This is a genomic window from Bradyrhizobium sp. CIR48, from assembly GCF_014198315.1.
Classification (GTDB): Bacteria; Pseudomonadota; Alphaproteobacteria; order Rhizobiales; family Xanthobacteraceae; genus Bradyrhizobium.
In genome coordinates, this window is record NZ_JACIHG010000018.1 from 1 (window position 1) to 56,653 (window position 56,653).

Here is a 56,653-nt window from a genome sequence, read left to right on the forward strand (position 1 = left end):
GCCAGCGGTCACGTGAACCGCGCAAACAGGCCGAACACATGGCCGCTCCGACCAACGCCGCAAAGTGAAGATTCTCCTTGCCAACCAGGAGCCGTTCGTTGCGGTGCGGCTGAGGGCTGCTTGTGACCCATTTCGGAACTCAGCCTGAAGATCAGAAGCGAGGTGAAGAGAACCCGACGGCCGGGACAACTGTTTGTGGGCCGAGTTCAATGCACGTAGCAGAAAGTGATTTGCTAAGCTATTCTTGTCGGGTTGTGGGAGCACGCAATGTCGAAGGCAATTGCCGTCTTGGGCTCCGCTCTGTTCTTCGTCATTGCGCCGTTGGTGCTGGCAGGCTTCGTTCCTTGGTGGGTCACGCATTGGGAATTTCGGCCAGCTTTTTTCGGCGTCGATCTAACCCGCATCCTCGGCGGTATATTGATCATCGTCGGAGTGCCCGGACTCGTGGATTCATTTGCCCGTTTTGCGCTGGAGGGGCTGGGGACGCCCGCCCCGATCGCGCCGACACAAACGCTCGTAGTGACTGGCCTTTATCGCTACGTGCGAAATCCGATCTACATCGCGGTCGTCGCAGTCATTTTTGGTCAGGCCCTTTTGTTTGGTGATTGGCGGCTCCTCTGGTACGGCGCGCTACTCTGGCTTTTTTTTCATGTCTTTGTGGTGATTTACGAAGAACCGACGCTCAAGCAAACATTTGGCGCGGAGTACGAGAGCTTTCGGGCTAATGTGCCGCGCTGGATTCCGCGGTTGAAGCCATGGCGAGCCGCATAAAAGAATTGCTGCAAGCGGCTCGACGCCGGCTGCAACAAACATTGCGAGACGGCGAAGCGTAGCAAGCGCGCCTAGCGGCCTCGCCCCGGAGGGCCCACTACCTTAGCCGCCGGGGTCGAAAATAGCACACGGGCCGGGCAACTGCTCCGCACGCCGTGTCTTTCCGATCTGGAGGAAGACCGGCCGTCTGCGCCTGCGCATTATGAGAACCGAATCTGCCCGCTGGAGACCGTCCGCCGGCGCTCAACATGTCCGTCCACCAGAGCTAACCGGAAGTCACGCTGCGCGTAGCGATGCGCTGAACCCTCAACGGACATTTATGGGGTCTGTTCCAGCCAATAGCTTAAGGATATAATCTGGCCAGCCTCAGTCGGACTGCTGCTAGGTTCAGACCCATGAAGCGGTGGCGCCCAGTCAGCATTATCTGCATGGTTGTCACTGCGGGCCTGCTGGATGCCGGGGCCCTTGTCGTTGGTCAGTCACGCGTGCCGACAGAAGCCATAGTGTCCTCGGTAACACGTACACCGGAGCTTATTGAACGCGCGTGGCACCTGCCAGTGGCAGCTACGTTCCACAGGAACGTTAACTGGCAATCAAATAGCTCTCGTTGCGGACCTGCAGCTGTTGCGAATGCGTATAGGTCGCTCGGCGAGGCGGCAAGCACGGAGGGCAAGGTGCTGGCCGGCACCGGGCGGTGCTGGACAGGCTTATGCATCTGGGTCTCACGCTTGACCAGCTGGCCGAGGTCGCGGGGACCAACACGAGCCGCAAAGTCACTGTCTTGCGTGATCTCAGCGAGGACCAGTTTCTGGAGCATCTGCGTCGCTCCAACGATCTGGGCCGACGCTACATCGTGAACTTCAATCGCGCGCAAATTTTTGGTGCTGGTGTTGGACATCATTCGCCCATTGGCGGCTATCTGGAAGCCGAAGATCTAGTTTTGGTGCTCGATGTCAATTCCAGCTACCAGCCATGGCTAGTCGAGCGAAGACGGCTGTTCGCAGCTGTAAATACGTACGATGGCGATAAGAAGCGCGGGCTGCTGCTGATCGAGTAATTGCAAATCCCTGCGGCCTGTCAGGCGAAGGCGAGCGAGGCGGTGGAGGTGACCAGGCGATCGAATAAAACAAGGCTGCGAGCTGCTGCCTTGCGACGGGCCTGCTCGTGGCCCGATGCTGCCAAATGCTGCTCCGAGGGTCGGGTGTCGAGTGCAGATCGGAATCGGTTTGCAGGCCCTTAGACCGCCGGTTTTGATTCCGACATTTGTCGCACATAGGCCACGCCATAAGCTAAGCTCGATGGAGCTATTGGAGGCCGGGAATGAAGTGCCTGCGCATATATGCAACTCCAGACGGCGAATCCCATTTTGGGGAAGTTGATGTTCCCACGACCCTAACGCGGTCGTTTCCGAATGGCGCGCCTGCCGCTAACTATGAATCCGCACGTTCCGCTTTCTACGAAGCTTCGCGAGTTCGTTTTGTTCATATCCCTCCAGGGGCGCGCGAAGCGGACTTTCATAATTCACCGGGCCGGCTCCTAGCCATCTGGCTGGATGGCGAGGTCGAGTTTGAAACGAGTGACGGAGAGGTTCGACGTGTCTCGGCTGGAAAGGCAGTTCTAGTTGAGGATGTGCACGGGAAAGGACATATCTCGCGCCAATCCACCGGAAGGGCAGAACGTTATACAGGTCATGCTGCCACACGGCCTTGACGCGCCCGCTGCGTAGTCGGTGGTTGGCCCGATGGCGAAGTTCGGTTCGGCTCAGATATGGTCTGCTGATCGGGGCACACCGGAAGTGACACGGCGCCGTTCAAACCCGCGCTTTTGACCCATTGCGGACCTCGCCTGTGGCTGACCTGACGCCGTTCTAGGCGCCGGGAAAAAGCTTGAGCAATCAAATCGGGCGGGCGATCAGCGCTTGTCTGCCGTTTGATCGTTGGCCTTCTTCTCGAGTTCATCGATTCTGTCGAGTGCGTTGCTAAGGAGCTCGCCTAGCACCGGCAGTGTCGAGTAGAGCTGCTGCGGCATACCGGGTGTTGCAGCATGTATCACTCGCTTTATTTCCACTCGCATCGCCATGGCCGTTCTCGCAGTGCCTATCCTGATCGGAGCTAAGTTAGACGCGACTTCGTCGACTCTCCGTTGGCAGAGTCACTTGCGACGATCCTGCTCAATCTGGTTAGCAGTGGCGAGTTTTCCCTTGATGTACTGCTTTAGATCACCGACCTCTTTTTCAAGGGCCTCCCGCGGGATGTTTTGACTCTCGGCCCCCTCAACGAGGCGATCAACTAATACGTCCACGCTTTGTGAAGCGCCCGGCGTCCCATATTGCTCCGCAGCGTGAACGCTGTTCTCGACCCAAAAATCAATGTACTCGCGTGTCGTCGGTGGCATGTGAAGTTTCTGCCAGTATTCAATGAGCTTCGTGTGGAGCGTAATTATATGCAGAGCTGGGGGCAAGGCGGCGCCCGCATGGCGGAGCCTTAGCCATCGGACGTTCCAGTTTTGGCCAGGTTCTCCCGGTTTTGCCAGCTGTCCTGCTTCCATCCTCAGCGGCCTGGTCGATTTCGCAGTCGCCTGTTTTGCCTCATGAGTGCATAATGGGGGATGCCCGATTCCCACTACCGAACCTGCCACTGTGGAGCAGTCTATAGCCGAAACGAGGCCATGGCCCCCGGTCGGCAGATCGCCAGCTTCGAGTGCTCGGTTTGCGGCGAGACCACGGAATCGTGGAACACCGCCTGGGTGCCCACCTATAAATTGATTGCTGGACCCGTCCGCCTTCCGCGACCCAGCTAGTTATTGCAACGCTTAGCAATTCCGCGGATTAGCCCTTGATGGCAGAGTCGTTCGGCACTTCATTCACTATCGTTGAGGTGACTTCGGACGACGCTCCGAAGCCAACGAAGCAGATGTGGCTCGCCTTTGCCAAACCCAAACAGGCATTGACGCTAGTGCTTGCTGCCGTTCCCGAAGGCTGGACCGCGGAAATTGTGCCGGCCGTCCTGACTGAAAAGCAGCAGAGGATGTTCGAGGAGCTCGACCTCGAACCCGGCGATGTTTACAGGATCGCTCCAGATTAAGAGATCCTCGGTGGAGCGAGTTCTACTATTCACCAGGCCGGATATGGCTCGAACGAGGTTCCCTTTTCGACCGCCTTCTGACATAATTCGGCATGGCAAAAATAAAAGTGAGCTTCAAACCAGTCCGTAAATCCGAGGGCGATTGGGCTATCATTGCCGAGTACCCGGGCACAGAAGCGCGAGAGATTACGGGCTTCGCGAGCAAAGCCGATATTGACGAGTGGATGAATGGAGAGCGTCGGATCGCTTGGCTCCGATCACAGGGTTACGCGAAGTGACTCGGTGACCCCTTAGGGCGCGCCCGGCGCTTCGTGCTCAGAAGATTCGCTCGCGGGCGGCCGAGACTCTCGCGGCAAGCGGGGGCTGAACGCTCGTGGCCCGCAGGTAATTCCCGCGGCCGGTAGCCCAACGTGTCGACTCACAAAGAAGTGTTAAACTCGCTTACAAGTTGGCGGCAGCCTTGAAGTGGGCCATCAGGCGTCATTAGGCGAGTTGGCCGTGAGCGATGAGTGCAAGGATCCTACGCAAACGGCGGGACCTCGACCAGCGTTCCGATCAATCGCAACAATGCTTGCTGTTCGGGTCCCTTCCCGTCACGCAAGAACTCACCCAGCTCGATGTGAGAGAGCCGGCCACCAGAGGGCGCATTGGGTTGGTGGATGATGAAAGCGTAACCGTTTGCGGGCTCGCGTGCGATGAACCATGCGTCCCCGTTCGGGCTCCGATAGAGCTCCCGCCGGTCTGACATTTTTCCTCCCTGCTGCCTCCTGGCATTGTCTGATGGACGCTTGCGGGAAAGATGCGGAGATCAGTGAAAATACGAAAGCTGATCTTCCGTAACCACGCGCTCGATGTTCTCGGACCTGCACTTGATGCGGTATCTTACTCGTCCATCGGACTCGATCGGCATGCACTGTACGATCGTGTAGATCTTTGGCCCTTCAGTTGCGGCGCGTCCTTGGGGACCTTGAGCTTGGTGCCGAACCCTCTTCGTTTAGCTTATAGGCGTATGACATATTTTCCTCGATGTTTAGGGCGCTCTCGGAGGTCTTGCTAGTCTTCAAGAATGGATTTGGTTGCATCGAATATCTGTTCTGCTGTGCCCTTAATCGTGCCCTTTGCCCAGGCTTGGAAGACTGCGACGTAGGCGTTCTTGTAAGCCGCTTCGTCTGCGGAAAAGTAGACTTCGTCCGTGGCGGTATCCAGGACAAGCGCTCCTGTATCGATGCAGATTTCCTCGATCAGGACTAAGCGTTCTTCTTGCTCGGCCAGATGACGTTTAACGATGCTCATTGACTCTCCTGCTTGGCACTGAGGAATCACGTTCCCGATGCGGCCGGTGAACATGCTGACGTAGTCCACCGGACACAGGCGCAACAGGAAGCCGCAAGTCGCGCCCGCTTTTCGATCTTTTTACCTGCTTGAATGAAAAACCCCGCCCCGATAACTCGGGAGCGGGGCAGGACCACAAGCTCTACCAGTACATCCGTGGCTAGAGCGACAGGTCTGTCGTGCTCTTAACTAAGCAGCACGAAGATTTTCGGCAGCGGATTTGCCAGTACGACGGTCTGCGACGACATCGTAAGACAGGGTCTGACCTTCGGTCAGAGTTCCCATGCCGGCGCGTTCGACCGCGCTGATGTGAACGAAGACGTCGTTGGTGCCGTTTGATGGCTGGATAAAGCCGAAGCCCTTTTGGGTATTAAACCACTTCACTGTACCGGTGTTCATCAGGTTTTCCTTCTTGTGCGCGCAGGACCTGGCGCGCTAGTTGCGGCCAGTAGTCCGGTTAGTCGATGTTGGAGAATGTCTGAAACGTGCGCGCCGTCAGGATCTGAGGCGAAAGCGGAACAGTTGTTCGGCCAGTATCGATACGTGAGACAGTACCCTAGCAGTTGACAGACTTCAAGAAGAAAGCCAACGGCGCGTTAGCGTGGTAGTGCACCGATGGTCGAGAAGAGCACGTCGACCCGGCGACTAGCGCCGGCGAGGCTTGAGTGGTCCAAGTTGGATCGGAAGCATGGTATGTTCCACATGTCGGGATCAGCTACAAACGACGGAGTAACGTCCTTACGTTCCCTCCAGAGCGTTTCGAAGGGTCTTGAGTAGATACTCAGGCCTCCACGACTTCCCGACATTGACCGCGTCTCGCAGGGCTGGATGGGCTTGGAGGTCGGCGGCAACGTAGCCGCTGGCAAGAATGAACGGTACCGACATCGCCCGGAGCGCTTGCGCGACGGGGGTGACCCATTCTCCAGCGAGGTTGACATCGAGGATGGCCGCGTCGGGCCGGTCAGCCCTCAACAGCTTCAAAGCGCGATCAATGTCTGGGACGGGACCGATCACGCGGTATCCCGCAGTCCTTAACTGGGTGTCGAGCTCCAATGCGATGAGATACTCATCTTCGACAACCAAGATTCGGGGAGCGTCGTGCACAATGTGTCCCCGGGGGTTCAAGACTCCACAGGCGCGGTGATGTGCACCCTTAAACCGGTCGGCTCATACTTCAGTTCCACGGAGCCGGCTAAGCCCTGCACTGCGCTGAGATCGATCAGCCTAGAGCCGAAGCCGGAGCGAGTTGGCGGAGTGACGGGTGGGCCGTTTTCCTCTCGCCAGTCGATGTGCAGGAAGGTTTTGCCCTCCTCTTCCGGCGTACGCCAGCTCAGGTGCACGATTCCTTCGGGGCTGGAGAATGCTCCATATTTCCAGGCATTGGTCACGAGTTCATGCAGAATGAGGCTCATCGGCATGATCTGCCGTGGGTTGAGACGCACCGCCGGTCCGGGGCTCACCCGGTATCGCTCGGGGCCTGCGACCTTTAGCGATTGCTCCACAAGGGCACTCAGATTGGCTTCAGCGCTGCTGGCCAGCGCGATGGTCTCGGCTTCGGCCACGGCCTGGAACCGTCCCAAGAAGGCATCGCGGTATTCGTTGGCTGTGCGGCCCTCCACATCCGTCTGATTGGCAAGGGAGCGTACGATCCCCAGAAGGTTCTTCATCCGATGGCGCGTTTCAGCGAGGAGAATGTCTTTTTGGACGTCGCTTTGCCGCCTGTCGGTCACGTCCTCCAACAGGATCAGGAGGCTGGTGCTGTTATTGTCAGGGTGAACGAGACGACGTGCGCTGACCAGCATTGTGCGTCGACCGATCGTCGGGAACTCTGCTGTAACCTCATATCCGACGACGGCGGTAGATCGGGGAATGATCTCGCCGACGAGCCGCCTGAGTTCGGCTATGTCCCATTGACCGCCACCAAGGTCGAACAGGCTGCGTCCAACCGTCTCATCCCGAGCCACCCTGAAGGTTTCATAGAACCCGCGGTTGGCCGTAAGGACGCAGCCCGCCCGGTCAAGCACCAGGAGGGGCTCCTCCAGTGTGTCAACGATCCCTTGCGCCTGGACATGCTCGCTGCGCAGAAGCCGGTATAAGTCTTCGAGATTCATCTGCCCGCTCACCCAGAGGTTTCTTATAAGCTAATACTGGGCTGGGTCGTTCACAAAGGAAATTGGGCCAGTAAGCTGGTAAAGATGTCCGCACTTAACGCGGGCCCGTCCCAACTAAGAGCCACTGAATGTGGCTCAAGCGTCCTGACACTTGCCCTTGAGTCCGTTCAGGGTACCTGCGAGCGCTTCCGCTGAACACCTGGGCGCGCCCCTGCTTCTCACAGGATGTCCTCGTGGCCCATCTGCGAAGTTGCGCCTCGTCTCCCGGAGGTCCGCTGATGCGGCAGAGCGACCAGATTTGCTCGACCTGAGTTCTTCGCAGTTTGACCCATAGCGGAAATTCGTTTGACGACGCCGCCCTATGGTCTTCGGTTTCTGCTCGTGATCATATGTTTCAGCCAGTACCCAAACTAGGGGCGAGTATGAGGCGGCGGGAGTTGTTGCTCATTGCCATGGTTGGCGCGGGATATTTTCCCGAATTGCTTCGCGCTCAGCCCGCTAAGGGCAAGATAGGTTATCTGCATCCCGTTACGATAAATCCTAATCACATTACCTTCTCGGTGCTTGCGGGGGAGTGGCGCCGCCTCGGGTATGTCGAAGGCGAAACTGTTTTGACCCGCTCCGGAGAGGGTGACCCACAGCGACTTCCCGAGTTAGTCCGAGATTTGACCGGCAAAGGAGTGGGCGTCCTGATTGCCGTCGGGGCCCAAGCCGTCCGCGCGGCTGCTAGCGGGGCCTCAAGCACTCCAATAGTGGCTTTCGATTTGGAGACTGACCCCATCCAAGCCGGGCTCATTCGCAGCGTTGCGCGGCCCGGTGGCAACGTCACAGGGCTTTTTCTCGATACACCTGTCCTTGCCGCCAAGTGGATTCAGCTGATGCGCGAGATGGTTCCAGCTTTGGACCGTGTTGCTTTTGCTTGGCAGCCATCAGCCGGAAGAAGCCAGCTCGACGTGGCGCTCCGTGTTGCCGAGAACCTGGGGGTCGAAACGACTGTTCTGGAATTTAGCGTCAACGACGATTTCCCCAGTCTGCTCTCAGCCATCGCAGGACCGAAAAGAACCGGCATCATCCAGCTCTCAGGCCCTGGGATTACCCCTGTTGCGGAGAAGTTTGTTGCTGCCGCAACGCAGATCAATCTGCCAACCCTCTCGTTTCTCGGTGAAGCGGCAAGGCGCGGGTTCTTGATGAGTTATGGGCCCAACCAGAGGGATTACTTTCCCCGCGCGGTTCAGTTAGCTGATCGAATATTGGGTGGCGAGAAAGCATCTGAGCTCCCGGTGGAGCGTCCCTCGAAATTTGAGTTCATCGTGAACTTGAGGACAGCAAGAGCGCTCAATCTGGTTGTGCCGCCGACATTGCTGGTTAGTGCGGACGAGGTTATCGAATAAGATCCGCTGTTGGCCGATTTTGTTGCAAAAGTCGGCTGTAACCGATGGGTGTCGTTCGGCCATTCGCTAGGGGCCGACCGGCTTTGACCCGCCGCCCCTGACGCTCTCAACGCAACTCCTACGCTACGCAATACACAGGGTCTGAGCAGGTGGTGGTCGCGCAGCCAGCGAAGCGAGGCGCCTCAGATTTTGAGCGATGGCAGCCAGAACAAACTCATCCTGGGCGCCTTGTGGACCACGAAGGCGAAGCCGACCAAACCTCAGGATGCGCTTCAAGTGCGCGAACCGCATCTCGACCTTCTTGCGCTCGCGGCGGGACCGCTCAAAGCCCTCGGTGCCAGCGAACGATCGGGGGACGTCTCGGGCATGCTCATGGATATCGCGCGGGACTTTGCGTGACGGCTCCTTTGGGCAGCACTGCGGCTTGAGGGGGCATACATCGCAGTCGAGCTTGCTTGCACGATATAGAAGCGTCTTTCCCTCGTGCACGGTGCCACTTGTTCCGAGCTGCTTTGCGCCCGGACAGTGGTAGACGTCGGCGGTCGGATCGTATCGAAAGTCGCTGCGCGAGAAGGTGCCATCATCTCGTTTCGATTTGTCGAGAACAGGAATATGCGGCGCGATGCCCTTCTCGACCAGCCAGTTCAGCATCGGAGCTGCCCCGTAAGCGGTATCCCCGACAAGCCTTTCCGGTTGGATGCCGAAGCGCTCCTCTGTTCGCTCGATCATGGTCCTTGCTGCGCCGACCTCGGCCTGGCGAATGGCACGGGAGGCTTCGATATCGAGGATGACGCCGAACTTCACGTCGATGAGATAATTGTCGGAGTAAGCGAAGAATGCCGGCCCCTTGTGAGCGCCGGTCCACTGGGCCGCGGGGTCGGAGAGCGAAACGAACTTCGGAATAACATCGCTGGCAGCGCCCCACGCCGTATCGTCGAGGGTCTCTAGATACTCCTTCACCGCGCGGCTTGACCTCGCCGGATCACGATCCCTGCGCCAATCCTGATCCGCAATCGAGCGCTGCTTGTTAGCGTCGGCCGCAATCAGTCTCGCATCAACGGCAAAGCCTTCGCCACCAACCAGACCGGCCGCAATGCACGCCTCGACGACACGTTCAAATACGCGACGAAAAACATCCCCCGCGCGAAAACGCTCATTGCGGGCACGCGAGAACGCCGAATGATCCGGCACAGCATCCTCGATACCCAGTTTGCAGAACCAGCGATAGGCGAGGTTCACCTGCACTTCGCGACAGATCAGCCGCTCCGAGCGGATCGCGAAGACATACCCCACGATCAGCATCCGGATCATCAGCTCCGGATCGATCGACGGGCGCCCCGTGGACGAATAATGAGGAGCAAGTTCGCTGCGAAGCCAAGTCAGATCGAGAGCAGTGTCGATCCTCCGCACCAGATGATCTTCGGGGACCGCGTCGCTGAGATGAAACTCGTAGAACAGTTGACCTTGGTCACTCTTCAGACGGCCCATCATGGATCGACCTCGCCGAGAATCGCGTCAACCCAACGGAATCACCGTTCGAGGTCTTACTCAACCGACTTTTGCAATAAAATCGGCCAAAAGCCGAACAAGGCTGCGGCCATTGTGATTGGCCGCTACTTCCCCCTGAACCGGACGCGGCGCCGAGCTCACCTCGACCGCTGCTTATGACCCATTGTGGGCCCTAGTTTCGGTCAGACTTACGTCAGTGCCTTATTCAATGGCGAATCCGGTGAGGTAAAAAGGAACCATCGGCCTTCTTGCGCGTTCTAGCTTGTTGGCCGGCCAACGGGGTGTCCGCCAATCTTTTCCCGAACCGAATGGCCCTGGCGTGGGCCTCCTCTCGCCCCGAGAGACCCTTTTTATGTCCAATGTCGAGGAATTTCCGCTCTCCTCCCGTCGCCAGCCGACGGAGTTCGAGGCACTGGTGGCAGCCGGCCAGGCCGCACTGGATGCCATTCCTGGGGCGGTTTACCTTTGCGATGCCGAGGGATTGCTGGTCGCCTTCAATACCGAGGCGGTGGAATTGTGGGGCAGAACCCCCAACCTAGGTAAAAAGGAGCGCTTCTGCGGTTCGCACCAACTCTACCTTCTCGATGGAAGTCCGCTGGCCCATAGCGATTGTCCCATGGCTACGGCAGTTCGGGCTGGAACGCCCACGCGCAACGCCGAAGTCATCATGGCGCGGCCGGACGGCTCTCGCTTTACGGCCCTGGTCAGTATCCGAGCGTTGCGCGACCACTCCGGGATCATCCAGGGCGCCATCAACTGCTTTCAAGACATCACTGAACGAAAGCGGATCGAAGAAGAGATACGACAGAAAACGCAGGACCTGGAGGATTTCTTCGAGAACAGCGCGGTCGGTCTTCATATCGTCAGCGGTGAAGGCATCATCCTTCGCGCAAACAGAGCCGAATTAGCTCTGCTCGGGTATAGCCCAGAGGAGTACATTGGCCGTCACATCGCGGAGTTTCATGCCGACGCTCCCGTGATCGGCGACATCCTTCAGCGCCTTTCCTGCGGCCAGCCGCTCGAACGTTATCCCGCGCGGATGCGAGCGCGAGACGGCTCGGTGAAGCATGTGCTGATTACATCAAACAGCCGTTTTGTGGACGGCAAGTTCGTCAATACACGTTGCTTCACCGTCGACGTCACGGACTTGCAAGCCGCCAATGAGGCGCGTCAGGCCAGTGACGCACGACTTGCAGCGACGTACGAGGCTGCCATCGTCGGCATATCGGAGGCGGACGAGCGCGGGCGCTTCTTGCGGGTGAATGATGCTCTTTGCGGAATAACTGGCCGCTCGCGCGACGAACTGCTCGGGATGACTTTTCTCGACTACACCGATCCGGATGACCGGGCGAAGGACGCCGAACTCTATGCAGCTCAGGTGCGCGGCGAGGTCGAGAACTACAAGATCCGCAAGCGTGCGCTTCGGCCCGACGGCTCTGTGCGCCACCTCGATATCTCGAGTTCGACGGTGCGCGACCCGAGTGGTCGCTTTCTCTATGGCGTGCGTGTTGCCCAGGACGTCACCGCTACGAAACAGCTGGAGGATCGACTGCGTGAAGGCGAGCAGCGCATGCGCGATCTCCTTGAGGCTCTGCCCGCCGCGATCTACACCACTGATGCCGAGGGCCGGATCAATTTCTTCAATCGCGCCGCGGTCGAGATGGCGGGCAGAACCCCCCAGCCTGGCGATGAATGGTGCGTAACCTGGAAGCTTTATTGGCCCGACGGCTCGCCTCTGCCGCACGATGAATGTCCAATGGCGGTCGCGCTGCGTGAAAACCGCCCAGTTCGCGGAGCGGAGGCAATTGCCGAGCGTCCAGACGGCAAACGCGTGCCTTTCATTCCTTATCCGACGCCGCTGCGCGATGCGGAAGGAAACTTGATCGGCGCCATCAACATGCTCGTCGACATCAGTGAGCGCAAGCTCGCAGAGAATGCCCAGAAGGTGCTCATCGACGAACTGAACCACCGCGTCAAAAACACGCTTGCCACCGTGCAGTCCCTCGCGAGCCAGACTGCCCGCCATGCTGCCGATCTGCAGGAATTTCTGCCGACGTTCACAGGACGGCTGTTGGCCCTCTCGCGTGCGCATGACCTTCTAACGGGACGAAATTGGCAAGATGCTCCTTTCGAGCAACTGGTTCACGATATCGTCGCGCCGGTCTCCGGCGGGCGGGTTGTCACAGGCGGGCCGAACGTCAATCTAGATGCCCGCACGTCACTAAGCGTCACCATGGTGCTCAACGAGCTTCTGACCAACGCGGCAAAATACGGCTCTCTGTCGGCCCCGGGGGGAGCGGTGTCGTTCACCTGGAGGGCTGTGGAGGGCGAACGGTCTCAATGCGGGTTAGAATGCGAATGGCGCGAACGCGGAGGCCCTCTGGTCGCGCCACCCAAGCGGCGTGGGTTCGGCACCCGGCTGATGGAGCGTTGCGTCGAACATGATCTCGCAGGCGAGTTCGACCTGGCGTTCGAGCCGGAGGGTACGCGCTGTCGCATGAAGTTTCCCATTAGGGTCACGTCTACCAATGTCTGAGGTATCCGCCGCCAGGGTCCTCCTCGTCGAGGACGAGGGTTTGGTCGCCCTTATGATCGAAGACATGCTGGAGGAATTGGGTCTTAAAGTCGTTGCCTCTGCGGCTCAACTGAAAAAGGCATGCGAGTTAGCGACGACCGGCTCCTTTGATCTGGCGCTTCTGGATGTCAACTTGGCTGGAGAGTTTGTTTTCCCAGTGGCTCGCGTCTTACGCGAGCGAAGGATTCCCTTCCTCTTTAGCACGGGATATGGCGCACCGCCCCTCGAGGAGGAGTTCAGAGATGTCCCTGCTATCGGTAAGCCCTTCTCGCAGGACCAGTTGAGCGAAAAGCTGCAGACGCTTCTGTCGCGTTCCTAGCCTCCTCGGATCACAGACTTCGTTCTGCCGCTGACGGTGATCGCGCGTGGATCTTTGGAAAAGCCTATCTCCTTGGCGAAGCTCGCGCTCCGGGTCCGCGAGATGTTGGAGAACGGCGTTCGCCTAAGCAGCCATATCCGCTTCTAGCCCTGAGCTGAAAACTACTGAGCCGGTTTGGATGTCTGCTGTTAGCAGTTGACCGGACACGGGGCCGCACCTGCCCCGACCGCCGCTTTTGACCCCGAGGCGAAATCGAGGATTCGCCGGTCTTCTGCTTTGCATCAACAAGCGGACCACTTACCAACGGACCGCCACCTACGGTCCGGCGCGCATCGCGATCCTGCCTCCATCGGCCACTCGGTCGCTGGGATGCAGAACGACCCGATCTTCCGCGGTGAGCCCAGAGAGGACCTCGGCCACTCGGCTGTTTCGGTGGCCGACGGTGATCGCGACGGTTTTGGCGCGGCCGTTCTCGTCGGTGAAAACGGCCCAGTGGTCGCCTTTCCGAAACAAAGCGCTCACCGGCACCGTCAGGGCGTCCGGAGCGCTCCAGGTGGTCACGTGGACGACGACCCGGTAGTCATGCCCAAGCGAGGCCCACGCCTCGGGCGGATCCGCGAAGTCGATGGTCACCCGAACCCGCTGTTCTTCAATGCCGAGGGCGGAGATTTTCAGGAATCCGGCCGGGTCGACGCGGACCACCTTCCCCTTGATGGTTTGGCCACCCCACCCGTCGATCCGGACGGGGGCGCCGACCTTGATCTGGACCGCATCGGTCGAGAGCAGGTCTGCCACAACCTCCATATCAAGTGGGTTGCCGATGTCGACGAGGGGCGTCCCGGGAAGGACGGTCGCCTCGCTGTCCTGGGCGATCTTCAGCACTCGTCCGCTCGCCGGCGCGAGCACCCGGACGCAGCAAGTCGGCTCCGCAGAAGGCGCGGCGTTGGCCGGGTCCATCAATCGAGCGGCCAGGCTGGTTCGCACCGCGCGGCGCATCTCGACTTGGGCCTTGGCGCTCGCCAGATTGGCTTCGCTCGTCGCCACCTCGAATTTCGCTTTGTCGAAGGCCTGGGCCGAGGTCGACTGCGTCCGCAGCAGCGTTTGCGCCCTCTGGAACTCGGCCCGAGAGAACTCCAGCGCGGCCTCGATGCGCTTCACCTCGGCCTCCTGCTGCTGGATGGCTGCATCCGCAGCAAGAACCTCTGCCTGAAGCTGGTCGCGTGAGCGCACGTCGATGAAGCCCGGCAGCGTCGGCTGCATCAGGGCAATGACAGTCTGGTTGGCGACGACTTCGTCGCCGACGTGAAGCGAAGGTCCTTGGTCGCCGAGCGGATGCGAGATTCTCAGGACCTTTCCCGCGATCGGCGCTGAGACGGTGTAGACGTGACGCACACGGGTCTTGCCGTCGTCATCCGCCGTGACTTCGATCGGCCCCTTCCTGACGGTCGCGAGGTCAACCAGAGTAGGCCGCGGCCAGGCGAACCAGACCAGCCCTCCCGCGATCGCGGCCAGTGCCGCAGCGCCGATGATACGTTTAGTCCAGTTAGCCTGCATGGCTAGTCTCGCGTCTTGAGGACCGCGACGAGGTCCAGGTTGTCGATACGCTGGCGGATGACCGCGGCGGAGGCGATGGCCGCCAGCACTACGACGGACGTCGCGACCACGTAGGTCGAGTCCTCGACGACGAGGCGAACGCGCATCAGTTCGCCCGCGAGATTCGTCTTCATGACCCAAGCGAGCCCGTAGCCCACGAGCCAACCCGGCGGTTGCGCGACCAGCGTCAGGATTGTCAGCTCCAGCAGCAGGATCCGCAGGACCTCGCCGCGCGTGAAGCCCAGCACGCGCAGGCTGGCCAACTCCCGAGCCCGTTCGGAGAGCGAGATCCGGGCGTTGTTGTAGACGACGCCGAACGCGATTACCGCGGCCAGTCCGGTGTAGATGCTTGCCATCGTGGTGACGAGGAGCGCTACGGTCTTGCGGAAATTCGCCAAAGAGACGCGCTGCAACGCCACGCCGCCGACCGTCGGCATGGACTTCACGGCCGCGTAGAAGTCCTCCTTCCGATTCTCGTCGAGGCTGAGGTTCACGCTGTTCACGACGGGCGCCTCGCGCATGAGTCTGCGGAGCGCCTCGATGTCCATCATGCCCCGGATGCCGAAATAGTCCTCTACGGTTGCCACGATCGGCATGCTGACCGTGCGGCGGGCACCCTCCAGCAGATCGAGTTCTACCGTGTTGCCGGCCTGTACGCCGAGGATGTGACCGAGCATGGCGGAAATGGCGAGGCCCGTCCCGGGGAGTGCGACCGGCCGGAGGTCGGCGTCGATGATGCGCCGCAGATCGGCACCGGCGGGCCGGCCGCTGATCGTGATCGTGCGTTCGACGTTGCCATGGCGGATCCGCACGGGCACCTCACGGAACGGCTCGGCAGCGAGTACGCCCGGCAGCCGGTTCACCTGCTCCACGACGTTCTCGATCCGCTTCTCGGCGAAGCCGATGGTCACGTCCTGCCTGTCGGCGAGGAAGTATGTCACGTCGATCAGTTGCTCCATGGTGTCGCGCGTGAACAGCGACACGACCAGGATGGCGGTCGCCAGCGCCATCCCAAGCGTCGTGAATGCTGCCCTGACCGGATGGCGGGCGATGTTCCGGATCATCATCAGCGTCGGTTGCGACATGACCTGGTCGAGCTGGATGCTCGCCGGCAGCAGCCGCCGATAGACCGGAGGCGCCGGCGGTTGCATGGCGACGGCCGGCGCCAGCTTGACCACTTCGCGCAGCGCCCGCAGCGCGCCGACGGCGGCGGCGGCGGAACTAAGGGCGCCGGCGGTAAGGTATAGATCCGGCGCCTTCGCGAACACCAGGAAGGGGAAGTGGAAGAAGTCGCCGAACAGCGCGGTGACGCGATATCCGAGCCACGTGCCGGCGACGCCGCCCAGGATGACCCCGATAACCACGATCAGTGCCACGAACTTGAAGTAGTGCAGCACGATGCTGCTGTCGGCGTAGCCCAGTGCCTTCAAGAGACCGATCTGCTCCCGTTCGAGCGCGACCAGGCGGGTCAGGGTGAGATTGACCAGGAAGGCGGCGACCAGCAGGAAGATCGGAGGCAGCGTACGGCTCATGTTGTTGAGCATGTCGAGCTCATGATCGAGCCAGGCGTGCGAGGTCTGGTCCTTCCGGCCGTGGGCCGCTTGGCCGCCGTAGGGATCGAGCAAGACGTCGAGCCGCGAGATCACCTCGCGCTCGGACGCACCGGGCTGCAGCTTGATCGATACCGCAGAGAAGGCGCCATCGAGATCGTAGACGCCGGCAAGCGCCTTCTCCGACATCCAGACGATGGCATAGCGGCGGTCATCCGGCATCAGGTCGCCTGGCCCGACGGTGTAGACGAACTCCGGGGACAGCGCGGTGCCGACGATGACGAGCTCGCGCTTCTTGCCGTTGAGTATGGCCGAGAACCGCGCCCCTTCCGAAAAGCCGTGGGCCCGGGCGAACGGCTCGTTGACGACGACCTCCTCGGCGCGCCCCGGCTCCGGAACCCGTCCGGAACGCACGTAGAGCCGATTGAGATGCGGCTCGCCGTTGTCGGGCAGCGAGACGAACTGTGCGCTGGCGGGCTCAGAGAACCCGGGAATGTCGAGTAGCGCCGGCTTGGCGATGCGGGCATCGACAGCGGCGACGCCTGGTATTTCGCCTATCCTGTAAGCGAGTGCCTTGGGGGCCCGCTTCGCCTGCGCGAACACGTCGGCGAAGCCGTAGCGTTCGTAGTACGCGATCCGGGTCTCCTCCAGAGATCGGTGCGAGCCGACAGCGAGCACCAGCGTAGCGACGCCGCCTCCGACGACGAGCGCGACGGCAAGGACCTGCGCCCAGAGCCGCCTGACGTCCCGGAACAGCTTGATGTCGAGCGCGCTCATGCCCTCACCAGGTGAGTTCGGCCGCTTCTCGGCGGGCCTCGTTCTTCCGGACGCGGGCGATCCGGCCGTCGGCGAAGAATAGCACCCTGTCCGCGACCTCTTGGATGCTAGCGTTGTGCGTGATGATGACAGTTGTGGTGCCGAGCTGCCGGTTGACCCCCAGCAGAGCTTCGATGACACGAATTCCGGTTTTCGAGTCCAGCGCCCCGGTCGGCTCGTCGCAGAGCAGCACCGCCGGACGCTTTGCGATCGCGCGGGCGATGGCGACGCGCTGCTGCTCGCCGCCGGAGAGCTGGGCGGGAAAGTGATGCATCCGCTCTTCGAGCCCGACCAGCGCGAGGGCCTCGTCAGGCCGCATCGGGTTCTTGGCGACCTCGGTGACAAGCGCGACGTTTTCGTAGGCCGTGAGGCTCGGCACCAGATTGTAGAACTGGAACACGAAGCCGACGTGATCGCGGCGATACTTCGTTAGCTCCCGATCCTCAAGGTCCGTCAGGTCCAGATCGCGAAAGAACAACCTGCCGCTGGTCGGTCGGTCGAGGCCGCCCATGATGTTGAGCAACGTCGTCTTGCCGCTGCCGGACGGGCCGAGCAGCACGACCACTTCCTTCTCGGCGATTTCGAGATCGACGTCGTTGAGCGCATGCACCCTCACCTCGCCGGAGACGTATGTTTTGGTCAATTCCTTCGCGGTGAACACGGCGTCGCTCATGGCTGCCCTTTCGAGAAGGGATTGTAGGCCGGATCCGCCGCTCCGGTATTGACGTAGGTCAGAGTCCCGGCCGCTCGTCCGGAGCAACGGCGGATTCACGGACGAGCGTCGCGATGCTCGCCGCCCAGACGAGCGCCATGGCGAGCAGCACCCACTTGAAATCGGAATGGATCATGAAGTTGACGGCGGCCATCAGCCCGATCGAGAGCCCGCCGGCGATTCCGGCGCCGGCCGCAGCGACCGGCCGATGGTCCCAGAGGGATGTCCACGCCAGCGTGAGCGCGAGCACTCCGGTGGCCGCCACGTAGCCGCCCAAGACCCGAAACACGTGCGTGAGCCACGATGTCAGCCTCGGACCGATCGACTGCAGTTCCGCCGGGGTGAGGCTCATGTACCGGATGTCCTCGGGCAGCAACGCAGGCCGTAGGAATAGGAAGTAGATCCCGACGCCGATCAGCAGGACGCCGGAAGCCGCCAGGAGCATCGATGATGGACGCCAACGCCCCAACTCTCGCGCATCGTGGCCGCCCCGGATCAGCCGTGGTGAAGGCTGCTGCCCGAGGAGCCCGGACCGAGAATCCGGCTCAGGCGCGGAATGAAGCCCGGCACTTCCGCCGCGTACTTCGCGTAGGCTTCGCCGAACTCGGATCTGGTGTCTCGCTCCTCGTCCTTCGCAAGCTTCACGTACATGATCGTCAGCACCGGGAACATCGGCAGCGTGAGGATCGTCGGCAACTGCAAGAGGAAGCCGAACATAACCAGGACAAAGCCCACGTACTGCGGATGCCGCACGTAGCTGTATGGGCCGGTGGTCGCCAGGCTTCTGGTCTGCTGCGCGTCGTACAGAACGCGCCAGGCGGCTGAGATCAGGATGAAACCGGCGCCGATGAAGATAAAGCTCAGGATGTGGAACGGTCCGGCGCGCGGATTGGCCTTCCAGCCGAGCATCATCTCGAGCAGGTGACCGGCGTCATGGGAGAACCAGTCGACATTTGGGTAGTGCGACTGCAGCCAGCCGGACAGGAAGTAGATGGTGAGCGGGAAGCCGTACATCTCGACGAACAGCGCGACCAGAAAGGCGCTGAAGGCGCTGAAGGAGCGCCGGTCGCGGGAAGTCTGCGGCTTAAAGAAGCTGTAGGCGAACAGGATGAACACCGCCGAGTTGACGATGACGAGGCTCCAGAGGCCGTAAGCGGGCGCGATGTCGTGCATCACACGCTCCTTGGGTCGTTCGGCCGGCCGCCGCCGTGATGGTGCCCGTGTCCCCCGTGCATGAAGAAGTGCATCAGCGGGCAAGCGAGCAGAGGCAGCCAGACCAGGAGTCCGAGGACATGGGCTCGGTGCTCGGTGAACAGGAGCGCGCCGGCGATGGCGAGGAATCCCATCAGGACGAGGCCGGCCTTCGCTTTGGTGGACATGCCCTCCTCAGGGCGCTCTCGATACCCGGGATGATCCTGCACCGACATTGCCACGCTCCTATGGATGTAAGGAGACTACCGCCGCGGTTGTCATCATTGTTGAGGCACATCAAGTTTCCGGTAAGCTCACTTATTTTGCATCCGCATACCCATCGGGCCGCCCTGCATCATCGGCATCATGCCCATCTGAGGCGCGAGCAGTTCGTCGGCGGCCGTCTTCTGCTCGTCAGAAAAGCTGGTCTCCCCATGTGAGCGGACATCCTCAGACCGCCCCGGCATGTCTCAAACGGGCCCGACCGTGCGGGTCGACGGATCCACCAGCATCACGCGCTCGGCTGAGTAGACATAGCGGTACTTGGTGAGCGAAGGCCCCCAATCGGCAGGCACCGCCTCGAGCTCGACTTCGCGCGGCACGGGCTGACCGACCACGATCTTCTCGCGGGTCTGCACGGGCCGACCTTGTGTTCGGTCACGTATGTGCGGATCTTCGTGCGGTATTCCGGTTCGATCTAGACGGCGGCGGCATGGCCGGTCCCGGTAGTGACGACAGTGGACTGCGCCATGGCGCCCGTCGATATCAGCGCGGCGGTGGCGCACGCCAGCATCAGCCTTTTCATCGAAATCTCCTGTCCGCAGGATGCGGCCTGCGAGAACACGCGAATGATGGCAAGGTTCCGGGATTGTGGTGGTGATTGCTACTTTTTCCCGGCGCTTGGACGAACGCGAAATGCGGTGCAACGGGGAATTCCGCCAAGGCCTCGACAGGCACGCCGGCACTGCGGCCGTCCAGTCGCGGTGGCTCGGCTGAGAGCGCGACAGCGGCGCGTCCGCCGGACCGGCCGGTAGAAAAGGAAAGCCGCCCATGGGCGGCCAGTTTTGGTATTGCCTGTTCTACTTATTCTTGAGGGCATCAGCGGCATCGCGCGCTGCGTCCTTCACATCTCCGGCGCGGAATGCGCGGATCCCTTTGCCTGGTCGATCTTGCCTTCTGCTTTCATGTCTTTGTTACCAATAAGCTTGCCTGCACCTTCTTTGATCGCGCCTTTTGCCTTGTCAGCAGCGCCCTTCACGTGTTCGCGGTCCATGATCGTATTCTCCTTTGCCGATCCGGACGACCAGCCAAGGAAAGCTTTGCGAACTCGTTCCTTCAAAGAGTCATGGCGTTACCAATTTCGCGGTCGCAGTTCTGAGACCTTGGCCGCTCCCAGTCCTCGCTGGCAGCGGCTGTCCCAGAACTTCTCCGTTCAAGGTCATTTGAGATTCTAGGAATAGTCACGACCAGCAATGCTATCGAGCCAAGGCTCCCTTGCTATTGACGTAATCCTCGACTGAGATCAGGCCCGGATCGACGGACGCGAAGGTTCCGGCGCGTGTTCATCGCTTCTGCAGCACCGCCGAGAGCACCGAACCGTCGTTTAAGATCGACAAGACCTCCCGAGAGGACAGATGGCCGGCGGCCTCCTCGAAAGTATCGCTCGCCTCGACTTTGGCGCGGCCGACGGCCAGGTTTGCGTCGATCGTGTCGGGTCGGGCGGCGCGAGGAGGCGGCAGCTGCGCGAGGTGGAAGGCTAGAAGCGCAGGGTCTTCGCGCAGCTCCACCAGTGCGGGCGCGATTGGTATATCCGCCGACGCGCTCAATTCATTCGCCCGCCCCAGCACCGCAGGCGGCTCTCCCTCCTCCGGTGTGGCGAACAGTCTGCCGAATGCGGGCTTGGCAGTCAGCGCGCCTATGGGAACGGCGAACAGCAACCCCACGATGACGGGCGACATCCAGAGCAGAAGGGGCAGCGAAACAGCATAGGCGCTTGCAGCCATCGCGACCCCGCACAAGGTCGGAACGCCATATTTCCGATAGAGCTCCCCGCGCTCCACAGTGCCGTCGTCGCGCCTTTGCGTCTGCCACCCCGCATCACGGCCGGCGAGGATCTCGATGACGGCGATCGACTGGAAGATCATCATCACGGGCGCCATCAAGGCCGAGACGACGATTTCTGCGAGAACTCCCGCCGAGGCTCGAAAAGCGCCGCCGAATTGACGCCGCACCGACCGCCGCGTCCAGAGGAGGATTAAGCTGAGCAGCTTCGGCAACAGCAACAGCCCCATGGTGGCGACGAACACCCAGATGGCGAGCACGGGATCCTGGGCCGGCCAGGTCGGAAACAACGAGAATCCTTTCGGGAAATACTCCGGACGCACGAAACGGGCCTGCAGCGAGATCAACATCCCCAGCAGCAGGAAAAGCAACCACAAAGGCGCAGTCAGATACGCACCGATGCCCACCATGAAATGCAGGCGCGAGACCCAATGGAGACCTCGCGCAGGCACCACGGCCAGATGCTGAAGATTGCCCTGACACCAGCGGCGGTCGCGCGCCGCGAAATCGAGCAGCGAGGGCGGCACCTCTTCGTAGCTTCCACCCAGCGTCGGCAGCATGTAAATGCCCCATCCAGCCCGCCGCATCAGCGCGGCCTCGACGAAATCATGACTAAGGATGTGCCCACCGAACGGTTTCCGACCCCGAAGCTGCGGCAGGGCGGCCGCTTCGGCGAATGCCTTCACCCGGATGATGGCGTTGTGTCCCCAGTAGTTGCCTTCCGAGCCGTGCCACCAGGCGACGCCGGCGGCGATCAGCGGTCCGTACAGGCGGCCCGCGAATTGCTGGACGCGGCTGAACAGACTTCGCGCATTGACGATCATAGGTAGCGTCTGGACGAGCCCGGCGGTCGGATTGGTCTCCATGGCGTGGACCAAGCGGACGATGCTGTCCCCGCTCATGAGACTGTCTGCATCTAGAACGATCATGAAGTCGTACACGCCTCCGAACCGCGTGATCCACTCGGAAATATTGCCGGCTTTCCGCGCGGTGTTGTCGGCGCGGTGACGGTAGTACAGCCGAGCCGTTCCCACGGCTTGGCGCAGCGCCAGCAGCGCTTTTTCCTCGGCGACCCAGATGTCGGGATCGGTGCTGTCGCTCAGGATGAACCAGTCGAACAGCTCTGAGTGCGACGTTGTCTCCAAGGATTCGATGATCGCCCGGAGCCGGGCCGTCAAGCGGTGCGGGTCTTCGTTGTAGGTGGGAAGCAGCATGGCGGTGCGGCCGGATACGGCCGGTAGTTCCGGGTGAGGCCGGAAGGCGTGCCGGTCTGGACGATGGGCCAGCAGCACGAAGAAGCCTGCCACCGCGGACGCGAAGGAAAAGGCGACCCAAGCGAGCAGGACCAGGAAAAGGACAAGCACCATGGCTTCGAGGACGGTGACGCCGCCGACCTCCAGCACGCGATACATCTCATAGCCACCGGCCGCGGTCAGCGCCGCCGTCGAGAGGAGAATGAGGCCGCGCCGCCAAGCCATGGTGGTGGCGACCGGCGCAGGAACTCGGTCCGACGCCCGGCTCTTTCCGAGATCGCCAGGAGCCATCGGAAGCGGAGATTCGCGCGGTAGCAGCCGCTGGGCCGCGATATCGCCGGCTATCGGCCGCGGTGCCGTGCTCAGGGTGCCCATCGGTAGACCCAGACTTCCGACAGCGGCTTGTCGCCTTCGGCCAGAAACGCGCGCAACTCGATCGGCTCCCCCTTCACTTGGCACTGGAAGCTCAGCCGCCAACCACCGGTGTAGGGATTGGGCTGCGTGACGATGTTCTTCACTTCGGACTTCTCCGCCGTCACCAGGCCCTTGATGACCGCAGGATCGACGCCCTTCAGGCTGTCGCCGACGAGGTCAAGGACGAAGAGGCGCGAGCCCTCGCCCCTCGCCCCGATCCCGCTTCGCGTGAACCTGGCAAGCGAGTGCGCCTTGGGACTGTCCGGCCCCCAATGCAGCCGATAGGTGTAGTTGTGCTCGCCCTTTGCCTGCAGCGGATTCTTCGGCCGCCAGAATGCGGCGATATTGTCGTGGACCTCCTCCTTTGTCGGGATCTCGAACAGCATGACGCCGCCCTCGCCCCAATCTCCAATCGGCTCCATCCAGAGACTTGGGCGTTTTTCGAAGCTGGATTCGATGTCCTGATAGGCGAAGAAGTTTCTCTCCCGTTGCATCAAGCCGAAGCCGCGCGGATTGAGATCCTGAAAAGTGCTGATCTGGAGATCACGGGGATTGCTGAGCGGCCTCCACAGGCTTTCGGCCTTCCCGTTGAAGACCGCAAGCCCGTCGGAATCGTGGACAGATGGGCGGAAATCATCGATGTCGTTGCGGTCGTTGGGACCGTAGAAGAACATGCTGGTCATCGGCGCGAGCCCGGCCCGCTGCATCTCGACGCGCGGGTAGACCGACATCTCGACATCGAAGACAGTCGTGTCCCCGGGCCGAACGGTGAATCTGTAGCTCGCTGCGCAGCTCTTGCTGTCGAGCAAAGCATGGATCACCAACGAGGTCGCACCAGGCGCGGGCCGTTCGAGCCAGAAGACCTTGAAGAGCGGAAATTCCTCGCCCTTCGCTTCGCCCGTATCGATCGAGAGGCCCCGGGCGGAAAGCCCGTACGTCTGCCCTTTGGCGACGGCCCGGAAGTAGCTCGCGCCCAGGAAGACGCAGACCTCGTCGTAATAGTCGGCGCGGTTCATCGGCGCGTGTATGCGGAAGCCGGCAAAGCCGAGGTCGGCCTCATCGAACGCCGGCACCTTCTCGTCGAATGAAAAATCCGCCTTGCGGTACTTGAGTTCGGTTGCCTTTCCGTCCGCGACCTCGAAGATGGTCACCCTGTTTTTGTAGAAGAAGCCGCGGTGGAAGAACTGGGCTTCGAACGGAAGATTCTTGCCGCGCCAGAGTGCGCGCTCGGGCAGGTATCGGATCGAACGGTACTGATCGTATTCGAGGTCCTTCAAGCCGCTCGGCAGCTTCTCGTCCGGCGCCTCGTACGGTTTGCCCGCAAGCATACGGGCGAGATCCCTCACCGTGGAGGGACCGAACGCGCCCTCTGGAGGGCCAGCGGCGGCGAAACCAGTCCGCGAAGCGAGCAGCAATGCCGGCAACACCGCCGACCCTCGAACAAGCTGGCGTCGATTCACGTGCTCTCCTACTCGCTACTGGTGCCGCGGCCAAGCAACGACCGCCGCGCCCGCGAGTTCCACAGCTTGGCGATCGCCAGCCACGGCGCTCCGCTGCGATCAGACACCGCTCCATCCGGCTCGGGTATCGCGACGGCTGCCGCCGGAATGATCTTGACATACGGCGCCGCAGGCGCCGGCCCAGGGCGACAGGACGGAACGAATCCGGCTGCGGGCGTTGAGTCCGCATGTGTGCCGTGGCGTTGCGTCAGTCTCGTTCGGGAGTATCGCGCGTTGCCGGCGCCCGCAAAGCTGCTATTGCAGGTTACATCGAGCCGTGTGACCCCACGTTGCGCGAGAATCCGCCGCGTGGCGAGGGTTGGGTCTACGAAATCAAGGCGGACGGCTATCGCGCCCAACTGCATCTTGAAGATGGCGATGCCATGGTCTATTCGCGCACGGGGCTCGATTGGACCGAGCAGTTTTCTTCGATCGCAGCCGCGGCTCATAAGCTGAAGGCGAAGAGCGCGATCATCGACGGCGAGGCCGTCGTCTACGGCAGCGGCGGCCTGCCGGACTTCCAGCAGCTCCGTTGCGAACTCGGCCGCAAACGCAGCGAGCGTGTGCGCTATCATGCCTTCGATCTCCTGCACCTCGACGGGTACGATCTGCGCGGCGCGGCGTACGAAGATCGCAAGCGGTTGCTGCACGAGCTTCTGAAGGAGGCACCCGAGACCTTCATCTACGTCGAGGCTCTCGAAGCCGACGGAGACAAGGTCTTCGTGAAGGGTTGCGAGCTCGGCCTCGAAGGTCTGATCGCCAAACGGCTTGGCCAGCCTTACCGCTCGGGCCGCCAGGAGACCTGGATCAAGCTCAAATGCAAGAAAAGCGACACGTTTCCGATCGTCGCTTTCGTCGAGAAGCTCGGTGCTCACCCACGTAAGATCGCTTCCCTATACGTAGGCCGTCGCGAGAACGGCAAGCTGAACTACGCGGGCAAAGTCCGTACCGGCTACACGGAGGCAGCCGCGCGCGAACTGCGCGAGCAGCTGGATCCACTGATCCGACGCACATCACGGCTCGACGTCAAGGTCAAGAAGCCGAAGGCGACCTGGGTCGAACCAACGGTCGATGCCGAGGTGGAGTACGGCGCGCTGACTGACGACGGTTTGCTGCGTGAAGCCGTGTTCAAAGGACTTCGCGACGATCTGACAGTGCGGAAGGTGAAGGCGCCGCGCCTGGTGCCCTCCTCAGCCGGACGGCCGAAGGTAGGCGTGCCCAAAGAAAACATCCTGCAGCTTCTTCCCCACGCGGTCGTCCCTTCCAAGGAAGACCTTGCGGACTACTGGCAGCGGGTATGGAAGAGAGCGCTGCCGCATCTCAGCCTCCGGCCGCTCAAACTGGTTCGGCACGTGCACGGCACCACCTTCTACCACAAGGGGCCTCTTCCGAAGGATATTCCGGAAGTCGTCCACCAGCTTCGCATCCAGAAGCGCGAGGGCGGTCAGGGCACGCGCCTCTGGGTCGACAGCCTGGACGGGTTGCTCGGCCTCGTGCAGATCGGAGCCGTCGAGCTGCACCCGTGGAATTCGACGATCGAGGACATCGAGCAGGCGGACCGGATCGTCATCGACCTGGATCCCGGCGAGGGCGTAGAATGGGAGCAGGTGGCCGAGACCGCGCTCGAGCTTCGCGCTTTTATGCAGCGCCAGGGACTGGAGACTTGGCCGAAGCTGACCGGCGGCAAAGGCGCCCACCTGATGGCGCCGCTCGGGGTACCGATGCTGCACGATCAGGCTCATCGGACCGCCCGGCGACTGTGCACTGAATTCGCATCGCGCGACCCCGAACGCTACGTCCTTTCGGCGCAGGCAACCCGCAACGGGCGGATCTTCCTCGATTACTTGCGCAACGGACGCGGGACCACCGCCGTCGGCACCTATTCGCCGCGGGCGCGCCAAGCGTTTCCGATCGCTGCGCCCGTCACCTGGGCGCGCATAGAGAAAGGCGTGAGGCCGGACGCATTCACGATGGATAGCCCCTTTCCTGTGAAGCAGAGGAGGCTCCCATGACGGATGCGTTCGACCGTTGGATCGAGTGGACCAAGAAACCGCCCGGGCAAAGGACGGGGCTGCCGTCCGAAATCCACGCCACCGTAAGATCGCTCCCTCGAGAACATCGCGCCGACCGGCAGAAGGTCAACGCCGCAGTTGAACATCGGGCCGAGCTGGATCGGTCCGGAAGGACGGCGTGGGTTTACCTCAACGACTACGAGGATGGAACGCGGCGGAACGTGGGCGAAGCGGAATGGGTGAAGGTGTTCGCATCCGCGGAGGCGGCCGATCGATGGTTCGACCAGCACGATCCGGAGGGCGTTGCGTGGGAATACGAGATCGAAGGCGGGCAGCGGCAGGCTTCCGTCTGGATCTATCTCCCCGACGAGAACTCAAGAGCGATCGGAGACACTTCCTGGGCCAAGCTGTTCGCCTGCAAGCGAGCAGCCGACGAGTGGCTCGAGCGGAACGCTCCTTTTCAAGTACCTCCTGGCGAGCTGCCGTGGCAAACTAGATCGATGCTTCAGGACAAGACGAACCTGGCCGCAATGGCGGAGGCCTTGAGCCGGTCGGCGGACTACCGCGTGCTGCGGCGGCTCGTTCCGCGCCCGCCCTGCCGGTCGCCCGCCGGCTGTGGGACCCGGACCGCCGCCCTACTGGACACCGAGACGACGGGCCTCGATCACGAGAGAGACGAGATCATCGAGCTTGGGATGGTCAAATTCGACTACACCGCGAATGGTCGGATCGTCCGCCTCAGAGACACCTTCTCGGCCTTCAACGAGCCAAGTGCGCCGATTTCCGAGGAAGTGACGGCACTCACCGGCATCACCGATGAAATGGTGGCCGGCCACAAGATCGACGAGGCCGCGGTGAACGCCTTCGTCGCGGATGCGGTTATCGTCATCGCTCACAAGAGAGGCTTCGATCGAAAGTTCGCGGAGCGCTACTGTCCTGTCTTTGAGAGCAAAGCTTGGGGCTGCAGCGCGACGGAGATCGACTGGCGAGCACACGGCTTTGCGGGCGCGCCAACTCGCCTACCTGCTGCACGGAGCCGGACATTTCCACCAGGCCCACAGGGCCGTAGACGACTGCCATGCGCTGCTGGAGATCCTGGACTTCACGTTGCCGACGACCGGCGGTCGGCTTCGCCTGGACGCGATGCAAGCGCCGCGCTTGCATTTCTTCCGAAAAAGGTAAGCTACCGTTCGGAGGATTTGCCGGTGACAAGCGCATGCAAAAAACACTGCCAGCCCTCGCGGCTGGCTCCCCGTAGCGGCTTTGGCAACTATGGCGCTGATACAGTTGTTTTCTGTCGCCGGGCTTGATTTGAGCGCCGGAAGGATGGCGAGCAGCAGGCCGGCAATCGGTCTCGAACCGACGTCCGGTCTATGGGGTGCTGAAGACGGTGCAAAACGATACGCCGTCCGAGGTCCTGTTGAGCATCAGTGAGCTTCGGCACTCGCACTCCTGCTCGATACGGCGCGGCGAAAGACGGTCCGGATCTGGGCCGAGCAGTCGCCGTTCGAGTTGAAGGCTTCGTTGAAGCGGCGAGGTTATCGCTGGAGCGACGGCACGGACGGCCGTCCGAAAAGCTGGTACGTCGAGGTTTGCGAGGCCGCTGTTGACGACGAGCTCGCATTTCTGAGGGCCGAAATCTACCTGCGCGACGTCGAGCCGCGTCTGCAAACGCTGACCGCCTTCACCCGCTTCTCCTGCAGGATCTGAGGACGCGCTGGCGCCTTCCTGAGCCCGCCGAAGAACCCGACCGTCATCGGCCGAGACGCTTCTCGACCCGCTTGCGGGAGTTGCCGACCTTCTTAACGGCCTTCTTCACGGCCGACGCCGAGCGACCAGTTTTCTTCGCTTCATACCGGACTTCGTAGTCTTGTCCCTTGGCTACCCGCGCTCGGTCCTGTTTGCGCCCTCGCGCGGTCTTCTTCTTAGCCGCCATCGGCTACTCCTATCGCGAATGATCGATCGGGTGCAACGCCGCAAGGATTCGCAGGTTCAGGAGCCATTTCGAGCCTGCCGGTCTGAGCGGGCGAATTGTTGCGGCCCTTTGAGCGGCTCGTCGCCCCTCCCGCAAGCTGGAGGCGCGCTTCCGAACCATAGCCGACAACGGACGTTATCGGATCATGTCAGACGCCTTTGACTACTTCCGGGCCTACGCGGTCCGAGCTCTTTGCAAGGCCCGCTCGATGCCGCAAGGCAAGATGAAGCATCTGCAGCTTGTGGCCGGACGAATTTATAACCTCCTCAAGAAGGAGGCCGCTTACGCTCCGAACATGCAGCACCTTGAGGACTTCCGCGCAGCGCAGAAGCTCGAGAGGTTTCTCGATCGGGAGCCTGGCGTCGCCGCGACCGCGCGACGTCGTGTCACTTCACCGGGATCGCAGGACATAGGGCGGGAGGCTCATTGAGTGCCAGCCCTCGACACCCGCGCCGTAGTAGGCCTCCTTCGAGAATATGCGCAGCGTAGCGCCTTGCGCGGCGGCAATCCGTACCGCGCGAAAGCCTATTCTCGGGCCGCGGATAGCCTGGCGGCCCTTGCGATCCCTCTTCATGTGCTCATCGCCGAAGACCGGCTCACCGAGATCCCCGGTGTCGGCGAGGCCATAGCCGGCATGATCACCAAGCTGCACAAGACGGGCACCGATCCGAGCCTCGAGAAGCTGCGCAAGGAAATTCCTGAGGGCGTGCTCGAGATGCTCTCCGTGCCCGGTCTCCGCCCCGAGAAGGTGCTGCGTCTCTACAAGGATCTCGGCATCAGGTCCCTTGCCGAATTGGAGGCCGCGGCGAAGGACGACCGCATCAAGAAGGCCAAAGGACTCGGGGCCGCCTTGCAAACCAAGATCCTGCAGAATCGGGCGATCGCGAAGAGCGGTGAAGGCAGCCTCCATCTGCACCGGGCCGCCGCCCTGCTGGCGCACGCCACGGAATCGATCCGTAAGTCTCAACCTGAGCTGAAGCGCGTCACCATTGCCGGCGACTTCCGACGAGGGTGTGAACTCGTCGGCGATCTCTCGATCGTTGCTGAGGCCCCCAAGGCCAGCAAGGCGGCGAAGCCATCGCTGACGGACGGACTGCAGATCCACCTGTCGAACCGCAAGCACTTCGGCGCCGCGCTTTTATTCGCGACGGGCTCCGCCGCCCACATCGAGCAGCTCCGGACGCTGGCCGCCGAGAAAGAGATGCGGTTGGAAGCCGATGGCTTGCACAAGGGGCGCACCCTGATCGCCGGCGAGGAGGCCGAGATCTACTGCGCCCTCGGTCTGCCCTTCATCGACCCTGAGCTCCGGGAGGGGCGCGGCGAGATCGAGGCGGCTCTGAAAGGCAAGCTCCCGAAGCTCGTCACCGACCAGGACCTGCGCGGCGTCCTTCACTGCCACACCGATGCCTCCGATGGCACCGAGACCCTGGAAACCATGGCCAAGGCCACGCGCCAGCGCGGCTTCGAGTACTTTGGCGTGGCCGACCATTCCAAGTCCGCTCACTACGCCGGCGGTCTCTCCGTCGAGGAGATTGCGCAGCAGCAGCGGGAAGCCGACCGTCTGAACAAGCGCTTCGGCAAAGACTTTCGGATCCTCAAAGGCGTCGAGTCAGACATCTTGGCGGACGGCTCGCTGGACTATCCGGACGACGTGCTGGAGCGTTTCGATTTCGTGGTCGCCAGCATCCACGGCCGCTTCAAATTGGATCGCAAAGCGCAGACGCAGCGCCTGCTTCGAGCCATTTCCGATCCCCACACGACCATCATCGGCCACATGACCGGGCGGCAGCTCCAGCGGCGGCCCGGCTATGAAATCGACGTCGAGAAGGTGCTGCGGGCATGCGCGAAGCACGACGTTGTCGTCGAGATCAACGCCCACCCATGGCGGCTCGACCTGGACTGGCGCTGGCACCAGACGGCGCTGGAGTTCGGTTGCATGCTGAGTATCAATCCGGACGCGCACTCGATCCCCGAACTCGACCACATGCACTCGGGCGTCCAAATGGCCCGTAAGGGCGGCGTCCCTGCCGATCGGGTCCTGAACGCGATGAAGCTTCCCGAAATCACGCGCTACTTCCGCCAGAAGCGGCGCTCGCTCGCCCGCGCCGCCTGATGCCGCAGGCGCACGATCTCTCGCTCGAGGGAAAGGTGGCGGCGGTCGCCGCCGACCCTGGGCACCACTTCAGCAAACCGGTCCAGGCTCGCATCGTTCTGGTGGAGGGCCACGGCGTCCAAGGCGACGCCCATGCCGGCCCTTTCGTCCAGCACCGTTATCTCGCCCGCCGCCGGCCACGCCTGCTCAATCTCCGGCAGGTCCACCTGATCCCGGCCGAGCTCTTTGCATTCCTCGCGGAAGCCGGCTTCGAGGTCGCAGCGGGGGACATGGGTGAGAATATCACCACGACTGGCCTAGACCTGGAGCGGATGCCGCTCGGGACCCTGATCGAGCTCGGGCCGGCCGCGGTCGTTGAGCTAACCGGCCTCCGGACGCCCTGCGTCCTTATCGACCGCTTCCGAGCCGGCCTTAAGCGGCAGGTGTTCTCGTCGGCGGAAAGGGGCCCTCCATTCAAATCCGGCGTGCTGGGCGTGGTACGGACCGGCGGGACGGTCGCGGCTGGTGATATCGCGCGGGTCCGCCTTCCGTCCTCCTCGCTTCGGCCCTTGCCGGCCCTGTAGAGAGACCCTGCCATGGCCAGAAAATCGACCCTGCCTCGTCGCCTGCAGCCCATGCTGGCCACGCTGACCGATACACCGTTCGACGATCCAAATTGGGTCTTCGAGGACAAATTCGATGATTTTCGCATGGTCGCGGAAATCCGGCATGGTGGGGTCGCGCTCTACAGCCGCAACGGAAAAATAATCAGCCGCTCTTATATCGAGGTCGCGAAAGCACTTGAGGGCGTGAAGGCGGACGCCGTGATCGATGGCGAGCTCGTTGCAATCGGTAAGGATGGCGTATCCCATTTCCAGTTGCTTCAAAACGCCCTTCGCCACAAGTCCAAGCTTCTGTACTGCGCGTTCGACCTCATGTTCGCAGACGGCGAGGACCTGCGCGCGCTGCCGCTCCTCGAGCGCAAGACGCGGCTCAAGGCCATTCTGCCGCGCCACAAACTGATCGCGTTCAGCAACCACCGCAAAGGCAACGGCACGAAGTTCTTCGCAGACGCCGAAAGAAGACATCTCGAAGGCATCATGGCCAAACGCGCCGACAGCCCCTACGCGTCCGGACGTCGGACCGCTGACTGGCTGAAGGTGAAGACCGCGCAGCGGCAGGAGGTCGTGATCGCCGGTTTCACGGCGCCGAGACGAACACGGCCCTTTTTCGGCGCGCTCGTCCTGGCGGTGCGCGAAGACGATTGGTGGCGGTACATCGGCCACGTCGGCACCGGCTTCAGTCATCAGGTTCTCGAAGAGCTTCACGGCAAGCTCGTGAGGCTCAAGACGGCCAAGTCGCCGTTCTCTGCCCAGGTGAAGGACGAGCGGGTAACGACCTGGGTGCGTCCTTCGTTGGTCGCGGAAGTGAAGTTTGCGGAGTGGACCAGCAAGGGCGAGCTGCGCCAGCCGGTCTATCTCGGCCTGCGCTCCGACAAGAACGCGCAGGACGTCGCTCGCGAAAAGAACTGGTCGCGAAAATAATGCCGGCGAGAACAGCCGTACGACCTGGAGTCAGCCGGCGGGCCGCTCGGATGCCGAAGGCCAGGGCGGCAGGGGCGGCAACCCGAGAGCCTTACGTACGGGTCCGAACGATCGCCGGTGAGCTGCGCATGCGCCAAACCTGGCGAGCGCCTCATAATGAGCCGGCACCGGGTAGCCCTTGTGATCCGCGAACCCATAGCCGGGGTGACGCACGTCGAGCGTCCGCATGACGGCGTCGCGCTCGACTTTCGCAAGGATGGAGGCGGCGGCGATGCTGGCGGACTTGGCGTCGCCTTTGATGATAGCCTCCTGAGGGATGTCGATTTCCTTCAACCGCTTCGCATCGATCAGCAAGTGCTGCGGCGTCAATCGCAGCCCCCGGACCGCACGCTGCATAGCCTGGATGCCCGCCCAATAGATATTGATCGCGTCGATCTCCTCGACCTGGACGAACACTACACACCAACTCTCTGCCTTTTCCTTGATCTCCTTCGCAAGTTCTTCGCGAGCCGCGGCGTCGAGCTTTTTCGAGTCGTCGATCCCGACTATCCGCGTGCCAGGTTTCAGAATCACGGCGCCAGCGGAGACTGGCCCCGCAAGAGGGCTCATTCCGGCCTCGTCCACGCCTGCCACGGCATGGTGGCCGCTTTCCCAGAGAGAGGTCTCGAAACGGAGCATCTTGCGGAGGCGCTGCCCTTCGGACCTATTTTCGAAGCGGCGTCTATCGATTGAAGCCAGGATGGCACGGGCTCCTGCGCGGGTGTCGGCCCGCAAGATCTGCTCGGCGGTGGCCTCGAGGGGTCTTTTCTCGACGACATAGCGCTGACGCAATACATCGAGCGAATATTGGGACATAGCGGCCTTCGCAAAGACTGACTGGGAGGAGCGTGTCGGTGAACTTTGTGGCGATTGTCTGAAGTTGAGCCATGCCGCGTCCATCGATTGCGCAGCGCTTTGCCGAAGGAACCGGCCGCCTCTCATCTAAGGTCCACAATTCTGCGTTGTCACCGAAAATACAGCGCGTCAACCGACCTCACAGCGGAACTAACCAGTGTCTCCGTCCTTTAGAAAGAGTGGAGCCTCGATCCCAGGGTGCTTCCGAGGGACAGGCGCATGCTCCGCGAGACCGGCAACGAAGTACAGGTGCTAGACCGCACTGCCGAAGTGGCGGCCACCATCGCGGAAGAAGGCCTCCGCTACGTCAGCGACTCCGCGCCGGGGTACACGCGCAAGCGGACCGGAACCACTTTCTGCTATTACGACATGGACGGAAAGCGCATCACCGACGCCGCCGTCATCCGGCGCATCAAATCAATCGGCATCCCGCCGGCCTACGAATCCGTGTGGATCTGCCCTTCGGCCAACGGCCACATCCAGGCAACCGGGCTCGATGCGCGAGGCCGCAAGCAATACCGCTACCACGCAAAGTGGCGCGACCTGCGCGACCAGAACAAGTATGAGCACATCATCCAGTTCGCGGCCGCGCTGCCAGCACTACGGGAGCGGGTCGCCGCCGACATGAAGCGGGACGGACTGCCTCGCGAGAAGGTGCTGGCCACGATCGTCAGTCTGCTGGAGAAGACGCTGATCCGGGTCGGCAACGCCGAGTATGCGGAAAAAAACAAGTCCTACGGGCTCACCACCATGCGCCGCAAGCACGTGGAGGTCGGCCGCGGCGTCCTTCGGTTCGACTTCACGGGCAAGTCGGGCAAACAGTGGAAACTTCGCGTCGAGGACAAGCGGATCGCCGCGATCGTGAAGCGCTGCGCGGAGATCCCGGGACAAGAGCTCTTCAAGTACCTGGAAGATGACGAACAGCCGCGCACCGTCGATTCCGGCGACGTTAACGCCTACATCAAGGACATCACAGGGGAGGATTTCAGCGCCAAGGACTTTCGAACATGGGCGGGGACGGTTCTGGCGGCATTGGCGCTGGCTGAATTCAAGAAGTACGACAGCCAGGCCGAGGCGAAGCGTAACGTCGTCGCCGCGATCGAGAGCGTCTCGAAGCAGCTCGGCAACACACCCGCAATCTGCCGCAAGTGCTACGTGCACCCTGAAGTCCTGAACGCCTACATGTCCGGTGACCTCGTGAAGATGATCGAAGCCAAGATCGCTCGGAAGTTCAAGCGCCAGTACGCCAAGCTCACGCCGGACGAGATCATGGTTCTGGCGTTTCTGCGCAAGCGTCTCGATTCTCTGAAGGCCCCCGCCTAGTCCCGCGATCAATTCTTAGCCGGCGCTCTCCGCGATCGGTTGCAAGCCGGCCTTAACGGCACGCGCTCTCGTCGGCGGAAACGAGCCGTCGCCTTCCAATCGGGTTGCTGGGCGTGGTCCGGGCAACGGGACGGTCGCGGCTGGCCATAGCCCCCGGGCGGGCTTCCATCCTCATCCCGCCCATTGCCGGCTCTGTAAAATGCGCCGTGCATAAATCGGCGGCCCAATAGCCGAATCGAAGCGCATTCGATAGTTCGGAGCGGCATGGCCGCAAACAAGGTAACGGCGGTACGCTTGGGGCTGGGGAGGCAACCGACGGTCCGGGACTATCAAGCCGCCCAGCTCCGCTGGCGGCTTTTTTTCATTCAACCTCCCTCAGGAGGCGTTCGCCCTTGCTGGTTCACGGGCCTCACGGCGACGCTCCCGGCGCTCGCGCCGCCGCTTGGCTCGATCGGCGGGCTGCCGCAGCGGTGGAACGGGCGACGTGGACGCCGCAATGGAATCTTCAACCGCAGGCAATTGGACAGCCGCCGACGCCGCTGGGCGGGCCTCCATGAGGTCGAGCACTGCCCGCTGTGATCTTCCATCCCCCGCTTAGGCGCTCGACCAGTCCTTGTGACCAGATGTCCAGGTCGGGCGCCTTGGCCGCGAGCCGCCTGGTCCGGTCCGCCCAGTCGCGGCCACTCGTCGCCAGGATGGCCATGTCTCGCTTGAGGTCTTCTATCACGGCAAACCCGTCTGGGTATGCCGCCAAGATCTTCAAAACAGTGACCTGGAAGTTCACGTCCGCATCCCCGCTCTCAGTTAGCACCACATGGTGGGCGCGTGCGAGAGGGCCTTGCGGCCGACCTGTCTGAGGTCTTCGGGAGAGAGTTCGCCGCTGGTGGCGGCCTCCAGGATCTTCGATGCCACATGCGTACGCGCCCCGATCTCGCGCTGCGGAAGACCCTCGCATACTTCTTCGAAGACCGCACGCAAAAGCGCGGTGGTTGCCGTGTCGAACATGAGATGCCCCCGATAAGGGAAAGTCGCATCTTAGCCGAGTTTCCCGGCCTTGGGATTCAGGCATGTTAATCGGAGATGCGCGATCTGAGGCGGCAACGACGCCAGGACATGCCGAGATGCAGGGCAGCCAACTTCGGCTTCCAGACTTATTGCAGACATCCCGCCGGCTGCATGATGAGGACTGCTAGTGGACCCTTAGCGGACCTTGACCATTCTCATTCCGTGCTGCGGTCGCCGCTTGTTCCCTTTCAATGTAGGGTGCTGTCCGTATTTGACCCCGACTGTCCTAGTTCGAATTACGCAGTGTCGTAACTCCAATTCCTAACGTAGATTACCTCGGCAGGGCTACTCAGGAGGTTCGCATGCGGATGCTCCCGGAAGTCGAATTTTTCCGCAAATACGTGGGATATACCCCGCCGAGCGCGCGGCGGCCGGCAGCGATCTCACGCGCATCATGCTCGCCAGATCACGGGAGCAACTTGAGCAGTCCCGAAAGCTTTTAGACGAGATGCCCCCCTGCCTCGGACATGGCCAAAACCAATCAAGAAGCACTAAGATCACCTCATGACGCCTGAAGAATACTTGGCCAATGCGGAGCGCTATCGGCAGTCTAAAGAGACGGCCACGGACCCATTCACCCGAACCCACCTAGAGGCGATGGAACGGAGCTTCCGGACGTTGGCCGAAAGCGAGACTGCCTTGCGGCGAACAGGCAAACTTGTGGACGCCTTGGATACGCGGAAGCGCCCGCAAGGGTAAGGCCGCCTCAGTTGCCAGCCCTCCGTTGATCTAGCGCAACGGTTCCGCCATTCCCCCCGGCGACGCTGAGCCATGACCTGAGCCCGACAAACAGATCGAGGGTAAGGAGATCAAGCCGTCCCGGCTGGAGCAGGCGCGACGGATAATCGAGGAGTACACAGCCGAGTTGCGCGAGATCATCCAAAAGCTACCCGCAAGATGAACTAAGGCCGCGTCAGTGAGCGGCATCTTTCATTTCACCCCACGTTGACTTCGGTTGCTGGGCCCTTAGCCGACCTACAACGAACTCCGTCGATCTGTCGCTAACGATCCGAAGCCGGACATTCGCGAACCGATGGAACTATTGGATTGGAAGTCCATTAATCATTAAGGATGCTCCAGTCGGGAGGCGGAGTTATGGGTATCGAGCGTATGTACCCACCCAAATACTGGCAGATGCGAGCCGAGGAGTTTCGCGCTAAGGCGGACAATGCCGAGTATAGACAAACCAAGGACGCGCTCAGCAAGGTCGCTGACAACTATGACGAACTAGCCCAACGCGCCGGACGCATCCGTACAGTTCAAGACGCAGCAGAGTAGCTGCCCCGCGAGCAGTGGGACGAGTAAGGCGTAGAGTTATGGATCGCGCCATGCTAGAGCGGCACTTGGGCATAGCCGAGCGGCACGCCGCGCAAGGCAGAGAGCATCTTGATCAGCAGGAACAGCTCATTGCCGAACTAGATCGCAATGGCCACGATACGGCGGAAGCCATAAGAGTACTCACCACACTGCGCCAAACGCAGACACTTCATGAACAAGACGTGGAGCGCCTGCTAAACGAACTTGAAAATTAGGGCCGCCCCTCAGTTGGTGGCTTTTTTCATTCAGCCAACGCTGACTTCCGCTTGTGGCCGATTTTGTTGCAAAGGTCGGCTGTAACCGACGATGCCGTTCGGCCATTTCACCTGGGCGTCGGGGACCGAACCTGAGCGGGAGGCGCTCGCGCAACCAGCGATGCGAGCCGCCGCAAGTTCTGGGCGATGGCAGCAAGAACAAACTCGTCCTGGGCGCCTCGTGGACCGCGGAGTCGAAGCCGGCCGAGCTTGAGGATGCGCTTGAGGTGCGCAAACCGCATCTCGATTTTCTTTCGCTCACGTCGCGACTGCTCAAAGCCCTCGGTGCCAGCGAAGGAGGGTGCAACGTCTCGGGCGTGTTCATGGACGTCGCGTGGGATCTTGCGTGCGGGCTCTTTTGGGCAGCAATGCGGTTTGAGCGCGCATACATCGCAGTCGATCTTGCTGGCGCGATAAGCGTCTTGCCCTCGTGCACGGTGCTGCATGTTCTCGCCTATAACCTCACACGGGTGATGAACATCGTCGGCAAACCAAGCCTGATTGCACCCATCCGCGCCGCCTGAAGGCCGGAAAGCGCGTCCAAAACCGCAATACCCCGCCGCGATACTTCGTTTGGCCCAGTCATTGACTATCGGAGCGACGACATCGGCCGACTGCAATGATTGGCGGCAACGGCCGCTCCCGACCTGTGCGTTTGCACACAACCAAGACCCAAACCGGACACCAACCCCTTAGGCTGCCCGTCGTTTAGGAGCGGCCCGCTCACGAGATGATCGGTGCTGCGCAGCAGTCCCATGGCCTCGCGCATCAGTTCGCGCGAATGACTCAGCATCTGCTGATCGACGGCTTAATCGGGCTTATAGATCATCGAGGTCACGCTCCTTCGGAAGCCCGCAGAAGCGACGCGCTCAACCTCAGAATCGTCTATTTCCCACAAGGGTCGCTACATTTTGGGCCATGGCCACGATATCGATCGGCTTCTCCCAGAGCGGCACGTCGTGGAATTCCGCCTCGATGCTGATCTTGTCGTAGCCGGTGGTAAACACGAAGGGCACGTGGCGCGCCCCGAGCTCCCGGGCGATCGGAAAGATCGGCGCAGCGCGGATGTTCACGTCGAGCACTGCAGCATCCAGGACGCCGCCGCTATGCAGCATCGCGACCGCATCCTCGATGTGGCCGACGGGACCTGCGATCTCTGCGCCGAGCTGCCGCAGCGCGTTGCCAATGTCGTCGGCGAGAAAATACTCGTCTTCGACCACGAGAATGCGGCGGCCCGCGAGCGGCGCAGATTGACGCGACGATGGGGCCGAAGCTGAAACGGACATGATCCCCTCCGCAGAGCCCTCCACCTTGGAACATAAGTCGGGGGGCCGCCTTGGTGCAAACGATGCAATCGGAGGTGAGTTCCATGGGCAACCGCGACATCATCGTGATCGGGGGCTCAGCCGGGGCCACCCAGCCTTTGAAGCAGATCCTGAGCCGTCTGCCGGCGGACCTGCCGGCGGCCATCTTCATCGTCCTGCACATTCCGGCGCAAGGGATCGGGATCCTGTCCACGGTCGCCAGCAGTGCCGGCCCGCTCCCGGTCCGGCAGGCCGAAAATGGCATGAAGATCGAGCCGGGCCGGATCTATCTTGCCGCGCCTGACCATCATCTGCTGCTGGCGGAAGATCGCGTCATGCTTGGGCGCGGTCCGCGCGAAAACATGGTCCGGCCGGCCATCGACGCGCTGTTCCGCTCGGCGGCCCTCCATCACGGCCCGCGGGTCATCGGCGTGCTCCTGAGCGGCCTATTGTCGGACGGCGCAGCCGGCCTCAACGCCATCAAGCGCTGCGGCGGGATGACCGTGGTGCAGGACCCGTCGGACGCCATCTCCGACGAGATGCCGTTGCGGGCCATGGAGGCCACCACGGTCGATCTCTGCGTCCCCGGCGCCGGTATGGGCGACGTGCTGTCCGAATTGGCCCGCGAACAGGCGGGCGCGGTGCTGCCGATCCCACCTGAGATCAGACTCGAGGTCCAGATTGCCGCCGGCGAGCGGATCGGCAGTGACAATCTGGTCGCAATGGCTGACCCGGTCGCGCTGACCTGCCCGGCGTGCGGGGGGGTGCTGTCCGAGGTCACGGAGGCCCGGCCGATGCGCTTCCGCTGCCAGGTGGGGCACGCCTATACCGCCGATGCCCTCGCCAAGGAGCAGGAAGGGCGGGTCGACGAGGCGCTGCGCGTCGCGCTGCGCATCATCGAGGAGCGGGCGGAGCTGGTGCATCGCATGGCCTCCGACGGCCGCCGCAGCGGCCGGGCTGCCGTCGCCGAAATGTATGAGGCGCGGGCGGCCGAATACCGCGAATATGCCGACATGATCCGGCGCGTCGTGCTAAAGTCGCTCGATCCCCCGGCGCGCAAGCGCGAGGTATGAAGATTCCGCCATGACCATGTCGCTCGCCGAATGCACCAGGCAGCTCGACGCCGAGCAGCGTCTTCTCATCAAGGCAAACGCCGACATCGAAGATGGCCGGCAGCGTGTGTACGATCAGCAAGCGCGGGTGCGCGAGCTGCAGGCTGATGGACACGACATTCGCCAGGCCGAGCGTCTGGTCGAGCTGCTCAAGCAGACGCTGACGGAGTGGGAACGTCATCGGACCCTGATCGAGGCGCGGGTCCTTCATCTTCGCCACGAGGCCGACCAAGCGTCGCGGGACGCTTGAGCGCTGGCCGCCTGAACTCCGCGCCGAGCTCGTACATGTAATCGAGCTGCTGCGCGACGCTGCGGCGCCAGTATTCGTTCTCGTCCATCAGTTGGCGGGCGGTCGCGACGGCGCCCTCGGCCCGCCGGATCAAGGCCGCCAGCTCTCCCGATAGCTCTCCGGTCGGTTCCTGCGGCATCTCCGGCGTATGGTGCTTTCGGCTCTCGCTGACAACGCACCCGTTCGGCCGAAAGAGGCTAGGGACATTTTCGCCTTTGATCTGTTGGGATAACATGGATTCCTGCTATTTGCAGAGGCCGGGCGCCCGTCGCTCACGGTCAGGAAACGAAAGCTGCCAGAGCCATGAATGAAGTCGGCGACCAGCCGGTCGAGCGCAAGATCAAGTCTCCGCTGGTGATTGGCGTAGGCGCCTCGCCCGCTGCGATGGACAGCATCGCGCGCTTCTTCGCGAAGCTGAACGTCGCGGACGACCAGGCTGTCGTGCTGGCGCTGCAGCATCACGAAGCCTTCGATGGGCCGCGGCTGCGCGAAATGGTCCAGGGATCCAACGGAAGCAAAGTCGCCGACATCCGCGACGGCCAGACAATCGAGGGCGGCACGGTCTATCTGTGCCAGCGGGCGATGATCACCACCATCCAGGGCGACCGGTTCGCGATCCGCAAGGCCGAGCAGGCGCCGGGCGAGCGGGCCACCATCGACAGCTTCCTGGTGTCGCTGGCGGAGGAGCGTGCCGAGCAATCGATCGGCGTGATCCTCGCCGGCACCGGCGGCGACGGCACGCTCGGCGTTGCCACGCTCAAGGACCATGGCGGTCTTGCGATCGCCGAAAAGCTCGCGAGCGAGGAGGCTGATCCTCTGCTCGACAGCAACATGCCCTCAGCCATCGCCGACTACATCCTGCCGCCGGAAGAGATTCCGGAGCACATCCACGTCTATGCAAGGCACCTGCGCCGCTTGGAGGAGAAGCAGGGGTTTGACGAGGTGCTGGCCGCGGCCGCGACCTCGTTGTCGCGCATTGCCGACATCCTGCGCAACAAGTCCGGCAACGACTTCCACGGCTATAAGCAGAACACCTTCCTGCGCCGCGTGCAGCGGCGCATGCAGGTGGTGCAGATCGACGACATCGCGGCCTATGTCGATTTCCTCAGGAACGATAAGGACGAAGTCCAGCACCTCTTCAACGACCTCCTGATCGGCGTCACCGAGTTCTTCCGCGACAAGCGCGAGTTCGAGGTGCTGGAGACCCAGGTCATTCCGCAGATCTTCGACGGCAAGGACCCGGGCCAGCAGGTCCGCGTCTGGGTGCTCGGCTGCGCCACCGGCGAAGAAGCGTATTCGATCGGCATTCTCCTGCGCGAGCACATGGCGCGGATGGATTCTGCGCCGCAGGTGCAGATCTTCGCAACCGACATCGACGGACGGGCGCTTGCGACCGCGCGTGTCGGCCGCTATCGCACCAACATCGAGGCCGACATGACGAGCGAGCGCCTTGCGCGCTGGTTCGTGCGAGAGGGCGATACCTATTGCGTGGTGAAGGAGCTGCGCGAGATGTGCATCTTCTCGCAGCACAACGTCATCAAGGACGCGCCGTTCTCCAAGCTCGACCTCGTCTCCTGCCGCAATCTGCTGATCTATCTTAATGCCGAGCTGCAGAACCGGGTAATCCCGCTGTTCCATTTCGCACTGCTGCCGGGGCGCTATCTGTTCCTTGGCAATTCCGAGAACGTAACGCGGCACCCGAAGTTGTTCGCGCCTGTCGACCGCCGCGCCCGCATCTTCAGGAAGTTGGAAACCGGCACGCGGCTGCCGCCGGAATTCCCCATCACCACGTCGGCCAGCAGGACCCCGGTCGAGCTGCCGCCGGTGCGCTCGTTCGGTCCCGACGTCGGACTGGAGCGCCGCGCCCAGCGCGTCGCGGAGCGTTATGCGCCGGCTTATGTCATCACCGACGACAATTTCCAGATCCTGCATTTTTCGGGGCGCACCGGCCGTTACATCGAGCCGACGGCAGGCACTGCCACGCTGGACCTGCTTCAGCTGGTGCACCGCGATCTCCGCCTGGAGCTACGCACCGCGCTCAGCCGCGCCGCGGAGACCAACGAGGCGGCGCATGCCGAGCAGGTGCAGCTTGGCGTGAACGGTCACCGCGTCCTGGTCGACATCACCGTGGAGCCGATCCAGGAGGGGGTCGGCCGCCATCGCAATTTCGTGGTCCTGTTCAAGGACGGCCCGTTGCGGGTGGTCGACACCAACCAGGGCAACAGCAATACGCTGGTGCGCACCGAGCATGTCGAGCGGCTCGAAAGCGAGCTGCGTGCTACGCGCGAGCGCCTGCAGGCGACCATCGAGGAGCTCGAAAGCACCAATGAGGAGCTGAAATCCTCCAACGAGGAATACCAGTCGCTCAACGAGGAGCTGCAGTCGGCCAATGAGGAACTGGAGACGTCGCGCGAGGAATTGCAGTCGGTCAACGAGGAGCTCACCACCGTCAACGGCGAATTGGCCCATCGTGTCCAGGAGCTGACGCGCGCCACGAGCGACCTCAAGAACTTCCTCGAAAGCACCCAGATCGCCACCGTCTTCCTCGACAACGATCTGCGCGTGATGAAATTCACCCCGGCCATCACCCAGATCCTGCATCTTGTCGAAACCGATACCGGCCGTCCCATTGCTCATATCAAGGCCCGGGTGCCCATCGAAGAACTCTACGAGGACGTCCGTCGGGTACTGCGCACACTCGCGAGTGTCGAGCGCGAGTTGAGCGCACCCGACAGCGGCACGCGCTATATCGTGCGCATCCTGCCTTACCGCAGCATCGACAATTTCATCGCCGGCGTCGTTATCACCTTTATCGATGTCACCGCGATCACTCGCGCCGAGGAGCGGCAGCGCATGCTGCTGGCCGAATTGCAGCATCGCGTCCGCAACACCCTCGGCGTGGTGCGCTCGATCGCCCGCCGCTCCGCCGAATCCGCCGCCACCGTCGAGGAATACGCCTCCCATCTCGACGGCAGACTCAATGCCTTCGCTCGCACTCAGGCGCTGGTCACGCGCGATCCCGAAGGCGGCGTCGATCTCGAATATCTGGTGGTCGAGGAGTTGCTCGCTTACAACGCGCGGGAAGGCGAGCAGATGCGGGTCTCCGGTCCCAAGGTACGCTTGCAGCCCAAGGCCGCCGAGACGTTCGCGCTCGCGATCCATGAGCTTGCGACCAATGCGATGAAATACGGAGTCCTCAGTCAATCGACCGGGCGCATCGAGGTTACCTGGCGCCTCGAAGAGAGCCGCGAGCCGGCGGAGCTGGTGTTCGAATGGCGCGAGCGCGGCGGGCCGCAGGTCAAGGCGCCCGCACGCAAGGGCTTTGGGACTGAACTTCTGGAGCGTACGCTGGCGTTCGAGTTCAAGGGGCAGACCGCGATCGCGTTCGATCCCTCCGGGCTGCACTGCACGATCGCCATACCCTTGAACAAGCGTACCTTCCACACTCCGGTGGTGGTTGGCTGATGCCATTATCGACGTCCGATCGCAGCCTCATGGAGCCGGTCATTCGCCGGCTCAACATGCTGAAGCCGCTGTCGGCGGAAGCGCGTGCATCGCTCGAATATGCGATGTTCGAAGGCCTCCAGCGCGCCGGAACGGGCGAAGACCTGATCTCCGAAGGCGATCCCGTCGACAGCGTCCGCGTGGTGCTGTCGGGATGGCTCTGCCGCTACAAGACGCTTGAGGACGGACGGCGCCAGATCGTCAATTTCATCTTTCCGGGCGAGAGCTGTGATGCGCACGCGTTTCTTCTTCGGGTGATGGACCACTCCATCGCGACGATGACGCCGGTGGTCTTCACCGAGATCAAGCGCCCGCGCTTCGAGAGTCTTGTCGGCGGTAACCCCACGCTGTCGGAAGCGTTCTTATGCGAAACGCTGGTCAACAACGCCATCCAACGTGAATGGGCCATTAATCTCGGTCGCCGGGTTGCGCTGGAGCGCGGGGCGCATCTGTTCTGCGAAATCTTCGAGCGGCTTCGTCCAGTCGGGATAGTTGAGGGCAATTCCTGTGTCATGCCGATCACCCAGATGGATCTTGCCGATGCTACCGGTCTGTCAGTCGTTCATCTCAACCGAACCCTGCAAGAGCTGCGCGCATCAGGCCTGATCGTGCTGCGTGAGCGCGCGCTGACCATCCCTGACTTCAATGCGCTTAAGAATGCGGCCCTGTTTTCGCCGAGCTACCTCCAGCTCTATCGCCGCGGCTGACGAGCCATCAGCCTCCCCGGGTACCGGTGATCCGGCAGCAGCGCCACCGCTGGCGATACGCGTGGAGGCCAAGCCGAAGTACGTAGTGTCGTCGACGCGAAAGGCCTTCCCGTGGACCAACAGCCACCACATCGCTGCGGCCTCCGCAGGGGCGTGCAGAGGCTCAAGGACGCGACCCCGCCGGGCGTGCTCCTCGGTAGTTCGCGGTCCGCGGTCATTCCATCGGGTTCATGACCGATCCAGACAAACAGACTGACGGAAAGGTAGCCCAGCCGTCGCGCTTGAACGAGGCGCGTCGCATCATCGAGGAGTACATCGCAGACCTCTGCGAGATCATCATGAAGCTGCAGCAGAAGTTAAATTGACACTCCCGGAGGGGCGGCGGCTGGACTGCCCCGAGGGGCTGCACGGCCCATTGTCGACAATCTGGTTGGCAATATTTAACGGTTCCTAGGTAGGGGGCGGAACTCTTGGACTGAATGTTCACGCTTTGTGAAGCGCCCGGCGCCCCATATTGCTCCGCAGCGTGAACGCTGTTCTCGACCCAAAAATCAATGTACTGGCGTGTCGTCGTTAGCATGTGAAAGTTTCGGCCAGCGTCGAATTGAGCTAGAGTAACTATATGCAGGGCTGGGGGCAAGGCGGCGCCCGCACAGCGGTGCCAAGCCACGTTAGTTAAGGGGCCTGCTGTACATCCCGGCTTCACTGCTTCCATCCTCAGCGGCCTAATTCGATTTTAGCGGTGGCCTGTTTCGCCTTTGGAGCGCATAAACGGGGATGCCCGATTCGCACCACCGAACCTGCCACCGTGGAGCGGTCTATAGCCGAACCGAGGCGATGGCCTCAGGTCGGCAGATCGCCAGCTTTGAGTGCTCGGTTTGCGGTGCCACCATGGAATCGTGGAACACCGCTTGGGTGCCCACCTATAGATTGATTGCTGGCCCCGTGCGCCTTCCGCGACCCAGCTAGTTATTGCAACGCTTATCAATTCCGCGGATTAGCCACGGATGGCAGAGTCGTTCGGCACTTCATTCACTATCGTTGAGGTGACCTCGGACGACGCTCCGCAGCCAACGAAGCAGATGTGGCTCGCGTTAGCCAAGCCTAGTCAGGCATTGACGCTAGTCCTTGCTGCCGTTCCCGAAGGCTGGACTGCGGAAGTTGTGCCAGCGGTCCTCACAGAAAAGCAGCAGAGGATGTTCGAGGAACTCAACCTCGAACCTGGCGACGTTTACAGGATCGCTCCAAAGTAGGCCGCCTCAGTGGCGAGTGGCGTCTGCTGTTGGCCCGTGGCTGACCTTGGGCAAGAGCGTAACTATATCCGCTTCCGACAGATTAGCCGACCAAAGTAACGGTGCCTAACGCGGGCAGCCTTTGACCCAAAGCAGGCGTCATCCCTCGGGCAGCCCGGCCATACGCATGCCCTCGTAAGTGCGCTCTCGCGCCGCGAGAGATGCCGGATGGCGACTCAAGACCATGGTTCGAAAGCGGCTGACGGTGAAGGTCGGATCGAGCGAGAGCCCTTCTTGCGCCGCGGTCCGTGCATTGTTCAATTCGCGTAGCTGGGCCAGCGCAGCGGCGAGAACGAAATGCGCCATGGACTAATTCCGGTTGGCTTCGAGACCTCGGCGTAACCAGGAGACCGCTTCCGCGTTAGCATTGAGCTGAAGCTTGGCGAAGCCGACCCACACCATCCAGCGGAATGCGCCGGGATCACGAGGGGAAAGACGGAATGCCTCCTGGATATGGGATTCAGCTTCTGCGCCGCGGCCTAGGAAATACTTCGCAAAACCGATCAGAGCGTGAGCGTTGGCCAGGTTCCGATCGAGCGCCAGTGCCTGCTCGTATTCGCCAATAGCTTGGTCCGCCGGTCCGTGATCATTTGGACGAAGCCCAAGCAGATATGGGCCACGGCATGGCTAGGCATGAGAGAAACAGCCTTAATCGACGCCGCCTCGGCCGCCGCAAGACGCGCGGCGCCGTCATCTGTCATAAAGGAGGCTGCGAGCGACGCGTCGACGGTCGCCATGCCCACCAGCGCACCGACGTCGTATGGGTGGAGCTCCAGTACTCGTTGGAAAAAGCCGCGCGCTCGGTCGAGATTTTCTCGCGTCGTGCCTTTGTTTAAGCAAGCACGTCCCAGGAAATTCAAGTCTATTGTGTCAGGATGCTGCATTCGCTCCGCACGTCGTGCCTCAACTGCAACAAGCTGCACGTTTAAAGTATTGGCCAGCCTCGATACAATTTCGTGTTGCATTTCGAAAAGGTCGGCAACAGGCTTGTCGAACCGGTCGGCCCATAGATGACTCCCTGTTTGGGCGTCGATGAGCTGTACGCTCACTCTCAACAGCTTATTGGCCCGCTGCACAGATCCCTCCAGCACATAGCGGACATTCAACTCACGCCCGACCTGTTTGACGTCGAGGGCCTTGCCCTTGAAGGTGAACGCGGTATTGCGAGCGATCACGAAGAAGTCGTTGATGCGGGAGAGGTCTGCAGTCAGATTTTCTGGTGACGCCATCCACGAAATAGTCCTGCTCCAAATCGCCGCCGAGATTGGTGAATGGCAACACGACGATGGAGAGACGCGGTGGTGAAGCCGGGCACGTTAGGTTCTCGCTGCCTTGCTCTAAAGGTGCAACCGGTCTTGTCGAGATTTCATCTCCTTCCCGAACCGAGCCCACGAAGCGGAAGCCCTTGCGCGGGAGCGTCTTTATCAGATGCTGTTTCTCACCAGTGTCGCCGATTGCGCTCCGAGCGGCGTTCATGCGGGTCGTCAGCGCGGCGTCGGAAACGATACGTCCGTTCCAAACGGCGTTGATAAGGTCGTCTTTGCTGACGACCCGCTCCCGGTTCCGGATCAGGTAATCAAGCAGATCGAACACCTTAGGTGTGACAACAATCACTTCCGTTGCGCGGTAAAGCTCGCGCCGATCGGAATCTAATGCGTAATCCTCAAAAAGATAACGCAAGTGGCCAATCCTTTTCGGCGGCACCACGCCCGCCAGGAGCGCGAAGAATAAGCTGCCGGTGAGGAAAATGTAAGCCAGCTGTTAAGCGCGCGAGCGGATGTGCTGGCAATTTTCGCTTGGTGAATCAGCCCAACTTGGACTCACTGCCATGAGCACGATCCACGCGACCACTGGGATCCGACCGGCAACTGGAAGGCGGCAGTATTACAGTCCCCTCGAAGCATATTGGGATGCGTTTCGTGAGTGGCGCAAACGCGAGAGGCTGCGAACCCAGCTATGCCGGCTGACGGACAGCGAGCTTATGGACATTGGTATCACGCGCGGTGAGATCGACTTCGTCACCTCGAACCCATCCATCGACCCAACCATCTTTCGTTCATCCTAGCTCGGCAATCGGCGATAGGCGTGCTCACTGTCACTACGATAGGCAGTCTGTTTGTATCCCGGCGAGATACCACTCGCGCCGTCTGGTCGCTGACGATTGCTTTTACGACGCAGCGCAAAGCCAAGAACTTGGATGTACGAACAAGTTTTCAGCAGAATTTCGATCGATGGTCAAACTCCTGGCGGTCATTGCAATCATCTTGGCAATCCTGGCGATGGCCCGGGGGCCGCAGAATCAATTTGTCCCACTGCCAACGGGGCCGCTGCCAGCGCCGCTTATTCCCTGAGTTCGCCGACGGTGCACACTTACCAATTGGTCGCTGGCGCACAGGTCGGCTCTTGGCCCGGAGCGGTCTGTGAGGCAGCGCGGAGCGCGTCTGCTCTGCCCCGAAGTCAGACGTCGACTTGTTCTGCTATCGCGAGGGCATCGTCGACCTCGATGCCGAGATATCGAACGGTGCTCTCGATCTTAGTATGCCTGGAAGCAGCTGTACGGCTCGCAGGTTGCCGGTTCGGCGATATATTAAGGTCGCCTTGGTCCGGCGAAGGGAATGCGTCCCGAACAGATGCGGGTCCAATCCGATGTCGGCGAGCCAGCGGGATAGGAGGCGGGCATACTGGCGGGTCGTCATATGTCCACTCAGCCGCCGGCCAGTGAACAGGTATTCTCCCGACCTCCTGCCTGCAACCCGCAGGTAATCGTCGATTACCTGCCGGGTCGATTCAGTCAGTTCGAATTTGACTGGCCGGCCAGCAGTTAATACCCGCAATAGGTAGGCCAGTGCCACGTCCGCTCGTGGCCCGCGCGACTGACTTGCCCTCTTAGCCCCACACGGTCCGCTTCCGACGGCTGAGCGGAAGGCCACCGTGGACACTTCGACGCCTGCCTTTGACCCCAAGCGGACATCGTTGCGTCGCGAGAGCCGCACTGCGCGGCGACAGTAGTGCCCCCAATGGTAGTCAATGCCATTCAAGCTGTGCCTCGCGCAGCTGCCATCTGTCGCGCCGCTTTCTCTTGTGCGAGAGCTGCTTCCAGCCGCGAGATGCTTCCCTGGAGTCGCTGGTTGTTTTCCAGGAGACGCTGGCTGGTCAGGAGGAGGATATGGTATCCGAATTGCTGATCACTCTGAAAATAGATTTCAAGCAACCTTTCATAGGTTATGGTCAGGACTTGGCCGTCTTCTATGCACTCGATCGTCGCGGTTCGCCGGTTATCGGGTGTGAGGAAGCCAAGTTCTCCCATGAAGCGCCCTGGCGGAAGCTCGACCCCGATTTCTATGACGAGAAACTTCCCGGTGGCGATGAGGAACATTTCCGTAGCGGAATCACCCTTCCTGAAGAGTATGTCGCCTCGGCGATATCTACGTTCGGTCATGAATGGTTTGAGCCATTCCATCGACCAGTCGCCCCGCGTCGCGTTACGTGCTTTCTTAACGAGCTTGAGCAGTTGACGGAGGCGAACGGCATTGACTGGCAACAGCAGCAGATAAAGCAGAAAGGTGGCGACGCTTCCGGAAAGCGCGCAAGAAATTGCGAAGAATGTACAGCCGACCATATTCGCGACCCGCAGCGGCACCATTCTCTGCATCAGCAAGGTAGCGACAAAGAATATGGCGCCAACCAAGGCGAACATGTTGGCGAGCGTGATATTAGCCAACACAATTTCAAACAGCCGATTAAACAGTGCGTCGTAGGTGATGTTGTCGGGATCAAGTCCCATTTGAACGAGGATCTTTGCGATCCTGAAATTGTCGGCCGCTGTATTAAGTATGCGGTCTAGAATTGTCGAAAAATCTGCATTGGAATTCATCGGATCACCCCTATGCAAACATTCGGTTTTGTGGGAATTCGCGGATACGTGATAGTCGAAGTCGGACAGCACAAGCGGTATTGATCCACGTTCAATATTACCCGGCGCGGTTGTTTTTGGTGATCACAGGCGCGTGGCCGGTAGCGTGTCAACGCTCAGACCGGGCGGGGCTCCGGGGGGCTTCGTCCCGCGATACATAAAGCCGTTCCTAGCCCGTAGCCGAATTCCTTTGAGCCGCCGAGAAGGCCATTCTCAGGGAAGGAGCCCGACCTGACGAACTGAGCGGCCGGACCGCCGCTTGTGAACCAGAGCAGAAGTCGGCCTCCACATAGATCAATTATCGAACCAACACCTAATCGGCTCGCTTCCTACAATTAGCTCGGACAGCGCGGATGGAAAGGAGCGCTGAAATGCAAGCTCTCTTTGGCACTTCCGTTCAAGCAAGTACGCAAAGGATATCGCTAAGATGATCGATGCAACGCCGGCAAAGAAAGGCCACCGTTCGCCGCTCATGGAGCACTCCGTAGCAGGAGGGTTGGCAATCAATCCCACGGCCTTGGTTTAAATTCACCGCTTTCATACTGCCCCCGGGCGGCCTCGTCAGATGTGAATTGGTTCACGTCCCGCCAAATGTTTTGGCTCGCCTGTTCGCTCAACCTGAGCGGTCCCCCTCTGCGACGGCCGCAAGTGGCCCATCGCTGCCGCATGCCACGGCCAAGGATATGTCGGCTGTCGGGGATAGATCGGACCTAACCTAAGCGGGCCCAAACCGTCGCGATTGACCCAAAGCCGACATTCGTCACATGCAGCTTGGCAAAGTGTTAGGTAACGAGAGTGTAGCGCTTGCTTGTGACTTGAAAGCGGTCGTACTGTGCCAAAATCCATTAAAATTCTGCTTATTGTCTTGTCGGTGGTGGCGGCTGTTCCGGCCGGACTTTTCGCAGCGCTCTGGATTTGGTTTTCCTACGAGACGGCTAAGGTTGATCGATTTTATCACGACAATCGCTTGTTTGGTGCGATGCGGGAAGTCGAGAAACAAAGCACAAACGACTCCGCATCCGCACGCGACGCAATGTTGAAAATGATACCTCTCGGCACAGGTAAGGATACAGTCATCGCGTTTCTTCGCAACGAGGGACTGGGATGTCGGGCTAAGGCCGAGCCAGTCACGAACATCGAACCACAAAAGCGCCTACTCGAAGGTCACGTAACCGCCGATAGTCTGACAAAGAAGGAATGGTTGGAGTGTCAGGCAATGACTCCTAACGTCATGGGCTACAAGCAATGGATCGTAAGCTTGGAATTTGACGCCGAGAAGCATTTGAGCGATGCACGTGTCGCGATCTGGAACATATTCTTGTAGTAGCAAATCGATCCGCTCCGACCTTTCCTACTTCCGCTTACGGCCCATAGCTGACCAACACGGCGTTGCCCGTTGAGGGCCGCTTTTGACTCCTTTCAGACGTTTGTCGGATTCGGTTTCGTGCCGCGTTAACACAACCCGGTTATACGAGCCACCACGCTCCGAACGGATCGCCTTTCTTGCGAGGCAGTGACCTAATGAAACGCATTTTTACGTTTCTCATAGTCGGGCCGCTGCTTATGGGCGGCGTGCTCGACTTTCTGTTTGGGTCGACGAGTGCTCTTGGTTGGTTGGGCTTCCGTTCTTGAGCGTTTTGGTTGCGTTTCCAAGTGCGGTTGTCGATTACTCTTTGGAAGGGCGACGCTGGCAGCTCGCTCTCGTTACAGCGTCCGGCATTGTTGGATCGTCTCTGGCGGGCTTCTCTTCCCAAAGCCATCTATTTTTGATCGCCGCTGCTGGAGGTGTCTCGATGGCGTTCTGTTCTTGGATGACCAATCAGAGCTGGTCCCCAGAACACAGGGCGTGATCAGGGCCGCATCCTTAGCGTTCACTTCCGCTTGTGGCCCATTTGAGACCCTCCACTGCACGCTGAGAGTGTCCGCTGGGCGCGGCCGACCGGAAGTTAAAGCCGCAGGATGACGCGCTTGCCCAAAGCGGCCCCAGCGCTGACCTATTTCGCATTCGTAGCGGGCCCAGTACAGCTCTATAAATCAGCAGATTGGGCCCGACGCGTTCGAACTAAATCGAACCGTTCTTCGTGACGTGCAAGCGACGAACGTAATACCCTTGTCGCTGAACGGTTGACCTAATCTCGTCGCTTACTTTGAGAATTCTTTTCCTGCTCTTGCGCCACTTATTTGCAGAGTAAGCCCCGGGTATCGCGGACCCTGTGTTTAGAACGAGCAAATCTCGCTTCCCATTGCGATAGACATCAAACACTTTTCGCCCCCGCTGCGATTGTCAAAGCAAATACGAAATATGTTTCGGTCATTCTGATCGATCAGCTTACAACTCCGAACGGCTGTGCGGGTTGCAAATGGGCAACGCTCCGCGACTTTTGCTTGAAAACCTGCCAAACGGCGAACGCCGTCGAAGGTCCTTATGATTGTGGTCCCGGGAGGCGAGCGTTTTGCGAATGTTCTAAAACGGACGATTGGTGTTCCTTGAGGGGAGTGCCATGAAAGATATGGAAACTTCCATCTGAAGCACGCCATTGTAGCGCTCGTCGACATTGGCTGGGGGCGTTAATTGTGGATTAAATATTATCTAAGCCGCGCGGACCTCTCGGAGGGTGGAAATGTCAGAACAAGATGACGATCGGCGGGAATTTCTGAAGACCTGCGGCAAGTTCGCCGTTGTACCCCCCTACCATCACAGCATTGCTGTCGACGTCCCTGACTAGCACAGCCATCGCCAGCTCCGGAGGCCGGATGGTCCAACGGCAATAACGGTTATGGCAGTGGCGGCGGCGACGGCAGCCCCAACGGCAAAGAAGATAAGGATCGCTGAGACGCAGCGGGACGGCAAGCTGGGCGCTTTGCCGATTGCGAAGTTTTCCCGATCCCCTACCGGACTGAATGTTTTGAGATTCAAGCGCAGCTTTTACCAGCTCCCCCGCCTTACCAATCAGGTCATCCAACCACCCGCCGATATCAGCGGCAGTCGACTTGAACTGTGCAGCTAGTTGCGCAGAGGACTGTTTCCACGCTCGGTCGAATGCAGCAGCCTTGGCGACTGTGGCACCAGCGATCACGGCGCCAGCCGCTTCCGCTCCCTGCGCGATATCCTCAAACGACTTGCTTCCGTTCCGAAGAGCCTCAACCCAACTCTCGGAGAGCCCGAGCATTTGAGCCGCCTTCGTCTTCTCGGGCATCGAACCGAATTTGTTGATCAGATCGCCGGCAATAACAGAAGCTGGCTCAGACTGATAACCTGGCCGTTGCGGTCCTTGTACTTGATGTTGTTGGCATCAAGCAGCTTCGTCAGCGAGTTTTCATTTTCCTTGGCGTCGGCCAGCAGTGAGGCGAACTTGCGCAGATAGGTAACAGACTCCTGCGAAGAAACACCGCCCTGCCCTGCAGCAAATTGGATCTGCTGGAAGCGCTTCGCAGTGAGGCCGGTAAATTCGGCGTTCTTCTGCAGGTCAGCAAGTTCGCTATTGACCTTGGTAAGCGCAGCAAGGAGCCCGCCAACCAAGCCGGTAACGCCGGCAGCGGCAACGCCGAGAGTCGCGAACCCACCCGCCGTTGAGTTTAGCAAACGACTGCTCAATGCGGTCAATCGCATCATCCGCCATGTCGCCAGCTTGATTCAGATCACTTTGGAATTGGTCCAGCTTCGCGCCGAGTTGAACTACCAAGTCGTTTGCCATTGGTTTCCTATTGGTGAATGCGCGCTACGTAACGTCGCGCGGGTTTTCGTATCGCGACTGGTGTGTTAGACCGCGCTCCTCACCATTGAAGGAGCGCGTTTTGGCTAAGAAGACCAAGAAGACTGTTCGCCGTGAGTGGACCAAGGAAGACATCAAAGAATTGAAGGCACACTCGAAGGCGCGGACGCCGGTTGTAAAAATTGCTAAGATGACTAAGCGAACTGAAGGCGCACTACGTCAGAAGGCGATTGTCCTGGAGATCGGGCTAGGGCATCAGAGGTGATATGAGGGAGCTAATAAGCTCCACTTCTTACGAAGGTCGCGCCTCGCGCGTTCTACCGCATACGTCGACCGCAAATGCACCTCTGCGGCTTTCTCAAAGGAACATCAGAGGGGGCTAATGCTTGAATCGACGCCGGCTCGTCCCCGGAGCCGGCGGAGCGGCCCCGGCCCATAACCCTAGCCCCCTGCCAGCCGGGGCCGTCTCTCCGCACCGAGTGGTAGTATCGGAGTAAGCGTATGCGTCAGTCGCCCTCGATTGTCCCCCTGGATCGGCTAGACCGCGACATCTATTTGGTTCTGGAAGACTTCGGCGCACATGCCGGCTGCGCGTGGCGCGAGACCGACGAGCAAGACACCGATCGTGACACCGTCATTCGCGATCTGCTCTCCGGCCAATACGCCTATCCCGTCCGAATTGTCGCGTTGAACGCCATCGAGGGTTGGTCCCGCGATGCCACCGGGGACATTGCAGATGCGTTGGCCGAACGTGCTGCTCGGGAACGGTTGGACCTGACGCCAGCGCTTGAAGCCTTCGTTCAAGCTAACGCGAGCCGCCCTTTTACACTGCAGCTCGCATTGCCGTTGCGCGGCGCCGCTTGAGCCGGATCAGCGGATTCGCAGGTTCTCCGCGGAGTCCTTGCCGCGATTGTTCACGACGTCAAAGCTGACTTTTGCGCCCTCGGCGAGAGAGGTAAATCCAGCCTTCTCGACTGCCGAGATGTGAACAAAGACGTCCTTGCCGCCAGAATCCGGCTGAATGAACCCATATCCCTTTGTCGGGTTGAACCACTTAACTGTCCCCATAGCCACTTTGAATTCTCCATTTTCTAAAAAGCAAAGCTAGTGCCTGAATTTCGACAAAAGAAAGGCTGGTCCAGCCCGCCTTCACGCGGGGGCGCCGCCAACGACCTCGTCCGGCCAACGCTTCAGCAGCTAGATCCGGATCTCGTCAGCATCGACCTGCGTGTGTTGCGCGAAGCCTGACCAGCCCGCCGATCGTCACGCTACCGAACGTTCCTGCATTGGGACGGCTACGCCAGCGCGGGCATCCTCAACTAAGATCGACACCGCGATCGGAGCGTTCGGAATAGTTTGAGGTGCGCCTTCGAGATGAACACCGCCAGGAGTCATTCGGTGAAACGCGCGCACCGCGTCCGCCGCTTCGTGCAAGGTGACGTCGGACGCCAACGCAATCACGAGATCGATTACTTGGTCTTCGTCCAGATCTGGTGCAGCGGTCCGTAGGCCTGTCGGCAGGAGGCCGTTTTCCTGCAATCGTCTGCTAACGCCGCCGCTGCGACTGCGAGGGAATTGTAGGTGACGCTCGACAACGTCGAGCACGGTGGTGTGTTTGGCCATAGCGGGCCGCTCTCCTTTCAGAGATAAGAGATCGCGCTTGCGACTAGGTGATTTAAAAACGAGCCGCCAAGCGGCTCACGGCACTGGGCCGGAAAAATGGGCGACGCCGGTAGTGGGCCGGCGCGCCAAAATCTGCACGTCACGTCGGGATCAACATCCCTTCATGTCAATACGGTCCCACTTGAAGGCAGGGACGCGCGTCGACGAAAAAGCAGGCTGCTAGTTCAGAAACTTCACAGCGATATGGCGCGCATCCCGCCATACAACCGAGCAATCAATATCCAAGCCAGTACTTGGAACGCGCAGGCCGAAAGCCGCGGGCACGAAAGGCGCGTTATCGATCTGGACTATGGCAGAGCAATTCGTGAGGTGGCGGACCTTGCACCGCAGAGGACTGCCGTCGACCAAGATCTGCGCAGCATAGACATTACGTCGCCGCTCGTTCGCCACGTCTCGCCGTCCCCCGCTTATAACGCGGGGTGATGTTGATCGGCGATTCCAGTCTCAAATGAGGCTGGACCATGGTTTCATTGTTAGGCTGCCAGCTTTTTCTCCATCGAAGCCAACGCAGCCAAAGCATTGTCTTGAGCGCGCACAGCCCTCCTCTCCCCAGCCTTGCCATCGCCCCAGCCGTTCGCGGCGCCAATCTCGCGCGCGGTCCGACCGTCTAAGCTGGCTTCCAATACCCCGAGATGATCGCCGAGCGCAGCGGCAATGTGTGGCGGTCTAGCGTGGAAATAAGGGCGTCCTCCGGGCCACAAGCCGGTCCATCGAAGCTGCCCTTGGTCGCGGTATTGTTGCGGTGCTGCCGATATCCCAGAAAACTCTGCGCCGCGAGCAATAACCGTCTGACAGCGTTCAGCGAGCGCGAGCCCAGTGTTGTTTCGAGCCGCGGCGAACGGGGCGCGAGAGCCCAGACCAGCACGGTCTATCTCAACTCTGCGATTATCATTACACGCACACAGGGCCTGCGCCCAATGGGCCGCCCGAAACCGGCTGTAATCCTCGCCTTCGGAGCCGCGCTCCACATAACCTGATCGCTCCGTAAAACCGCCCGGTTTCTTTGGCGAGGTGTGCAGCCGATGTCGGCAGCGTCGTCCCACCCTTAGGCCCGTCCTTCAGATACCTATCGGCAATCTTCGTGATATGTTCACAGGAGGCGCGCCGTGATTGGTCTCTGGTTCATCGGCTCTGTTCTGCTGCTGATTGCGGCCGCTGTGCTTGGCCTCCTGGCGATCGTCGTGAAAGGTCAGCAACACGATCCTGGGATCGAATAGCGCGTTCTCCACTCCCGCGACCGGAACGACGCGCGCTCATTATTGATGCCGCAAAAAAAGGCCCTAGCACAACCCGCCGGCGCCGTTGGAGGCCTCGACAGTAATGGGGTGGTGCCGAGGTCCCCTAAGCTCTAGGAAAATTCGGCAATCGGGTCTGTATCCCTTTGGACATAAGCGGCGCCCTTGATCGCGCTCTCTTTGCTTTTCCACACCCACGATGGGAAGTAGGTCACGGATCTTCCGAGCCCCTACAAATCGATAATTTGCGAGCTACTTACGATGCCGCTTTGATGACGGCATGCCTCGCCGTGTCCGACGCCACACGCCCACGCACGCTGACGGTCGCCCGCTGAAGATCACGTTCCGCGAGATGCGAGAAATGGGCTTGAGCGGCGTCCTGGTCTACTGCCATTGCGGGCACCACGTTGCGATCAATGCGGACAGTTGGCCCGATGAAATCCGGCTGTCAGATCTCGAGCCGCGGTTCGTGTGCCAGGGCTGCGGTGCTCGCGGCGCCGACATTCGCCCCGACTTTGATCGTGGTGATGGACGACTTGCCATCGTGGGCTACCGGACTATCGATCAACTGAGATCGAAATCAGAGGTGCAAACCGATAATAAAACGGATGGCGAAGAAGGAGCCAACGGCGACGACTGCCGTCGCACTAAGCGCGAAAAGGACTCTCCAAGTCTCGTCCAACCGACGCCTCGTACAGATAAAACTCCCGTAGCGGCCCCAGCATCAGGCCGGGGGGCATGATGATGCTGGGGCCTCCGGACAGGCTCCTGCCTCGTGGGATTGAGGCCGTCACCGCCAACATAAGCACATCTCCGACCTGCTGTTCCTTCCATTTCCCAACATTCCCGGAGTGTGTCCAAACTCCCACAGCTCTGCCGGGAAACAGAAAAGGCGCAGAAGCCGCTCTGGCACGACCCCTGCGGCCTATGCCGCGACGTTCCGCACGATCGGCGCGGCACGTCTTCTTACTAGCATAACCGGCAGCCGGTGTGCTGTGGCCGGCCCGTTTTGGCAATTGGGCTTGTGGCCAACAAAAACGGCGGCCCCAGCAGGGGCAACTGCCGGGGCCGATGGGGATTGCTCCGGCTCAAGGGCTGGGTTGGGAGACCGAAGCAAAGGCATAATCCGCGGGATTGCCACTTGTTCCCGACTGGAAAGCGCGTGGCGAAATCTATCTTCGGTGGCATGCGTATGGCGTACGAGCTCTGCCTTGCTACCGCCGCCAAGCAGGTCCCGCCCGGGCC

General features: G+C 61.0%; 50 protein-coding genes and 7 pseudogenes. 26 read left to right on the top strand and 31 right to left on the bottom strand.

The features are described from left to right. Positions 1-267 precede the first annotated feature (267 nt). Both GGD66_RS37910 and GGD66_RS37915 read left to right on the top strand, forming a co-directional pair. Entirely contained in the window at positions 268-771 is a 504-nt protein-coding gene (locus tag GGD66_RS37910; RefSeq protein ID WP_183238209.1) for an isoprenylcysteine carboxylmethyltransferase family protein, read from the top strand. 395 nt (positions 772-1,166) lie between these two features. Beyond that, positions 1,167-1,828 (top strand): annotated as a pseudogene (locus tag GGD66_RS37915) (phytochelatin synthase family protein). Positions 1,829-2,682: 854 nt separating this feature from the next. On the opposite strand, the gene GGD66_RS37920 reads toward GGD66_RS37915, so the two are convergent. Both GGD66_RS37920 and GGD66_RS37925 read right to left on the bottom strand, forming a co-directional pair. Further along, complete coding sequence (locus tag GGD66_RS37920) at positions 2,683-2,850, bottom strand: hypothetical protein (RefSeq protein WP_183238208.1); 168 nt, start codon at positions 2,848-2,850, stop codon at positions 2,683-2,685. A 72-nt stretch (positions 2,851-2,922) separates the two neighbouring features. Continuing rightward, positions 2,923-3,165, bottom strand: a complete 243-nt coding sequence (locus tag GGD66_RS37925; RefSeq protein WP_018321044.1) for a hypothetical protein — start codon at positions 3,163-3,165, stop codon at positions 2,923-2,925. 443 nt (positions 3,166-3,608) lie between these two features. On the opposite strand from GGD66_RS37925, the gene GGD66_RS37930 reads away from it, so the two are divergent. Then, positions 3,609-3,854: a hypothetical protein gene (locus GGD66_RS37930; RefSeq protein ID WP_183238207.1), complete on the top strand. Its 246-nt coding sequence runs from the start codon at positions 3,609-3,611 to the stop codon at positions 3,852-3,854. A gap of 1,053 nt (positions 3,855-4,907) precedes the next feature. On the opposite strand, the gene GGD66_RS37935 is transcribed toward GGD66_RS37930, so the two are convergent. The 4 genes from GGD66_RS37935 to GGD66_RS37950 form a co-directional block, all read right to left on the bottom strand. Continuing rightward, positions 4,908-5,147, bottom strand: coding sequence for a hypothetical protein (locus tag GGD66_RS37935; RefSeq protein WP_157644424.1), 240 nt, complete (start codon positions 5,145-5,147; stop codon positions 4,908-4,910). A 228-nt stretch (positions 5,148-5,375) separates the two neighbouring features. Continuing rightward, positions 5,376-5,585, bottom strand: coding sequence for a cold-shock protein (locus GGD66_RS37940; RefSeq protein WP_018321049.1), 210 nt, complete (start codon positions 5,583-5,585; stop codon positions 5,376-5,378). 339 nt (positions 5,586-5,924) lie between these two features. Next, positions 5,925-6,269: a response regulator gene (locus GGD66_RS37945; protein WP_183238206.1), complete on the bottom strand. Its 345-nt coding sequence runs from the start codon at positions 6,267-6,269 to the stop codon at positions 5,925-5,927. 38 nt (positions 6,270-6,307) lie between these two features. After that, on the bottom strand, positions 6,308-7,297 hold the full coding sequence (locus tag GGD66_RS37950; protein ID WP_018321051.1) for an HWE histidine kinase domain-containing protein: 990 nt from the start codon (positions 7,295-7,297) through the stop codon (positions 6,308-6,310). Between the two features lie 437 nt (positions 7,298-7,734). Here GGD66_RS37950 and GGD66_RS37955 point away from each other — a divergent pair, with 437 nt between their 5' ends. Then, positions 7,735-8,688, top strand: coding sequence for an ABC transporter substrate-binding protein (locus tag GGD66_RS37955; protein WP_183261756.1), 954 nt, complete (start codon positions 7,735-7,737; stop codon positions 8,686-8,688). Positions 8,689-8,811: 123 nt separating this feature from the next. Here GGD66_RS37955 and GGD66_RS37960 read toward each other — a convergent pair whose 3' ends face one another. Beyond that, on the bottom strand, positions 8,812-10,179 hold the full coding sequence (locus GGD66_RS37960) for a transposase (RefSeq protein WP_183261758.1): 1,368 nt from the start codon (positions 10,177-10,179) through the stop codon (positions 8,812-8,814). A gap of 370 nt (positions 10,180-10,549) precedes the next feature. Between GGD66_RS37960 and GGD66_RS37965 the strand changes: the two genes are divergently transcribed. Further along, on the top strand, positions 10,550-12,733 hold the full coding sequence (locus GGD66_RS37965; protein ID WP_183238203.1) for a PAS domain S-box protein: 2,184 nt from the start codon (positions 10,550-10,552) through the stop codon (positions 12,731-12,733). Then, the gene (locus GGD66_RS37970; RefSeq protein ID WP_018321054.1) at positions 12,726-13,091 is read left to right on the top strand and encodes a response regulator; all 366 of its coding nucleotides are present in this window, start codon (positions 12,726-12,728) and stop codon (positions 13,089-13,091) included. Before GGD66_RS37965 ends, GGD66_RS37970 begins: the two co-directional genes overlap by 8 nt. Positions 13,092-13,406: 315 nt before the next feature. On the opposite strand, the gene GGD66_RS37975 is transcribed toward GGD66_RS37970, so the two are convergent. From GGD66_RS37975 to GGD66_RS38020, 10 genes are all read right to left on the bottom strand, one after another. Continuing rightward, positions 13,407-14,645 carry an efflux RND transporter periplasmic adaptor subunit gene (locus GGD66_RS37975; protein ID WP_183238202.1) on the bottom strand — a complete coding sequence of 413 codons (1,239 nt, stop codon included), beginning with the start codon at positions 14,643-14,645 and terminating at the stop codon, positions 13,407-13,409. A gap of 2 nt (positions 14,646-14,647) precedes the next feature. Then, positions 14,648-17,011 carry an ABC transporter permease gene (locus GGD66_RS37980; protein WP_018321056.1) on the bottom strand — a complete coding sequence of 788 codons (2,364 nt, stop codon included), beginning with the start codon at positions 17,009-17,011 and terminating at the stop codon, positions 14,648-14,650. Positions 17,012-17,015: 4 nt separating this feature from the next. Further along, positions 17,016-17,723 (bottom strand): ABC transporter ATP-binding protein, encoded by a 708-nt coding sequence (locus GGD66_RS37985; RefSeq protein ID WP_018321057.1) that lies wholly within the window; start codon positions 17,721-17,723, stop codon positions 17,016-17,018. A gap of 58 nt (positions 17,724-17,781) precedes the next feature. Beyond that, positions 17,782-18,207, bottom strand: a complete 426-nt coding sequence (locus GGD66_RS37990) for a hypothetical protein (protein ID WP_183261760.1) — start codon at positions 18,205-18,207, stop codon at positions 17,782-17,784. A 50-nt stretch (positions 18,208-18,257) separates the two neighbouring features. Next, positions 18,258-18,935 (bottom strand): isoprenylcysteine carboxylmethyltransferase family protein, encoded by a 678-nt coding sequence (locus tag GGD66_RS37995; RefSeq protein ID WP_183238201.1) that lies wholly within the window; start codon positions 18,933-18,935, stop codon positions 18,258-18,260. Beyond that, positions 18,935-19,189, bottom strand: a complete 255-nt coding sequence (locus GGD66_RS38000; RefSeq protein WP_183238200.1) for a DUF2933 domain-containing protein — start codon at positions 19,187-19,189, stop codon at positions 18,935-18,937. Before GGD66_RS38000 ends, GGD66_RS37995 begins: the two co-directional genes overlap by 1 nt. Before the next feature lie 234 nt (positions 19,190-19,423). Next, positions 19,424-19,591 carry a DUF1236 domain-containing protein gene (locus GGD66_RS41790; RefSeq protein WP_245283311.1) on the bottom strand — a complete coding sequence of 56 codons (168 nt, stop codon included), beginning with the start codon at positions 19,589-19,591 and terminating at the stop codon, positions 19,424-19,426. 485 nt (positions 19,592-20,076) lie between these two features. Continuing rightward, positions 20,077-20,226, bottom strand: coding sequence for a CsbD family protein (locus tag GGD66_RS38010; RefSeq protein WP_371260728.1), 150 nt, complete (start codon positions 20,224-20,226; stop codon positions 20,077-20,079). 289 nt (positions 20,227-20,515) lie between these two features. Continuing rightward, positions 20,516-22,642, bottom strand: a complete 2,127-nt coding sequence (mdoH, locus tag GGD66_RS38015; protein ID WP_183238199.1) for a glucans biosynthesis glucosyltransferase MdoH — start codon at positions 22,640-22,642, stop codon at positions 20,516-20,518. Then, a complete protein-coding gene (locus tag GGD66_RS38020; protein WP_183238198.1) occupies positions 22,630-24,141 on the bottom strand; it encodes a glucan biosynthesis protein G in 1,512 nt (503 codons plus the stop codon). The genes mdoH and GGD66_RS38020 overlap by 13 nt, the downstream gene beginning before the upstream one ends. 227 nt (positions 24,142-24,368) lie before the next feature. Here GGD66_RS38020 and ligD (GGD66_RS38025) point away from each other — a divergent pair, with 227 nt between their 5' ends. From ligD (GGD66_RS38025) to GGD66_RS38035, 3 genes and pseudogenes are all read left to right on the top strand, one after another. Beyond that, complete coding sequence (gene ligD / locus GGD66_RS38025; RefSeq protein WP_026202480.1) at positions 24,369-26,192, top strand: DNA ligase D; 1,824 nt, start codon at positions 24,369-24,371, stop codon at positions 26,190-26,192. 500 nt (positions 26,193-26,692) lie between these two features. After that, positions 26,693-27,314: pseudogene (locus tag GGD66_RS38030) on the top strand (3'-5' exonuclease); the annotation flags it as partial. A 312-nt stretch (positions 27,315-27,626) separates the two neighbouring features. Beyond that, positions 27,627-27,902 (top strand): annotated as a pseudogene (locus tag GGD66_RS38035) (3'-5' exonuclease); the annotation flags it as partial. A 43-nt stretch (positions 27,903-27,945) separates the two neighbouring features. Here GGD66_RS38035 and GGD66_RS38040 read toward each other — a convergent pair. Beyond that, a complete protein-coding gene (locus GGD66_RS38040) occupies positions 27,946-28,128 on the bottom strand; it encodes a DUF3606 domain-containing protein (protein ID WP_085352473.1) in 183 nt (60 codons plus the stop codon). A gap of 184 nt (positions 28,129-28,312) precedes the next feature. Here GGD66_RS38040 and GGD66_RS38045 point away from each other — a divergent pair, with 184 nt between their 5' ends. Genes GGD66_RS38045 through ligD (GGD66_RS38060) form a run of 4 tightly spaced genes read left to right on the top strand, consistent with a single transcriptional unit; the run spans position 28,313 to position 31,803 of the window. Next, on the top strand, positions 28,313-28,597 hold the full coding sequence (locus GGD66_RS38045; RefSeq protein ID WP_246783520.1) for a hypothetical protein: 285 nt from the start codon (positions 28,313-28,315) through the stop codon (positions 28,595-28,597). Beyond that, complete coding sequence (locus GGD66_RS38050) at positions 28,598-30,280, top strand: DNA polymerase/3'-5' exonuclease PolX (protein ID WP_183238197.1); 1,683 nt, start codon at positions 28,598-28,600, stop codon at positions 30,278-30,280. It abuts the gene before it with no gap. Beyond that, positions 30,280-30,843, top strand: a complete 564-nt coding sequence (locus GGD66_RS38055) for an MOSC domain-containing protein (protein ID WP_183238196.1) — start codon at positions 30,280-30,282, stop codon at positions 30,841-30,843. The genes GGD66_RS38050 and GGD66_RS38055 overlap by 1 nt, the downstream gene beginning before the upstream one ends. 12 nt (positions 30,844-30,855) lie before the next feature. Next, positions 30,856-31,803: a non-homologous end-joining DNA ligase gene (ligD, locus tag GGD66_RS38060; RefSeq protein WP_183261763.1), complete on the top strand. Its 948-nt coding sequence runs from the start codon at positions 30,856-30,858 to the stop codon at positions 31,801-31,803. Positions 31,804-31,833: 30 nt separating this feature from the next. Here ligD (GGD66_RS38060) and GGD66_RS38065 read toward each other — a convergent pair whose 3' ends face one another. Continuing rightward, on the bottom strand, positions 31,834-32,658 hold the full coding sequence (locus tag GGD66_RS38065; protein WP_183238194.1) for a ribonuclease HII: 825 nt from the start codon (positions 32,656-32,658) through the stop codon (positions 31,834-31,836). Between the two features lie 258 nt (positions 32,659-32,916). On the opposite strand from GGD66_RS38065, the gene GGD66_RS38070 reads away from it, so the two are divergent. Then, entirely contained in the window at positions 32,917-34,020 is a 1,104-nt protein-coding gene (locus GGD66_RS38070) for a DNA topoisomerase IB (RefSeq protein WP_183238193.1), read from the top strand. A 375-nt stretch (positions 34,021-34,395) separates the two neighbouring features. Here GGD66_RS38070 and GGD66_RS38075 read toward each other — a convergent pair. Continuing rightward, positions 34,396-34,804: pseudogene (locus tag GGD66_RS38075) on the bottom strand (hypothetical protein). Between the two features lie 20 nt (positions 34,805-34,824). Then, positions 34,825-35,025, bottom strand: coding sequence for a hypothetical protein (locus tag GGD66_RS38080; RefSeq protein ID WP_183238192.1), 201 nt, complete (start codon positions 35,023-35,025; stop codon positions 34,825-34,827). Positions 35,026-36,401: 1,376 nt separating this feature from the next. Between GGD66_RS38080 and GGD66_RS38085 the strand changes: the two genes are divergently transcribed. Beyond that, complete coding sequence (locus GGD66_RS38085; protein WP_183238191.1) at positions 36,402-36,617, top strand: hypothetical protein; 216 nt, start codon at positions 36,402-36,404, stop codon at positions 36,615-36,617. 107 nt (positions 36,618-36,724) lie between these two features. Here the strand turns inward: GGD66_RS38085 and GGD66_RS38090 are convergent. Further along, positions 36,725-37,072 (bottom strand): annotated as a pseudogene (locus tag GGD66_RS38090) (transposase); the annotation flags it as partial. Between the two features lie 459 nt (positions 37,073-37,531). Further along, on the bottom strand, positions 37,532-37,942 hold the full coding sequence (locus GGD66_RS38095) for a response regulator (RefSeq protein ID WP_183238190.1): 411 nt from the start codon (positions 37,940-37,942) through the stop codon (positions 37,532-37,534). A gap of 83 nt (positions 37,943-38,025) precedes the next feature. On the opposite strand from GGD66_RS38095, the gene GGD66_RS38100 reads away from it, so the two are divergent. The 6 genes from GGD66_RS38100 (at position 38,026) to GGD66_RS38120 (ending at position 44,825) form a co-directional block, all read left to right on the top strand. Continuing rightward, positions 38,026-39,033, top strand: a complete 1,008-nt coding sequence (locus GGD66_RS38100; RefSeq protein ID WP_183231764.1) for a chemotaxis protein CheB — start codon at positions 38,026-38,028, stop codon at positions 39,031-39,033. Between the two features lie 10 nt (positions 39,034-39,043). Further along, positions 39,044-39,322: a hypothetical protein gene (locus GGD66_RS38105; protein WP_183231763.1), complete on the top strand. Its 279-nt coding sequence runs from the start codon at positions 39,044-39,046 to the stop codon at positions 39,320-39,322. A gap of 342 nt (positions 39,323-39,664) precedes the next feature. Next, positions 39,665-42,826, top strand: a complete 3,162-nt coding sequence (locus tag GGD66_RS38110) for a CheR family methyltransferase (protein ID WP_183238189.1) — start codon at positions 39,665-39,667, stop codon at positions 42,824-42,826. Further along, entirely contained in the window at positions 42,826-43,572 is a 747-nt protein-coding gene (locus GGD66_RS38115) for a Crp/Fnr family transcriptional regulator (RefSeq protein ID WP_183238188.1), read from the top strand. The genes GGD66_RS38110 and GGD66_RS38115 overlap by 1 nt, the downstream gene beginning before the upstream one ends. 230 nt (positions 43,573-43,802) lie before the next feature. Then, on the top strand, positions 43,803-43,937 hold the full coding sequence (locus GGD66_RS42125; RefSeq protein ID WP_018321066.1) for a hypothetical protein: 135 nt from the start codon (positions 43,803-43,805) through the stop codon (positions 43,935-43,937). 642 nt (positions 43,938-44,579) lie between these two features. Then, positions 44,580-44,825 (top strand): hypothetical protein, encoded by a 246-nt coding sequence (locus GGD66_RS38120; protein ID WP_018321067.1) that lies wholly within the window; start codon positions 44,580-44,582, stop codon positions 44,823-44,825. Between the two features lie 138 nt (positions 44,826-44,963). On the opposite strand, the gene GGD66_RS42505 is transcribed toward GGD66_RS38120, so the two are convergent. Together GGD66_RS42505 and GGD66_RS42510 are read right to left on the bottom strand one after the other, a co-directional pair. Next, positions 44,964-45,170 carry a hypothetical protein gene (locus tag GGD66_RS42505; protein WP_409362397.1) on the bottom strand — a complete coding sequence of 69 codons (207 nt, stop codon included), beginning with the start codon at positions 45,168-45,170 and terminating at the stop codon, positions 44,964-44,966. 801 nt (positions 45,171-45,971) lie between these two features. Next, positions 45,972-46,544 (bottom strand): winged helix-turn-helix domain-containing protein, encoded by a 573-nt coding sequence (locus GGD66_RS42510; protein ID WP_409362398.1) that lies wholly within the window; start codon positions 46,542-46,544, stop codon positions 45,972-45,974. A gap of 148 nt (positions 46,545-46,692) precedes the next feature. Here GGD66_RS42510 and GGD66_RS38130 point away from each other — a divergent pair, with 148 nt between their 5' ends. Beyond that, positions 46,693-46,929: a DUF1127 domain-containing protein gene (locus GGD66_RS38130; RefSeq protein ID WP_018321068.1), complete on the top strand. Its 237-nt coding sequence runs from the start codon at positions 46,693-46,695 to the stop codon at positions 46,927-46,929. A gap of 392 nt (positions 46,930-47,321) precedes the next feature. On the opposite strand, the pseudogene GGD66_RS38135 reads toward GGD66_RS38130, so the two are convergent. Both GGD66_RS38135 and GGD66_RS38140 read right to left on the bottom strand, forming a co-directional pair. Then, a pseudogene (locus tag GGD66_RS38135) lies at positions 47,322-47,686 on the bottom strand (tyrosine-type recombinase/integrase); the annotation flags it as partial. Between the two features lie 212 nt (positions 47,687-47,898). Beyond that, positions 47,899-48,738 (bottom strand): Crp/Fnr family transcriptional regulator, encoded by an 840-nt coding sequence (locus GGD66_RS38140; RefSeq protein ID WP_183261765.1) that lies wholly within the window; start codon positions 48,736-48,738, stop codon positions 47,899-47,901. 871 nt (positions 48,739-49,609) lie between these two features. Here GGD66_RS38140 and GGD66_RS38145 point away from each other — a divergent pair. Then, entirely contained in the window at positions 49,610-50,101 is a 492-nt protein-coding gene (locus tag GGD66_RS38145) for a hypothetical protein (protein WP_183238187.1), read from the top strand. 738 nt (positions 50,102-50,839) lie between these two features. Here GGD66_RS38145 and GGD66_RS42515 read toward each other — a convergent pair. Further along, the gene (locus tag GGD66_RS42515; protein ID WP_018321073.1) at positions 50,840-51,040 is read right to left on the bottom strand and encodes a hypothetical protein; all 201 of its coding nucleotides are present in this window, start codon (positions 51,038-51,040) and stop codon (positions 50,840-50,842) included. Positions 51,041-51,398: 358 nt separating this feature from the next. Between GGD66_RS42515 and GGD66_RS41795 the strand changes: the two are divergent. Next, positions 51,399-51,610, top strand: a pseudogene (locus tag GGD66_RS41795) (hypothetical protein). A gap of 381 nt (positions 51,611-51,991) precedes the next feature. Here the strand turns inward: GGD66_RS41795 and GGD66_RS38155 are convergent. Further along, positions 51,992-52,381 (bottom strand): hypothetical protein, encoded by a 390-nt coding sequence (locus GGD66_RS38155; protein WP_157644427.1) that lies wholly within the window; start codon positions 52,379-52,381, stop codon positions 51,992-51,994. A gap of 191 nt (positions 52,382-52,572) precedes the next feature. On the opposite strand from GGD66_RS38155, the gene GGD66_RS38160 reads away from it, so the two are divergent. Next, positions 52,573-52,755, top strand: a complete 183-nt coding sequence (locus GGD66_RS38160; protein WP_183238184.1) for a hypothetical protein — start codon at positions 52,573-52,575, stop codon at positions 52,753-52,755. A gap of 236 nt (positions 52,756-52,991) precedes the next feature. After that, positions 52,992-53,354: a hypothetical protein gene (locus GGD66_RS38165; protein WP_183238183.1), complete on the top strand. Its 363-nt coding sequence runs from the start codon at positions 52,992-52,994 to the stop codon at positions 53,352-53,354. A 6-nt stretch (positions 53,355-53,360) separates the two neighbouring features. Here the strand turns inward: GGD66_RS38165 and GGD66_RS38170 are convergent, their stop codons facing one another. Further along, positions 53,361-53,564 (bottom strand): cold-shock protein, encoded by a 204-nt coding sequence (locus tag GGD66_RS38170; RefSeq protein WP_018321078.1) that lies wholly within the window; start codon positions 53,562-53,564, stop codon positions 53,361-53,363. A 189-nt stretch (positions 53,565-53,753) separates the two neighbouring features. Further along, entirely contained in the window at positions 53,754-54,113 is a 360-nt protein-coding gene (locus GGD66_RS38175; protein WP_246783519.1) for a hypothetical protein, read from the bottom strand. Positions 54,114-56,653: the final 2,540 nt, after the last annotated feature.

What these genes read in the sequence shown, in the direction of transcription:
- GGD66_RS37910 (WP_183238209.1), top strand. Translation starts at nt 268, where the DNA reads ATGTCGAAGGCAATTGCCGTCTTGGGCTCCGCTCTGTTCTTCGTCATT.
- GGD66_RS37920 (WP_183238208.1), bottom strand. Translation starts at nt 2,850, where the DNA reads ATGGCGATGCGAGTGGAAATAAAGCGAGTGATACATGCTGCAACACCC.
- GGD66_RS37925 (WP_018321044.1), bottom strand. Translation starts at nt 3,165, where the DNA reads ATGCCACCGACGACACGCGAGTACATTGATTTTTGGGTCGAGAACAGC.
- GGD66_RS37930 (WP_183238207.1), top strand. Translation starts at nt 3,609, where the DNA reads ATGGCAGAGTCGTTCGGCACTTCATTCACTATCGTTGAGGTGACTTCG.
- GGD66_RS37935 (WP_157644424.1), bottom strand. Translation starts at nt 5,147, where the DNA reads ATGAGCATCGTTAAACGTCATCTGGCCGAGCAAGAAGAACGCTTAGTC.
- GGD66_RS37940 (WP_018321049.1), bottom strand. Translation starts at nt 5,585, where the DNA reads ATGAACACCGGTACAGTGAAGTGGTTTAATACCCAAAAGGGCTTCGGC.
- GGD66_RS37950 (WP_018321051.1), bottom strand. Translation starts at nt 7,297, where the DNA reads ATGAATCTCGAAGACTTATACCGGCTTCTGCGCAGCGAGCATGTCCAG.
- GGD66_RS37960 (WP_183261758.1), bottom strand. Translation starts at nt 10,179, where the DNA reads ATGATGGGCCGTCTGAAGAGTGACCAAGGTCAACTGTTCTACGAGTTT.
- GGD66_RS37965 (WP_183238203.1), top strand. Translation starts at nt 10,550, where the DNA reads ATGTCCAATGTCGAGGAATTTCCGCTCTCCTCCCGTCGCCAGCCGACG.
- GGD66_RS37970 (WP_018321054.1), top strand. Translation starts at nt 12,726, where the DNA reads ATGTCTGAGGTATCCGCCGCCAGGGTCCTCCTCGTCGAGGACGAGGGT.
- GGD66_RS37975 (WP_183238202.1), bottom strand. Translation starts at nt 14,645, where the DNA reads ATGCAGGCTAACTGGACTAAACGTATCATCGGCGCTGCGGCACTGGCC.
- GGD66_RS37980 (WP_018321056.1), bottom strand. Translation starts at nt 17,011, where the DNA reads ATGAGCGCGCTCGACATCAAGCTGTTCCGGGACGTCAGGCGGCTCTGG.
- GGD66_RS37985 (WP_018321057.1), bottom strand. Translation starts at nt 17,723, where the DNA reads ATGAGCGACGCCGTGTTCACCGCGAAGGAATTGACCAAAACATACGTC.
- GGD66_RS37990 (WP_183261760.1), bottom strand. Translation starts at nt 18,207, where the DNA reads ATGCTCCTGGCGGCTTCCGGCGTCCTGCTGATCGGCGTCGGGATCTAC.
- GGD66_RS37995 (WP_183238201.1), bottom strand. Translation starts at nt 18,935, where the DNA reads ATGCACGACATCGCGCCCGCTTACGGCCTCTGGAGCCTCGTCATCGTC.
- GGD66_RS38000 (WP_183238200.1), bottom strand. Translation starts at nt 19,189, where the DNA reads ATGTCGGTGCAGGATCATCCCGGGTATCGAGAGCGCCCTGAGGAGGGC.
- GGD66_RS38010 (WP_371260728.1), bottom strand. Translation starts at nt 20,226, where the DNA reads ATGGACCGCGAACACGTGAAGGGCGCTGCTGACAAGGCAAAAGGCGCG.
- mdoH (WP_183238199.1), bottom strand. Translation starts at nt 22,642, where the DNA reads ATGGGCACCCTGAGCACGGCACCGCGGCCGATAGCCGGCGATATCGCG.
- ligD (WP_026202480.1), top strand. Translation starts at nt 24,369, where the DNA reads ATGTGTGCCGTGGCGTTGCGTCAGTCTCGTTCGGGAGTATCGCGCGTT.
- GGD66_RS38040 (WP_085352473.1), bottom strand. Translation starts at nt 28,128, where the DNA reads ATGGCGGCTAAGAAGAAGACCGCGCGAGGGCGCAAACAGGACCGAGCG.
- GGD66_RS38045 (WP_246783520.1), top strand. Translation starts at nt 28,313, where the DNA reads ATGTCAGACGCCTTTGACTACTTCCGGGCCTACGCGGTCCGAGCTCTT.
- GGD66_RS38055 (WP_183238196.1), top strand. Translation starts at nt 30,280, where the DNA reads ATGCCGCAGGCGCACGATCTCTCGCTCGAGGGAAAGGTGGCGGCGGTC.
- ligD (WP_183261763.1), top strand. Translation starts at nt 30,856, where the DNA reads ATGGCCAGAAAATCGACCCTGCCTCGTCGCCTGCAGCCCATGCTGGCC.
- GGD66_RS38065 (WP_183238194.1), bottom strand. Translation starts at nt 32,658, where the DNA reads ATGTCCCAATATTCGCTCGATGTATTGCGTCAGCGCTATGTCGTCGAG.
- GGD66_RS38070 (WP_183238193.1), top strand. Translation starts at nt 32,917, where the DNA reads ATGCTCCGCGAGACCGGCAACGAAGTACAGGTGCTAGACCGCACTGCC.
- GGD66_RS38080 (WP_183238192.1), bottom strand. Translation starts at nt 35,025, where the DNA reads ATGTTCGACACGGCAACCACCGCGCTTTTGCGTGCGGTCTTCGAAGAA.
- GGD66_RS38085 (WP_183238191.1), top strand. Translation starts at nt 36,402, where the DNA reads ATGGATCGCGCCATGCTAGAGCGGCACTTGGGCATAGCCGAGCGGCAC.
- GGD66_RS38095 (WP_183238190.1), bottom strand. Translation starts at nt 37,942, where the DNA reads ATGTCCGTTTCAGCTTCGGCCCCATCGTCGCGTCAATCTGCGCCGCTC.
- GGD66_RS38100 (WP_183231764.1), top strand. Translation starts at nt 38,026, where the DNA reads ATGGGCAACCGCGACATCATCGTGATCGGGGGCTCAGCCGGGGCCACC.
- GGD66_RS38105 (WP_183231763.1), top strand. Translation starts at nt 39,044, where the DNA reads ATGACCATGTCGCTCGCCGAATGCACCAGGCAGCTCGACGCCGAGCAG.
- GGD66_RS38110 (WP_183238189.1), top strand. Translation starts at nt 39,665, where the DNA reads ATGAATGAAGTCGGCGACCAGCCGGTCGAGCGCAAGATCAAGTCTCCG.
- GGD66_RS38115 (WP_183238188.1), top strand. Translation starts at nt 42,826, where the DNA reads ATGCCATTATCGACGTCCGATCGCAGCCTCATGGAGCCGGTCATTCGC.
- GGD66_RS42125 (WP_018321066.1), top strand. Translation starts at nt 43,803, where the DNA reads ATGACCGATCCAGACAAACAGACTGACGGAAAGGTAGCCCAGCCGTCG.
- GGD66_RS38120 (WP_018321067.1), top strand. Translation starts at nt 44,580, where the DNA reads ATGGCAGAGTCGTTCGGCACTTCATTCACTATCGTTGAGGTGACCTCG.
- GGD66_RS42505 (WP_409362397.1), bottom strand. Translation starts at nt 45,170, where the DNA reads ATGGCGCATTTCGTTCTCGCCGCTGCGCTGGCCCAGCTACGCGAATTG.
- GGD66_RS38130 (WP_018321068.1), top strand. Translation starts at nt 46,693, where the DNA reads ATGAGCACGATCCACGCGACCACTGGGATCCGACCGGCAACTGGAAGG.
- GGD66_RS38140 (WP_183261765.1), bottom strand. Translation starts at nt 48,738, where the DNA reads ATGAATTCCAATGCAGATTTTTCGACAATTCTAGACCGCATACTTAAT.
- GGD66_RS38165 (WP_183238183.1), top strand. Translation starts at nt 52,992, where the DNA reads ATGCGTCAGTCGCCCTCGATTGTCCCCCTGGATCGGCTAGACCGCGAC.
- GGD66_RS38175 (WP_246783519.1), bottom strand. Translation starts at nt 54,113, where the DNA reads ATGGCCAAACACACCACCGTGCTCGACGTTGTCGAGCGTCACCTACAA.